The 57,671-nt window shown below is 71.6% G+C and carries 42 protein-coding genes and 1 pseudogene (2 of these 43 cut by a window edge); 18 read left to right on the top strand and 25 right to left on the bottom strand.

Annotated features, from left to right (window positions below; all coding sequences use genetic code 11):
* A protein-coding gene (locus tag EHO50_RS31425; RefSeq protein ID WP_164904991.1) for a tetratricopeptide repeat protein crosses the window boundary here: on the top strand, positions 1 to 1,607 show its end. The gene continues 2,578 nt to the left of window position 1, outside the view; only the last 1,607 of its 4,185 coding nucleotides appear in the window; its start codon lies off the left edge, out of view; the stop codon is at positions 1,605 to 1,607.
* Positions 1,608 to 1,642: 35 nt separating this feature from the next.
* On the opposite strand, the gene EHO50_RS31430 is transcribed toward EHO50_RS31425, so the two are convergent.
* Positions 1,643 to 2,431 (bottom strand): protein phosphatase 2C domain-containing protein, encoded by a 789-nt coding sequence (locus EHO50_RS31430; RefSeq protein ID WP_128434616.1) that lies wholly within the window; start codon positions 2,429 to 2,431, stop codon positions 1,643 to 1,645.
* Positions 2,432 to 2,809: 378 nt separating this feature from the next.
* On the opposite strand from EHO50_RS31430, the gene EHO50_RS31435 reads away from it, so the two are divergent.
* From EHO50_RS31435 to EHO50_RS31455, 5 genes are read left to right on the top strand one after another with little or no spacing between them, the layout of a single operon-like run.
* Positions 2,810 to 5,815, top strand: coding sequence for a sensor histidine kinase (locus EHO50_RS31435; protein WP_246101603.1), 3,006 nt, complete (start codon positions 2,810 to 2,812; stop codon positions 5,813 to 5,815).
* Entirely contained in the window at positions 5,812 to 6,315 is a 504-nt protein-coding gene (locus tag EHO50_RS31440; RefSeq protein ID WP_128434618.1) for a roadblock/LC7 domain-containing protein, read from the top strand. Before EHO50_RS31435 ends, EHO50_RS31440 begins: the two co-directional genes overlap by 4 nt.
* Positions 6,312 to 6,740 carry a DUF742 domain-containing protein gene (locus tag EHO50_RS31445; RefSeq protein ID WP_128434619.1) on the top strand — a complete coding sequence of 143 codons (429 nt, stop codon included), beginning with the start codon at positions 6,312 to 6,314 and terminating at the stop codon, positions 6,738 to 6,740. The genes EHO50_RS31440 and EHO50_RS31445 overlap by 4 nt, the downstream gene beginning before the upstream one ends.
* Positions 6,721 to 7,371, top strand: a complete 651-nt coding sequence (locus EHO50_RS31450; protein ID WP_128434620.1) for a GTP-binding protein — start codon at positions 6,721 to 6,723, stop codon at positions 7,369 to 7,371. Before EHO50_RS31445 ends, EHO50_RS31450 begins: the two co-directional genes overlap by 20 nt.
* 30 nt (positions 7,372 to 7,401) lie before the next feature.
* Positions 7,402 to 8,655: a styrene monooxygenase/indole monooxygenase family protein gene (locus tag EHO50_RS31455; protein ID WP_128434621.1), complete on the top strand. Its 1,254-nt coding sequence runs from the start codon at positions 7,402 to 7,404 to the stop codon at positions 8,653 to 8,655.
* On the opposite strand, the gene EHO50_RS31460 is transcribed toward EHO50_RS31455, so the two are convergent.
* From EHO50_RS31460 to EHO50_RS31475, 4 genes are all read right to left on the bottom strand, one after another.
* Positions 8,573 to 9,742, bottom strand: a complete 1,170-nt coding sequence (locus EHO50_RS31460) for a C40 family peptidase (protein ID WP_128434622.1) — start codon at positions 9,740 to 9,742, stop codon at positions 8,573 to 8,575. The two genes, EHO50_RS31455 and EHO50_RS31460, sit on opposite strands and share 83 nt — an antisense overlap.
* 103 nt (positions 9,743 to 9,845) lie before the next feature.
* Complete coding sequence (locus EHO50_RS31465) at positions 9,846 to 10,148, bottom strand: hypothetical protein (RefSeq protein ID WP_128434623.1); 303 nt, start codon at positions 10,146 to 10,148, stop codon at positions 9,846 to 9,848.
* 10 nt (positions 10,149 to 10,158) lie between these two features.
* Positions 10,159 to 10,806 carry a TetR/AcrR family transcriptional regulator gene (locus EHO50_RS31470; RefSeq protein WP_128434624.1) on the bottom strand — a complete coding sequence of 216 codons (648 nt, stop codon included), beginning with the start codon at positions 10,804 to 10,806 and terminating at the stop codon, positions 10,159 to 10,161.
* Between the two features lie 158 nt (positions 10,807 to 10,964).
* Positions 10,965 to 11,903 carry an AurF N-oxygenase family protein gene (locus EHO50_RS31475; RefSeq protein ID WP_128434625.1) on the bottom strand — a complete coding sequence of 313 codons (939 nt, stop codon included), beginning with the start codon at positions 11,901 to 11,903 and terminating at the stop codon, positions 10,965 to 10,967.
* Positions 11,904 to 12,029: 126 nt separating this feature from the next.
* Here EHO50_RS31475 and EHO50_RS31480 point away from each other — a divergent pair, with 126 nt between their 5' ends.
* Together EHO50_RS31480 and EHO50_RS31485 are read left to right on the top strand one after the other, a co-directional pair.
* A complete protein-coding gene (locus EHO50_RS31480; protein WP_128434626.1) occupies positions 12,030 to 13,142 on the top strand; it encodes a ferritin-like domain-containing protein in 1,113 nt (370 codons plus the stop codon).
* 80 nt (positions 13,143 to 13,222) lie between these two features.
* Positions 13,223 to 13,858 (top strand): Uma2 family endonuclease, encoded by a 636-nt coding sequence (locus EHO50_RS31485; protein WP_128434627.1) that lies wholly within the window; start codon positions 13,223 to 13,225, stop codon positions 13,856 to 13,858.
* On the opposite strand, the gene EHO50_RS31490 is transcribed toward EHO50_RS31485, so the two are convergent.
* Complete coding sequence (locus EHO50_RS31490; protein WP_128434628.1) at positions 13,803 to 14,324, bottom strand: DUF3291 domain-containing protein; 522 nt, start codon at positions 14,322 to 14,324, stop codon at positions 13,803 to 13,805. The genes EHO50_RS31485 and EHO50_RS31490 overlap by 56 nt on opposite strands.
* A gap of 167 nt (positions 14,325 to 14,491) precedes the next feature.
* On the opposite strand from EHO50_RS31490, the gene EHO50_RS31495 reads away from it, so the two are divergent.
* Positions 14,492 to 16,459, top strand: coding sequence for a sensor histidine kinase (locus EHO50_RS31495; RefSeq protein ID WP_128434629.1), 1,968 nt, complete (start codon positions 14,492 to 14,494; stop codon positions 16,457 to 16,459).
* On the opposite strand, the gene EHO50_RS31500 is transcribed toward EHO50_RS31495, so the two are convergent.
* From EHO50_RS31500 to EHO50_RS31525, 6 genes are all read right to left on the bottom strand, one after another.
* Positions 16,436 to 17,911 carry a penicillin-binding transpeptidase domain-containing protein gene (locus EHO50_RS31500; protein ID WP_128434630.1) on the bottom strand — a complete coding sequence of 492 codons (1,476 nt, stop codon included), beginning with the start codon at positions 17,909 to 17,911 and terminating at the stop codon, positions 16,436 to 16,438. The two genes, EHO50_RS31495 and EHO50_RS31500, sit on opposite strands and share 24 nt — an antisense overlap.
* A 31-nt stretch (positions 17,912 to 17,942) precedes the next feature.
* The gene (locus EHO50_RS31505; protein ID WP_128434631.1) at positions 17,943 to 19,334 is read right to left on the bottom strand and encodes an FtsW/RodA/SpoVE family cell cycle protein; all 1,392 of its coding nucleotides are present in this window, start codon (positions 19,332 to 19,334) and stop codon (positions 17,943 to 17,945) included.
* A gap of 43 nt (positions 19,335 to 19,377) precedes the next feature.
* The gene (locus tag EHO50_RS31510; RefSeq protein WP_128434632.1) at positions 19,378 to 19,929 is read right to left on the bottom strand and encodes an SH3 domain-containing protein; all 552 of its coding nucleotides are present in this window, start codon (positions 19,927 to 19,929) and stop codon (positions 19,378 to 19,380) included.
* Positions 19,930 to 20,144: 215 nt separating this feature from the next.
* Positions 20,145 to 21,380: a sensor histidine kinase gene (locus EHO50_RS31515; RefSeq protein WP_128434633.1), complete on the bottom strand. Its 1,236-nt coding sequence runs from the start codon at positions 21,378 to 21,380 to the stop codon at positions 20,145 to 20,147.
* The gene (locus EHO50_RS31520) at positions 21,377 to 22,156 is read right to left on the bottom strand and encodes a hypothetical protein (RefSeq protein ID WP_128434634.1); all 780 of its coding nucleotides are present in this window, start codon (positions 22,154 to 22,156) and stop codon (positions 21,377 to 21,379) included. Before EHO50_RS31520 ends, EHO50_RS31515 begins: the two co-directional genes overlap by 4 nt.
* 93 nt (positions 22,157 to 22,249) lie before the next feature.
* A complete protein-coding gene (locus EHO50_RS31525; protein ID WP_128434635.1) occupies positions 22,250 to 22,756 on the bottom strand; it encodes a protein-tyrosine phosphatase family protein in 507 nt (168 codons plus the stop codon).
* A gap of 111 nt (positions 22,757 to 22,867) precedes the next feature.
* On the opposite strand from EHO50_RS31525, the gene EHO50_RS31530 reads away from it, so the two are divergent.
* Complete coding sequence (locus EHO50_RS31530; RefSeq protein ID WP_128434636.1) at positions 22,868 to 23,677, top strand: nuclease-related domain-containing protein; 810 nt, start codon at positions 22,868 to 22,870, stop codon at positions 23,675 to 23,677.
* A 129-nt stretch (positions 23,678 to 23,806) separates the two neighbouring features.
* On the opposite strand, the gene ligD is transcribed toward EHO50_RS31530, so the two are convergent.
* Complete coding sequence (gene ligD, locus EHO50_RS31535; protein WP_128434637.1) at positions 23,807 to 24,688, bottom strand: non-homologous end-joining DNA ligase; 882 nt, start codon at positions 24,686 to 24,688, stop codon at positions 23,807 to 23,809.
* A 51-nt stretch (positions 24,689 to 24,739) separates the two neighbouring features.
* Between ligD and ku the strand changes: the two genes are divergently transcribed.
* The gene (ku, locus tag EHO50_RS31540) at positions 24,740 to 25,804 is read left to right on the top strand and encodes a non-homologous end joining protein Ku (RefSeq protein WP_164904992.1); all 1,065 of its coding nucleotides are present in this window, start codon (positions 24,740 to 24,742) and stop codon (positions 25,802 to 25,804) included.
* A gap of 17 nt (positions 25,805 to 25,821) precedes the next feature.
* Here the strand turns inward: ku and EHO50_RS31545 are convergent.
* The 10 genes and pseudogenes from EHO50_RS31545 to EHO50_RS31590 all read right to left on the bottom strand — a co-directional run.
* A pseudogene (locus EHO50_RS31545) lies at positions 25,822 to 27,084 on the bottom strand (beta-ketoacyl-[acyl-carrier-protein] synthase family protein); the annotation flags it as partial.
* A gap of 110 nt (positions 27,085 to 27,194) precedes the next feature.
* A complete protein-coding gene (locus tag EHO50_RS31550) occupies positions 27,195 to 27,908 on the bottom strand; it encodes a thioesterase II family protein (protein ID WP_246101605.1) in 714 nt (237 codons plus the stop codon).
* Positions 27,909 to 27,943: 35 nt separating this feature from the next.
* Entirely contained in the window at positions 27,944 to 30,013 is a 2,070-nt protein-coding gene (locus tag EHO50_RS31555) for a beta-ketoacyl synthase N-terminal-like domain-containing protein (RefSeq protein ID WP_128434641.1), read from the bottom strand.
* Entirely contained in the window at positions 30,010 to 33,351 is a 3,342-nt protein-coding gene (locus EHO50_RS31560; protein ID WP_164904993.1) for a non-ribosomal peptide synthetase, read from the bottom strand. The genes EHO50_RS31555 and EHO50_RS31560 overlap by 4 nt, the downstream gene beginning before the upstream one ends.
* Entirely contained in the window at positions 33,341 to 37,372 is a 4,032-nt protein-coding gene (locus tag EHO50_RS31565) for a non-ribosomal peptide synthetase (protein ID WP_128434643.1), read from the bottom strand. The genes EHO50_RS31560 and EHO50_RS31565 overlap by 11 nt, the downstream gene beginning before the upstream one ends.
* On the bottom strand, positions 37,372 to 42,084 hold the full coding sequence (locus EHO50_RS31570) for a non-ribosomal peptide synthetase (protein ID WP_128434644.1): 4,713 nt from the start codon (positions 42,082 to 42,084) through the stop codon (positions 37,372 to 37,374). The genes EHO50_RS31565 and EHO50_RS31570 overlap by 1 nt, the downstream gene beginning before the upstream one ends.
* Before the next feature lie 34 nt (positions 42,085 to 42,118).
* A complete protein-coding gene (locus tag EHO50_RS31575) occupies positions 42,119 to 43,192 on the bottom strand; it encodes a MupA/Atu3671 family FMN-dependent luciferase-like monooxygenase (RefSeq protein WP_128434645.1) in 1,074 nt (357 codons plus the stop codon).
* Positions 43,183 to 46,734 (bottom strand): non-ribosomal peptide synthetase, encoded by a 3,552-nt coding sequence (locus tag EHO50_RS31580; protein WP_164904994.1) that lies wholly within the window; start codon positions 46,732 to 46,734, stop codon positions 43,183 to 43,185. The genes EHO50_RS31575 and EHO50_RS31580 overlap by 10 nt, the downstream gene beginning before the upstream one ends.
* Positions 46,735 to 46,762: 28 nt before the next feature.
* Positions 46,763 to 46,969, bottom strand: a complete 207-nt coding sequence (locus EHO50_RS31585) for an MbtH family protein (protein ID WP_128434647.1) — start codon at positions 46,967 to 46,969, stop codon at positions 46,763 to 46,765.
* A 2-nt stretch (positions 46,970 to 46,971) separates the two neighbouring features.
* Positions 46,972 to 48,447, bottom strand: a complete 1,476-nt coding sequence (locus EHO50_RS31590; protein WP_128434648.1) for an MFS transporter — start codon at positions 48,445 to 48,447, stop codon at positions 46,972 to 46,974.
* 418 nt (positions 48,448 to 48,865) lie between these two features.
* Here EHO50_RS31590 and EHO50_RS31595 point away from each other — a divergent pair, with 418 nt between their 5' ends.
* The gene (locus tag EHO50_RS31595) at positions 48,866 to 49,684 is read left to right on the top strand and encodes an SAM-dependent methyltransferase (RefSeq protein WP_128434649.1); all 819 of its coding nucleotides are present in this window, start codon (positions 48,866 to 48,868) and stop codon (positions 49,682 to 49,684) included.
* 12 nt (positions 49,685 to 49,696) lie between these two features.
* On the opposite strand, the gene EHO50_RS31600 is transcribed toward EHO50_RS31595, so the two are convergent.
* Positions 49,697 to 50,617, bottom strand: coding sequence for a helix-turn-helix domain-containing protein (locus EHO50_RS31600; RefSeq protein WP_128434775.1), 921 nt, complete (start codon positions 50,615 to 50,617; stop codon positions 49,697 to 49,699).
* A gap of 204 nt (positions 50,618 to 50,821) precedes the next feature.
* Positions 50,822 to 51,052: a DUF397 domain-containing protein gene (locus EHO50_RS31605; RefSeq protein ID WP_128434650.1), complete on the bottom strand. Its 231-nt coding sequence runs from the start codon at positions 51,050 to 51,052 to the stop codon at positions 50,822 to 50,824.
* A 272-nt stretch (positions 51,053 to 51,324) separates the two neighbouring features.
* Here EHO50_RS31605 and EHO50_RS31610 point away from each other — a divergent pair, with 272 nt between their 5' ends.
* From EHO50_RS31610 to EHO50_RS31640, 6 genes are all read left to right on the top strand, one after another.
* A complete protein-coding gene (locus tag EHO50_RS31610) occupies positions 51,325 to 51,822 on the top strand; it encodes an ATP-binding protein (RefSeq protein ID WP_246101607.1) in 498 nt (165 codons plus the stop codon).
* A gap of 231 nt (positions 51,823 to 52,053) precedes the next feature.
* Positions 52,054 to 52,404 (top strand): hypothetical protein, encoded by a 351-nt coding sequence (locus tag EHO50_RS31615; protein ID WP_425472288.1) that lies wholly within the window; start codon positions 52,054 to 52,056, stop codon positions 52,402 to 52,404.
* Positions 52,405 to 53,406: 1,002 nt separating this feature from the next.
* Positions 53,407 to 54,057, top strand: a complete 651-nt coding sequence (locus EHO50_RS31625; protein ID WP_128434653.1) for a (2Fe-2S)-binding protein — start codon at positions 53,407 to 53,409, stop codon at positions 54,055 to 54,057.
* Positions 54,058 to 54,069: 12 nt separating this feature from the next.
* The gene (locus tag EHO50_RS31630) at positions 54,070 to 55,050 is read left to right on the top strand and encodes an FAD binding domain-containing protein (protein WP_128434654.1); all 981 of its coding nucleotides are present in this window, start codon (positions 54,070 to 54,072) and stop codon (positions 55,048 to 55,050) included.
* Positions 55,047 to 57,242, top strand: coding sequence for a xanthine dehydrogenase family protein molybdopterin-binding subunit (locus tag EHO50_RS31635; RefSeq protein WP_128434655.1), 2,196 nt, complete (start codon positions 55,047 to 55,049; stop codon positions 57,240 to 57,242). Before EHO50_RS31630 ends, EHO50_RS31635 begins: the two co-directional genes overlap by 4 nt.
* 171 nt (positions 57,243 to 57,413) lie before the next feature.
* Positions 57,414 to 57,671, top strand: partial view of an XdhC family protein gene (locus EHO50_RS31640; RefSeq protein WP_128434656.1) — the 5' portion only. 870 nt of this gene lie beyond the right edge of the window; the window shows 258 of its 1,128 coding nt (coding positions 1–258); the start codon lies at positions 57,414 to 57,416; its stop codon lies off the right edge, out of view.

Genomic DNA, 57,671 nt, shown 5'->3' on the forward strand with positions numbered 1-57,671 from the left:
CGCTGGCGGTGGACGACGTGCTGCTCGACACGCTGCTGGGGCAGTTGGACGGTGTGCCGGGAGCGCGGCTGCTGCTGGACGGGCTTGCGGTGTATCGCGCGCCGGTCGACCGGACGGGGGCTGCCTGGCAACTGTCGGACCTGACCTCGGTACCGGAGGTTGAACCGGCGTTGCGGGACCGGCTCCAGACAGTGCGGGAACGGATCCGGCGAGCCCAGGCTGAGGGAGCCGTGGCGGCGGAAGGCTGGGGTCTTCCTCTGGAGGTGATCGCCCAGTACCGACACGATCTCGGGGAGCTGTCCCGGCCTCCCGTCGAACTCGACGACGATGCCGAGGCTGCCCTGTGTCTACTTCTGGAACTGGGTCTGGTCTCCCCCGCCCCGGCGTCGGAGGACGAGCCGGGCACTCGGCCCAGCGGCTTGCTGGTACACCGCTGGACCGCTGACGCCCTGCGAAACCGGAGCGCCCCTGATGCCCTCACAGCAGCACATCGCCGGGCTGCTGCCTTCTGGCGGTGGCGCGTCGACGTATTGCCGCAGGACGAGGCCGCCGACGTCATCGACCTCATTGAAGCCCGTCATCATCATTACCGAGCCGGTGATCTCGATCAGGCGAATGTTGTCACCGGCCATGTGTGCCTGCAATTGCAGACCTGGGGCGCGTGGGACTGGGAAGAGCGTCTGCTCAAGGAGAGCCTCTCCTGGTTTCCCGCCGACTCCCAGGCCGCTGCCGGTTGCCTCCACCAGCTGGGCACGATCGCGGATGCACGGGGGGATTACGGTGAAGCCGAAGAATACTACCGAAAATCGCTCGCCATCAGCGAGGCACACGACGATCGAGTCGGCGTTTCCATCACCTATCACCAACTCGGCATCATCGCGGTGAGGCGGGGGGACTATGACGAAGCTGAAGAGCTCTGTCAAAAATCGCTCGCCATCAAGGAAGGGCGTGACGACCGGTCTGGGATTGGTGCCAGCTACCACCAACTCGGCGCGATCGCAGAAATGCGGGGAGATTATGACGTAGCCGAGGATTACTACCGCAAGTCACTGGCCATCAGTGAGGAACTCGGCGATCCCGTCGGCATTGCCACCAGCTATCATCAACTCGGTAGCGTTGCGGAGGATCGGGGTGATTATGACCTCGCCGAAGAGTGCCACCGCAATTCGCTCGCCATCAGCAAGGACCGCAACGACCGGGCTGGGATCGCTGCCAGCTACCACCACCTCGGCACGGTTTCAGAAATGCGGGAGAATTATGACGTGGCCGAGGAGTACTATCTCCAGTCGCTGGCCATCAGTGAGGAAATCGGTGACCGAGCCGGAATCGCCGCCACCATCAGTCAACTTGGCATATTGCGAACAAAGCTGAATCAGCCGGCTGAAGGCATCCCCCTCAATCTTCAGGCGCTCGCTCTACGTCTGGAGATGGGAGTCTCGGCCGCGACGGACATTTACTGGCTCAACAGGCAGAGAGCCCTCGTCGGTGACGATGCCTTCGAGGACAAGCTCCGCGCTTACCTGCCCGAGAACGGCGTACAAGTGGTCATGTCGATAACGCTTCCGTCGGCAGAGCAGGCCGAGGCCGACGAGTCGCCCCCGGAGTAGCTGTGCCTCCCGCACAGGCGGAGCGATCAAGTAGCTCACAACTCCGCATACACCACGGTCGCGTCGTCATGCGTCTTGCTCCGCCCCAGATACATACGTTCCTCCGCGTCGGCCCGCTCCAGCCCCCGCACCCGATCCACCAGCTCCCGCGCCCCCTCCTTCCGCAGGAGCCGGAAGCAGTCCCCCCAGTCCCCCTCCCGGAACTTCTCCACCCACCGCGTCGCCCCGTCCGTCAGCGCCGCCAGCGCCCGTACCTCCCCGCGCGGCAGCACCCCCGTCACCGCCCGCCCCGCCACCGTCGGATCGGCGGCGGCCGTGAAGAAGCCGCCCTCCTTGTTGCGGATGTGGGCGTCGATCAAGGCGTCCGTGGCCAGGGAGGCGCGGGGCAGACGGGACAGGCGGTCGTCCAGGTAGGGCGTGATCGCACCGTCCGGCGACTCCACCAGCAGGGCCGAGTCGGAAAGGATCAGGTACTCCAGCGACTCTGACGACCACCGCGCCAGAACCACCGTTGCCTGTGGGGTGCGTGGGTGAGAAAGGTCACAGGTTTCGGCGTGGGCCTCGGCGGTACGTGCGATGGCGCGGGCCAAGGCGTCGACGAGGGGAACATCCGGGAGTGAAACGGTCAGTTCGGTCAGGGCTCCGCCCAGCCGTGCGGTGAACCAGGGGACGGAATGCAGACAGCCCGTCTCGCCTCTCGGCGGGGTCACTCCGTCCAGAACCACCAGCGCGCCGCCCTGTCCCGAGGCGGGAAGGCCGACGCTCGCGAAGTCCTCGTTGGGGCGGGCGGGGTCGCCGGGCTCCGAAACAAGCTCTGTTCGCATCCGGCCAGTCTGCACGAGGCCTTCACAAGGTTCGCGAAGGGGTCGCATCGGTTGCCGAATGGGCGCGGCATCGCAGGTCACGCGCCTGATTTGGGGTGGAATCCATCGCTCCGGGAAGGCGTGGCGGCGAATACTGCCATCGCCCGCCGCAGACGTCCAACCGGCCCGCCGTGCAAGGCGTGTGCGCACGCCAGAGGAACTTGCCCGCCAACTCTCCTCCGGGGTTCACTCCTTCGGGTGGCGGGTCAGGTGATGCGCGGCCGCTGCCCACCGGCACTGGGAGGGTCGGGAACCGCATCGAGTGTACGTACAGTCGGCAGTAGTTGACGGAGCGTCACTCGGACCCATGGGTATCACGAGTCAGGAATGCGAGCACCGGTGCAGAAGATGCGGCCTCGTCGCTCAGGCAAGCAGACGTCCTCCGCAGGGGGCGCGCAGTCCACGCCCGGCACCAAGAACGGCACAGCGAACGGCGCGACAGCCGACGTCACACCCGCCGGCAAGGGGCGCCCGACTCACGTACGGAACCGCCTGATCGTCGCCGTGGCCGTGGTGGCCGCCGCCATCGCCGGGGCCGGCGTTCCCTCGGTCGTCGCCGCCTCCGGGCAACTGCACGACTCCCAGCAGCTGGTGACCCTCGCCGAGCAGACCGAGGACGCGCTCACCCTCGCCCACTCCCTCGCCGACGAGCGCGACGAGGTCACCTCGTACATCGCCGCCGGACGGCCCAAGTCCAAGGCGCCCAGCGAGCAGCGCAGCGTCCGCGTCGACCGGCAGGTCGAGGAGTTGCGCGCCGACACCGACACGCCCGCCGCGCTGCGCGGCGACCTCGACGCCATCGCGCCCCTGCGCAGGGCCGCGCTCACCGGCAAGAGCACCGCGCTGGAAGCCCACGAGGCCTACTCGGTCACCATCACCGAACTCCACCGGCTCGCCGAGCAGCTGGCCGAGCAGATGCCGCCCCGCGCGGGCGCCGGTGCCCACGCCCTCGCCGAGCTGGACTCCGCCGTCCAGCAGGCCGCCGCCGCCCGCGGGCTGCTGCTCGCCGCGCTCAGCGTGCCGACCACCACCGAGACCGTCATCGACCCGATCACCGGCCTCGCGAGCACCCAGAAGACTTCCTCGGACGCCGACGCCAAGCAGCGAGCCGCCCTGAGCGCCGCCGCCCAGCAGGCCCGGCTGCGTTCCGACGCCGCCCTCACCGACTTCCGCGACACCGCTCCCAAGAGCGCGCGCACCTCGTACGACTCCACGGTCACCGGCCCCGAGGTCACCACCGCCGAGCGCTATCTCGCCGCCCTCACCGACCAGGCCACGCTCTCCGACCGGGACCTGGCCACCAACACCCGGCGTGCCGAGTCCGCCCTCTCCGCCCGCGTCGACGCGATGCGCGGCGTGGAGTCCGCCCTCTACGACCGCCGCACCAAGACCCTGGAGCAGCTCCGCGACGACGACGTCACCGCGCTGGAGATCCGTATCGCGATCCTCGGCGCGCTGATGCTGCTCGCCGTGGGCGTCGCCACGGGCATGGCCCGCAGCCTCACCCGGCCCCTCGCCGTCCTGCGGCTCGGCTCCGCCCGGCTCGCCCAGGCCGAGGATCCGGCGGCCGAAGAGCCGGTGAAGTTCACCGGCCGCAAGGACGAGTTCGCCTCGGTCGTCAACTCCGTCAACGCCCTGCACGCGCACGCCGTCGCCCTCCACGAACGCATCACCACCCTGGAGTCCGACCGCAAGCACCTCGTCGGGCAGCGCCAGAAGATGGCCGACGCCCGTGAGGAGCTGCGTACCGAACTCGCCGACTCCGCCGCCCAGTTGGAGCGGCTGCGGGACACCATCGGCTCCACCTTCGTCAACCTCGCCCTGCGCACCCTCGGCCTCGTAGAGCGCCAACTCACCGTCATCGAGAGCCTGGAGGAGCGCGAGCAGGACCCCGAGCGGCTCGCCACGCTCTTCAAGCTGGACCACTTCGCCACGGTCATGCGCCGGCACAGCGAGAACCTCCTCGTCCTGGCCGGCACCGAGCAGGTCCAGCAGCACGCCGGGCCGGTCCCGCTCGTCGACGTCGTCCGCGCGGCCGTCAGCGAGATCGAACGGTACGAGCGCGTCCGCATCGCCGCGCTCCCGCCGCACGCGCATGTGGCGGGCTTCGCGGCCGACGACCTCTCCCACCTCCTGGCCGAGCTGATGGAGAACGCGTCGTCGTTCTCCCCGCCCGACCTGCCCGTCGAGGTCTCCGGCTGGCTGCTGGAGAACGGCGAGGTCATGCTCTCCGTCCACGACGAGGGCATCGGGATGACGAGCGATCGTCTGACCCGCCTCAACTCCCGCCTCGCCGACTTCGACCCCGAGGCCACCTACGACCAGGAGGGCGATGACGGTCTGGGCCTCGGCCTCTACGTCGTCGCCCGCCTCGCCCACCGCCACGGCGTCCGCGTCCAGCTCCGCGAGCAGAAGCAGGGCGGGGTCGCGGCGGTCGCGGTCCTGCCCAGGGGCCTGCTGGCGGCGGCCCCCTCGGCCGCGGTCCCCGCGGAGTCCCCGCACCACACCGGCACCCACACCTTCTCCCTGCCGGGCGCCGACGCGGAGGCCAACTCCAACGTCCTGCGCGGCCGCGCGAAGAACGGCGACCCGCTGGTCGCGCTGGCGGAGAAGGCAGTACAGGAGACGGCACAGAGGCCCCCGGCTACCCCGAGTGCCCCGGAGGCCGAGCAGGAGCGCGAGCACCCTGCCGAAACCACGATGGAACTCCTGATCCCGGCCCAGCCAACGGGCGAACCGCCCTTCGCCGCCCAGCCGCTCCCGGATCCCACGCCCGAGGAGCCCGCGACCGGCGATCCTGCGTCCGCGTCCGATCCCGCGACCGGCGATCCTGCGTCCGTCTCCGATCCTGCGACCGGCGCCCCGGCGTTCGCGACCGATCCCGTGGCCGATCTCATGTCCGCGGCCGATCTCGCGTCCGCCACCGGCGAACCCGCCCCCGCCACACACGACCCCGCGCCCGCCGACGGCGAGGACGCCCCACAGGGGCCACCCGCACCCGACGACGATGCCCGCACGGGTGGTGCGGGTGGGAACGAACCCGCCGAAGGCGAAGCCGAGGCGGAACACGAACGCGTCCCGGACGAGCCCGAGGACCTGCTCACAGACAAGGGCCTCCCCAAACGCACCCCGAAGATCACCGCCCCCGCCCAGGCCCCGCGCCAGCGGACCACCGGCGTCGACGCCGAAGCCCTCCGCAGAAGGCTGGGTGGCTTCCGCAGAGGAGCGGAGGCCGGCTACCGCGACGTAAACGCAGAGATCGCCGAACAGACCGGCCAGCACAAAACACCCAGCAGTGAATCCGAAGCAGCCACGGGGGGCACAGTCGAGGAGGCAAGCAGTTGACCGCGCCCAGTACCTTCGGACTGAGCAGTGAAGCCCGCAACCTGCACTGGTTGTTGACGAATCTGGTCGAGGAGGTGCCGGGCATCCAGTCAGTCGCGGTGGTCTCCTCCGACGGGCTGCTCCTGCTCTCCTCGGACCACTCCCGCAACACCCAGGCCCGGGAAGCCAGGAGCGACAAACCCACCGGCCCCCGCGGATCCTCCGCCGACCTCGCCACCATCGTCTCCGGCATCGGCAGCCTCACCATCGGCGCCGCCAAGCTGATGCAGTTCGGCGGCGTGAAGCACACGATGGTGGCGATGGACGAGGGCAGCCTGTTCGTGATGTCCATCAGCGACGGCTCGCTGCTCGGCGTGCACGGCTCCGCGGACTGCGACATGAGCGTGGTGGCCTACCACATGGCGCTCTTCGTCGGCCGCGCCGGCCACGTCCTCACCCCCGAACTCCGCAGTGAGCTACGGAAGTCACTGGAGGCCGCGTCGGCAGGGAGTACCCGATGAGCAACGCCCCGCACAACAGGCCCCAGCTCCCCGTCCGCGGCGGCGACCGCAAACCCGCCCGCGTGCGCCCCTACTCGCTCACCGGCGGCCGTACCCGCTTCGGCCACGTGCTCCTCGTCGAGACGTTCGTCAGCAGCACCGCCGCGCTGGACGCCGCCGAGGAGCGCAAGGAACTGACGAATGGTTCCCTCACCACCCGGGTCATGCCGGAGATGCGGGCCATCGTCGAACTGTGCCGCCGTATGCGCACGGTGGCCGAGATCGCCGCGCTGCTGAAGATGCCGCTCGGCGTGGTCCGCGTGCTCCTCAGCGACCTCGCGGACCAGGGAAAGATCCGTGTGTACGGCACCGGAACCGGTCATGGCACCGGCCGTCCGGACCGGGCGCTGCTGGAAAGGGTGCTGAGTGGACTCCGTCGTCTCTGACGCCGCTCGCGGTGTCTCCCCCCGCCCCGACTCGTTCCTCGCCGAAGACGGGCCCGAACAACCCTGGCAGACGGACCGCACCCGAGCCCCGATCGCCACGAAGATAGTGGTGGCCGGCGGCTTCGGCGTCGGCAAGACCACGCTGGTCACCGCCGTCTCGGAGATCACGCCCCTGCAGACCGAGGCGTTGATGACCGAGGCGAGCGAGGAGACCGACGACCTCACCTCGACGCCCGGCAAGCTGACCACCACCGTGGCCATGGACTTCGGCCGCATCACGCTCGACGACGACCTGGTGCTCTATCTGTTCGGCACGCCGGGCCAGCAGCGGTTCTGGTTCATGTGGGACGACCTGGTGCGCGGCGCGATCGGCGCGGTCGTTCTGGCCGACACCCGGCGGCTGAGGGACTGCTTTCCCGCACTGGACTACTTCGAGAGCTGCGGGCTGCCGTACGTCGTCGCGGTCAACCACTTCGACGGCAGTGAGCGCTTCGAGCCGGAGGACGTGCGGGAAGCGTTGACGATCCCCGCGCACATACCTGTAATGATCATGGATGCGCGGCGGCGGATCTCGGTGATCGAGACTCTGCTGTCCCTCGTCGGCCACGCCCTGGACGTCACCCCCGAGTAGTCCCCGATCCCTGTAGGAGACACCACCCGCATGCGGAAGATACTCGTCGTCGGAGCCGGCCAGTCCGGACTCCAGATCGCCCTCGGACTCCAGTCGCACGGGTACGAGGTCACCCTGATGTCCAACCGGACCGCGGACGAGATCCGCTCCGGCCGGGTCATGTCCACCCAGTGCATGTTCCACACGGCACTGCAGCACGAGCGCGATCTCCAGCTGAACTTCTGGGAGTCCCAGGCCCCGAAGATCGAAGGACTCGGCGTCTCGGTGGCGGCCCCCGGCTCGTGGGGCGAGGGTCCGGCGGCGCGGGCGATCGACTGGCTGGGCCACCTCGACGGGTTCGCGCAGTCGGTCGACCAGCGGGTGAAGATGGCCGGCTGGATGGAGACGTTCGCACAGCGCGGCGGCCAGCTGGTCATCCATGGCGCGGCCGTCGGCGACCTCGACTACTTCTCCCGTACGTACGACCTGGTCCTGGTGTCGGCCGGCAAGGGCGAGCTCGTCCAGATGTTCGGGCGGGACCCGGAGCGGTCCCCGTACAGCGAGCCGCAGCGGGCGCTGGCCGTGTCGTACGTCCACGGACTCGGCCCCCGTCCGGAGCACCCGGACACGGAAGCCGTCCGCTGCAACCTCGTCCCCGGCGTGGGCGAGCTGTTCGTCATGCCCACCCTGACGACCTCCGGGCGCGCCGACATCCTGTTCTGGGAAGGCATACCCGGCGGGCCGCTCGACGCCTTCCACGGCGTGCAGGACCCGGCGGAGCACCTCTCCCTGACCCTGGAACTCATGGAGAAGTACACCCCGTGGGAGTACGCGCGGGCGACCAAGGCCGAACTCACGGACGCCGGCGGTGTGCTGAGCGGGCGGTACGCGCCGACCGTGCGCAATCCGATCGGACGGCTGCCCGGTGGCGGGCTCGTGCTGGGTGTGGCGGACGTCGTCGTGGCGAACGACCCGATCACCGGGCAGGGCTCCAACTCCGCGTCCAAGTGCGCGGCCGCCTACCTCGCCTCGATCGTCGAGCACGGCGACAAGGAGTTCGACGAGGCGTGGATGCGCAGCACCTTCGACCGGTACTGGGCCACCGCCCAGCACGTGACCAAGTGGACGAACGCCATGCTGGCGCCGCCGCCGGAGCACATCCTCAACCTCATCGGGGCGGCGGGTCAGTTGCCGCCGGTGGCGGATCGATTCGCCAATGGGTTCAACGACCCGGCCGACTTCGAGAACTACTTCTATGAGCCGGAGAAGACCGGGGCTTACCTCGCGGAGGTTTCCGGGGCTTGACCTCCGGGTCCTTCGAGATCTGCGGGCGTACGGCTCCCAGGACCGGGTTGGACGCGATCGGCGAGATCTTGACCTTCTCGCCGGTGCGCGGGGCCTGGACCACCTTGCCTTTGCCCAGGTACAGGGCCACGTGCGTGGCGTCCGGGAAGTAGACGACCAGGTCGCCCGGGCGCAGTTCGGTCAGCGGGATGCGCTCGAGCTGCGCCCACTGCTCCTGGCTGGTGCGGGGGATCGGGGTGCCGGCGTGGGCCCACGCCTCTGAGGTCAGGCCCGAGCAGTCGTACGACTTCGGGCCCTCCGCGCCCCACTTGTACGGCTTTCCCAGCTGCTTCTTGGCGTAGCGGATGGCCCGTTTGGCCTCGGGAGACGGTTTGTGGTCCTCCTTGGCGAGGGCCCCGGACGCCATGAAGGCCCGCTGGGCCTTGGCGGTGTCCTGCTTCTCGAACTCGGCCAGGGCGGTCAGCTGCGCGGCGGTGAGGGAGGCGAGGAGCTCCTCCACCTTCTTCAGGCGCTTTCGTACGGCGTCCCGGTCCTTCTTCTGGCGTTCGGCCAGGGAGAGCTGGGCGTCCAGGGCCTTGCGGGCCTGGTGGGCCAGCTCGTCGGCCTTCTTCTCCGTGCCGGTCAGGCGGCCGACCGTCTCGGCGCGCTCGCGTGCCAGCCGGCCGATGACATGGCCCTGGTCCAGGGCGTGCTGGGGGTCGCGGGCCAGGAGCAGGCGGACGTACGGGGAGATGTCGGTGGTGTTCTGGTACTGCTGGCGGGCCAGCCGGCCGGCCGCTCCTCGGCTGTCGTGCAAGGAGAGGCGGGCACGGGCCAGGGCGGCTTCCAGGCGGGTCACCTCGGTGCGCTGCTTCTTCAGCTTCTCCTCGGTGGCGTTGTAGGTCTCCGTGGCCTGCTCGGCCTCGCGGTACAGGCGCTGAAGGTCTGTCAGGAGCCCGGCGGTGGATCGCGCTTGAGGTTCGGGCGCCGGGGCTGCCGCAGCGGGCGCCGGTGAGAGGAGTGGTGCCGGCGAAAGGAGCGTGGCGGCCGTCGTCGCTGTCGCCGTGGCCGCCGCCATGCATGCCAGACGCAGAAGTCTTCCTGACACGTCATCACCTCCGGTTGCGGAGAGGCTCTCTGCTCCACACCGTGAGGATTAGACGGGGACGACGGGTTTGCCCGGCGGGTGTGCGCGGTTCGGCGCAGTGGCGTCACTCGTCCGTGGCGTCCGGCTTGCGCTGCGGCGTGGCGTCCGGCTTGGACCACGGCCAGTTCAGGCGGCGGGTCTGCTTTCCCTCGGGGTCGTACTCGTACTTCCAGCGTCGGGAAAGACCGGTGCGGGCGCCCGGGGTGCGGGGCACGCGGTGGTAGACGAGGACGGTCGGCGGGCCGCCCTGCGGGTCGGGGACGGGAATGCGGTACGTCTTGGGCGGGTGGCCCGTGATGCCCAGGAGCACGGGCAGTACGCGGCCGTCCATGGGGCCGCCCTCGAAAGGGGTTTCTTCGCTCTTCACGGCACCAGTCTCAGCTATCCGCCGTCAGCTTCTGCGTCAGTGCCGCGGTCTGCGGGTCTCGGTCCGCCGTGACGGAGAGTACGGCGACGAACTGGTCGACCAGCCAGTCCCGAAGCTCCTCGACGGGGGGCTGCTTGTCCTCGTCGAGCCAGATGAGGGAGGCCGCCTCCACCGCGGTGATCCACATCCGTACGGTCATGCGCAGGCGGAGGCCGGGGTCGGTGACCTCCAGGTGGCTGAGGATGTGCTCGGCCGCGGCGCGGCGCACTCCGTCGACTATGGCCGTCGTACGGGATGTCTCCACGACGCTGCCGCCCTGGAGCAGCGCGCTGAACCCGGCGTCGTGCTCGTCCACGAAGGCGAGGTAGCGGTCGAGGGCGCGGGCGAGGCGGGGGAGGAGCGGGCCGTTCGGGGGTTCGTCGAAGCAGCGCTGGAGCTCTTCGGCGGCGGAGCGCAGGGCGGCCTCGTAGAGCTGTTGCTTGCCGCCGGGGAAGTAGCGGTACACCAGGGGCCGCGACACGCCGGCCGCCTCTGCCACGTCGTCCAGGGACACGTCCTCGGGGGCTCGGTGTGCGAAGAGGGTGAGCGCCGCGTCGAGGAGCTGGCTGCGGCGTTCCTCGACGCTCAGGCGGCGGTAGGCGGGGGCGGCGGGGGGCATGGGTGCAGGGTAGTCGCCGTAGGGGCGGGCGCGGTCGCCTGGCCGCGGTCCGTCGTGGCTGGTCGCGCCCACGCGGCGGAGCCGCAGATAGGCAGAGCCCCGCGCCCGTCAGGCACGTCCACTCACGCCGGCTGTCCGACCAACCCGGCCGCCCCGGCCTACGCCAGCAGCCCCGACGACTTCCACAGGTGTCGGCCCACTCCGCGCAGTACGCCTATGTCGTCGAGGAAGTCGGTGAGCTTCTTGGCGCCTGTCTGCATGATCTCCCTGCGGTGGGCGCTGGCTTTCACCTGGGCCATGGCCTCGCGTTTGTCCAGGCCTATGTTCGTGTAGACCTCGGGGTTGACGAAGGCCACGGAGAAGATGCGGGCGAACTCGCCGGACGTGATGCGGGTGAACTCCCGGGACCACTTCGGGGCCGTCACCATCTGGCGGCGGAGTTCCTCGCGGGCGTAGCGGACGTGGCGGGCCTCCTCGACCACATGGATGCGGGTGACGCCGCGTATCAGGGGCTGCACCCGCTCGTCCGGGAAGGTCAGCCGCTGCATCCAGTCGAGGACCTCCTCGCCGAGGAGGGTCGCCGTGAAGGAGCCGGGGGTGGTGGAGATCGTCTTGAAGAGGCGGCCCAGGTGCTGGTGGGTGCGGCTGACCGGGTACCAGGGGGTGTCGCCGTGGGAGATCAGGCGGGCGAACATCTTGGAGTGGCGGCACTCGTCCTCGATCTCGGTGAGGGCATAGCGGACGTGTGCGCTGGTCGCGGACTTGTCGTAGACGTGGCGGACCAGGAGTTGCATGAGGATGAGCTCGAACCAGATCCCGAGGGAGGCGAGCGCGGCAGCCTCGTGGCGGGAGAGCAGTAGGCGCTGCTCTTCGCTCATCCGCTGCCACATCGGGGTGTCGTAGAGCGAGAGCAGCTCGGGCGGCCAGAACCACTTGCCGTCCTCGAACGGCGCGTCCCAGTCCAGTTCCTTGTCGGGGTCGAAGGAGTGCTTGGCGGAAGAGGCGAGGAGGCGTTCGGCCACCTGTTCGCGGTCCTTGAGCCGGCCGAGTGCGTCGCGCAGTCCGTCGAGCGCGTCGGCTTCCGTCACGGTCGTCATCGGTTCCTCACCTCGTTACCGGGGGGTACGGCGTGCGACTCTTATGAGACTGCTTGTCAGCAAGGTCGTCAATCCCTTGCGCAAGACTTGTTGACCCCGCGTCTACTACGTGTGAGCCTGCCGGACATGCCGACATTCGACGTGTATGCCAACGACCCGGGGGAACCGATCTGGCAGGTGCCGGCGAGCGGCGCGGCCCGTTTCAGCTGGGAGTACGACGACGGCCGCGAACGGCTGCTGGCCCTGTACCAGAAGGGCAAGGACAAGCAGTGGGACGGGCAGCTGAGGATCGACTGGGACCTGGAGGTCGATCCGTACGACGCGCTCGGTACGCCGGAAGAGGCGATGGCGCTGTACGGGACGCCGTACTGGGCGAAGATGAACGAGCGGGAGCGGGGCGAGCTGCGCAAGCACTACGCCTCCTGGCAGTTCAGCCAGTTTCTGCACGGTGAGCAGGGCGCGATGATCTGTGCGGCGCGGATCGTGGAGTCGGTGCCCGACATGGACGCGAAGTTCTACTCGGCGACCCAGACGATGGACGAGGCGCGGCATGCCGAGATCTACGGGCGCTTTCTGCACGAGAAGATCGGGATGGTCTATCCGATCAACGACAACCTTCAGTCGTTGCTGGGTGACACGCTGCGTGACAGTCGTTGGGACATGCCGTACCTCGGTATGCAGGTGCTGATCGAGGGGCTCGCCCTTGCTGCCTTCGGCATGATCCGGGACACCACCAACAAGCCGCTGCCCAAGCAGATCCTGGCGTATGTGATGCAGGACGAGGCTCGGCACGTGGCCTTCGGGCGTATGGCGCTGAGGGACTACTACAAGCAGCTCACCGATGCCGAGCTCCGGGAACGCGAGGAGTTCGTCATCGAGGGCTGCTATCTGATGCGCGACCGGCTGCGGGGCGTGGAGGTCCTGGAGAACTTCGGCATTCCGAAGGCCGAGGCGGAACAGCTCAGCGAGCGGTCCGAGTTTCTGCAGCTGTTCCGCCGACTGCTCTTCTCCCGCATCGTCCCCTGTGTGAAGGACATCGGGCTGTGGGGCGAGCGCCTGCAGCAGGCCTATGTGGACATGGGGGTGTTCGAGCTGGGGGACTCGAATCTGGACCTGCTGATGGCCCAGGACGAGGAGATCGCCGAGAAGCTCGACGCCGAGCGCTTCGCGGCGGAGGAGCGGGAGCGGGTGGCGGAGGTGGGGGAGGCGATCGAGGCGGGGCAACGCCTCACTGGTTGATCACTCGATGGGGCGGCGAATCGCTGTTCGTCCTGGGTACGCTGACTGTGCCAGGCAGACTCCGCCCCATGGGAGTAATCATGAGCGCCGCACGCGAGTACGGGCTGGATGACTACGAGTGGCCCCGTCCGCCCGAGGGCGGCTGGACGGCGGATGACCTGGACCGGCTCCCGAATCTTCCTCCGCACACGGAGCTGATCGACGGGAGTCTCGTTTTCGTGAGTCCGCAGACCCGCTTTCACCTGCGCACGATCCGGCTTCTGGAGTACGCCCTGCTCAGTCAGGCGCCGGATGCGTACGACGTCGACCGGGAGTTCAGCGTCAAGCTGGATCGACGCAACCGACCCGAGCCTGACGTCCTGGTGTACCGGGCGGACGCCGATACCGGACCGCATCAGACCTGGCACCATTCCGATGCCGTCGTCCTCGCCATCGAAGTCGTCTCCGAGGACTCCGTGGAACGCGATCGGGAGGTCAAGCCCCGCAAATACGCGGCAGCGGGCATTCCGTACTTCTGGCGCGTGGAGGAGAGCAAGGGCCTGCCCGTGGTCTACACCTACGAGCTCGATCGATCCACGAACACGTACACCATCACCGGCATCCACCACGACCGGCTGAAGCTGACCGTCCCGTTCCCCCTCACCATCGAGCTCACCGCCATCAACCGCCGACCGCCGGTCGCACCTCCCTCGGAGTACCCGGACCCACAGGCCTGATCCTCGGCGGGAACGACGTCCGCAGCGTGAAGGCGTACGGCGTGGGTCCCTGCGCCCGCAGGTGCAGCAACCGCGCCTCCGCCTCCGCGACCGTCGGGCGGTGGCCCGCGGGGACCCACCACAGGGTCGTCATGGCCTCCTGCACCCGCTCGAACCACTCGCGGCGGCGGGCCAGCATCTCGCGGTGGCGGCCCTGGTACATGTACGCCGTCAGGGCGTCCGTGTCGCGCCACATGGTCAGGTTGATGATCAGCCACTCGTCCCCGAAGACGCTCACATCCGTCGCGTCGCCGGAGTCGCCCTTCAGCCGCCACACGAAGCCGTCAGCGGCCTCCGCGTCGGCGTTCACGGGGTCGAGGTTGTCGACGAAGTCCTTCAACTGCGGGGAGTCCAGCGGGGCCTTGAGGCGCGCGATGTTGACCTGGGCGAGTTCGTAGGCGGCTTCCGGGGCGGTTGATGTCGTCATGGACCGAACGATAGGTCGGGCCCGTCGGCAGGCCCAGAGGGCGTCTCAGTACGTGGGCACATGTCCCTCTTTCACAGGCGGGAGGGCGCGTGCGTGAGTACCTGTGTACCGGCGTCTTACGGACGGGAAACCGTGCCCTGACCGGCCCGCCCGTAGCGTCATGGGGCATGACGGGGAATGTACTGACCACCCTCCGCTCCATCGTCCGCCGCCCGGCCGCCCTTCCCGGCTGGAGCTCGATTCGTGGCCGGATGGCCATCGTGCTGGCCGTTCCGACCTGTCTGCTGCTCGCTCTCATCGGGCTCGGCGTCGCCGACCGGGCCGCCGACTGGTCCGCCGCCCAGGAGACCGAGGCGCATGTCGGGGTGCTGTTGCGGGCCCAAGAGCTCGTCAGGGAAGTGCAGCGCGAACGCGGGCTGACCAACGGGCTGTTGGGGGGTGAGGAGGAGTACCGCGACGACGTCGCCGCGCAGCGCGGCCGCACCGACGAGGCACGGGACGCCCTGCGCGGCGCGGTCGACGAGGAGAGCGGTGCGCTGCCCGGCGCCGCCGTCTCCGCGCTGCGGGCCGCCGACGTTCCCCTCGCCGCCCTCACCGCGACTCGCGAGGACGTCGACGCCGGTACCGCCGACCGTGCCGCCACCCTGCGGACGTACACCAAGGCCGTCACGGCCCTCATCGACGCCGAGTCGGCCGGCGCCCCGGACGGTGACCGGCGTATCGCGCAGGGCGTGCAGGCGCTCCAGGCGCTCGCGCGGGCCACCGAGGCCGTCGCTCTCGAACGAGGCTCCCTCAACGGGGTGTTCGCGGCCGGGCGGTTCCGTTCCGGTGAATACCTCGGCTTCACCGAGGTCCGGGCCACCCGGGTGGCCGCGCTGGGGCAGTTCCGGCAACTCGCGGGGGGAGATGAGGAGTCCGCGCTCGACCATGCCTTCGGTACGGCTGCCGCGCGCCGGGTCGTCGGGTACGAGGCTCGGGCCGAGCGGGGGGCCGACGGCTCCGCGCTCTCCGTCGCCCCCGGCCGCTGGTGGGCCGACATGACGACCCTCGTCGACGATCTGCACGGAGTGCAGCGGGCCGTCGGGGACGACGTGCGGGAGCGGGCCGCCGAGGCCGGTTCCGCCGCCACGCGTCAGCTCGGTGGGTTCCTCGCCCTCGGGGCGCTGATCCTCGGCGTGGCCGTCGCGCTCGCCGTCTTCTCGGCCCGCTCCATCACCCGGCCGCTGGGCGCCCTCGCCGACGAGGCGGACGCCGTTGCCGGGAGCCGGCTGCCCGAGGCCGTCCGGCGGATCCAGGAGGCCGACCCCGACGCCCCGCCCGCGCCGGAGTTCGCGCGGCCCGAAACACCGGGAGGCGCACGGGAGATCAGCCGGCTGGCCGCCGCCCTGCGCAACGTCGAGGACACCGCCGTCGGACTCGCCGCCCAGCAGGCCGTCCTGCGCCGCACCAGCACCGAGTCCCTGGCCAGCCTCGGCCGCCGCAACCAGAGCCTGCTCAACCGGCAGCTCGGTCTGATCACCACCCTGGAGAGCCAGGAACTCGACCCGGACGCCCTCGCCGAGCTCTTCGAACTCGACCACCTGGCCACGCGCATGCGCCGCAACGCCGAGTCCCTGCTGGTGCTCGCCGGTGAGGAATCGCCGGCCCGGTCCTGGAAGGGCACCGTCGCCGTCGCCGACGTGGTGCGGTCGGCCGTGTCGGAGGTCGAGCAGTACCGCAGGGTGGCGGCGGTGGACATCCAGCAGTGCGGTGTCCGCGGCCACTGCGTCGCCGAACTGTCCCATCTCCTCGCCGAGTTGGTGGAGAACGCGCTGATGTTCAGCCCGCCCAAGCAGCCCGTCGAGGTCTACGGCTGGCGGGACGGTACCGAGTACTGCCTGGCCGTCGTGGACCGCGGGATCGGGATGACCCCGCAGCGCATGGCCGAGTCCAACGCCGTACTGTCCGGCAAGGGCGACTCCCTGCACACCGCCCCGACCAGGTTCCTCGGCCACCACGTCGTCGGCGCCCTCGCCGCCCGCCTCGGCGCCCATGTCGAGCTCCGCCCCACCCAGGGCACGGGCGTCACCGCGTACGTCGCCCTGCCCGCCGTCCTGATCCAGGAGCCGACGTCAACCGCCGTCATGCGAGGTTGACTTCAGTACCGCCTCCATCACCGCCCGCGCGATCGGCGCCGCGTCACCGCCCCCGCTGATCTCACCCCGGTCCGCGTCGGCGTCCTCCACGACCACCGCGACCGCGACCTTGGGCTCCAGGTCGCGGTCGCCCTGCGCCCAGGAGACGAACCAGGCGTACGGCGTCCCGGAGTTGCCGAGGCCGTGCTGGGCCGTGCCGGTCTTGCCGCCGACCGTCGCGCCGGGGATCCAGGCGTTGGTGCCGGTGCCCTCGCGCACCGCGTCCGCCATCAGCTCCTTCAGCAGGCGGGCGGTCGACGGGCGCATGGCCTCCCGCGTCGGCCGCGACCCGGCCGTCGCGACCGTGGAACCGCTCGCCCGGGTCGTGCGCTCCACCAGATAGGGCGAGCGCACCTGCCCGCCGTTCGCCACGGCCGCCGCGACCATCGCCATCTGCAGCGGAGTGGCCCGCGTGTTGTACTGGCCGATCGACGACAGGGCGAGCTGCGCCCGGTCCACCTTCGGGTCGAAGGTGGACTCCGCCACCGAGAACGGGATCCTCACGTCCGCGTCGTTGAAGCCGAACGCCCCGGCCGTCGCCGCCATCCGCCGCGCCCCCACCCGCACCCCCAGCTTGGCGAACACCGTGTTGCACGACCACTCGAACGCTTTCCGCAGCGGAACGTCCTCGCAGCCCTCGGACTCGTTCGTCAGCCTGGTCCTGGTGCCCGGGAGGCGGTAGGGATCCGGGGAGTCGGTCGGCTCGTCCAGGTCCTCGACCACGCCCGCGTCCAACGCCGCCGCCGCCGTCACCACCTTGAAGGTCGAGCCCGGCGGATACGTCTTGCGCACCGCCCGGTTCAGCATCGGCTTGTCCGCGTCGCCGTTCAGCGACTTCCAGGACCGGGCCACGGACGAGCCGTTCCCCGACAGCACGGACGGGTCGTACGACGGGGCGGACACGAGGGCCAGGATCCGCCCGGTCGCCGGTTCGATCGCCGCCACCGCGCCCTTGCGGCCGGCCAGCCCCTCGTACGCCGCCTCCTGCGCGCCCCGGTGCAGGGTGGTGACCACGTCGCCGCCGGGGTTCCGGTCGCGGGCCAGGTCGTTCCACAGCGGGAACGGCGACAGCAGCGGGTCCGTGCCGGACAGGACGCCGTCCTCGGTGTGCTCCAGAAGCGTCGTGCCGTAGACCTGGGAGGCGTAGCCGGTGACGGGGGCGTACATCGGGCCGTTGGTGTACGTCCGCTCGTAGCGGAGGTGCTCGCCGGTGTCGTGGGATCCGGTGACCGGTTCGCGGCCGACCAGGATGTCGCCGCGCGGCTGTCCGTAACGGGCGATGGTGGTGCGGCGGTTGGCGATGTTGTCGCCGTAGGAGGGGGCCTCGAAGACCTGTAGGTGGGTGGCGTTCACCAGCAGCGCGATCAGCAGCAGGGCGCAGAAGAACGCGGCATGGCGGATGTACCGGGTCATCGGGCGGCCTCCGCACGCTCGTCGGGTCCCGTCATACGGCGGCCTCCTCGCCCTTGGGGACGCCGAGCCGGCTGCGTGACCTGTCGCTCACCCGGATCAGCAGCGCCACCATCGCCCAGTTGGTGACCACCGACGAGCCGCCCTGCGCCAGGAACGGCATCGCCATGCCCGTCAGCGGGATCAGGCCCGTCACCCCGCCCGCGATCACGAACACCTGGAGCGCCACGATCGAGGCGAGCCCCACCGCGAGCAGCCGGCCGAAGGGGTCCCGCAGGGCGAGGCCCGCCCGGTAGCCGCGCTCCACCAGCAGGCCGTAGAGGAGGAAGATCGCCGACAGTCCCGCCAGGCCCAGCTCCTCCCCGGCCGTCGCCAGGATGAAGTCCGACTTGGCCGCGAAGCCGATCAGGATCGAGTGGCCGAGGCCCAGTCCCGTGCCGAGCACACCGCCCGCCGCGAAGGCGAACAGCGACTGGGACAACTGGTTGGGGCCCTGGCCCGCGTCGATCGACGCGAACGGATGCTGCCAGTCCTCGACCCTGCTGTGCACATGCGGCTCCAGCTGGCCGACGGCCACCGCGCCGAGCGCCGCGAGCAGCAGGCCGAGCGCGATCCAGCCGGTGCGGCCGGTGGCGACGTACAGCAGGACCACGAACAGGCCGAAGAACAGCAGTGACGTGCCCAGGTCGCGTTCGAGGACGAGTACACCCACGCTCAGCAGCCAGATGGCGACGATCGGGCCGAGGACGCGCCCGGTGGGCAGTTGCAGCCGGTCCATCCCGAGGACACGACGGCCCGTGTACGCCAGCGCACTGCGGTTGGCGGCCAGATACGCCGCGAAGAACACCGCGAGCAGCACCTTCGCGAACTCGCCGGGCTGGATGGAGAACCCGGCGATCCGGATCCAGATACGGGCGCCGTTCACGGACGGGAAGAAGATCGGCAGGGTCAGCAGCACGAGCGCGGCGACGACACAGACGTACGAGTAGCGCTGGAGCACCCGATGGTCGCGCAGCACGAGCACGACCACGATGAACAGCGCCACCCCCAGCGTGGACCACACGAGTTGGGTGGGTGCCGCGTGGTCGCCCGGTGTCTCCAGGTCGAGCCGGTAGATCAGGACCAGGCCGAGGCCGTTGAGCAGCACGCCGATCGGCAGCAGCAGCGGGTCGGCGCAGGGGGCGCGCAGGCGCACCGCCAGATGGGCGACCAACGCGAGCACGCCGAGCCCGGCGCCGTAACCGGCGGCACCGGGCGGGACGGTGCCGTTCTTGGCGAGGCCGACCGCGCAGTAGCCGTACACGGAGAGCAGGACGGCCACGACGATCAGGGCCAGTTCGATGCCACGGCGCCGGGGGAGCGGTACGGCGGGAGCGGGCGCGTCCGCTGCCACCAGGGTGGTTCCGGTGGTTCCGGCCTTGGTCATGCCCGGAACTTACCCAAATAGTCCGTCTTGTGTGCCTTACGGCTCAGCACCAGCGCGGCGCGGGCCCGACGTTGTCGATGAACCGGGCCGCTCCCCAGGCCCAGGTGCCGTCCGCGAGCAGGTACCACAGGGGGTTGCCCTGGACCCGCTGGCCCGGCGTCTTGCAGAAGATCCTGACGATGTCGCCCCGGTGGACGACCCGGATCACCTGGCTGCGTCGGTTGGGTGCACTGCGCAACAGCAGGGTGTTCGCGGTGACGCGCCCCAGGGCGAACCGACGCCCGTCGTTGCCCCAGTCGCCACGGCCCCCGCCCCCGTCGCCGCCCTGGCCTCCGCCGCCGTCGCCGCCCTGGATGCCGCCCCCGTCACCGCCCTGACCTCCGCCCCCGTCACCGCCCTGTACTCCGCCCCCGTCGCCCCCGGATCCGCCCCAGTCCCCCTCGGAGTCGCCCTGGGGCCCACTCCAGTCCTCCTGGGACTCGCTGGAGTTCCCCTCGGTCCCCCAGTCGTCGTCGGCGACGGCAGGCGTGGCGGCAGCCGCGATGGCGAGAGCGCCGGCGGCTATGGATATGGCGAGGCGGGACCGCAGGGCCATGGGGTACCTCCAGGAGAGGGGTGACGAACCTGACTAACCGCCACATTAGGAGCGCATCAGTAAGGCCGCGCGCCACGCTGGGCCATAGGAGCGCAGCGCCCCGAAGGGGCGCGGGGCAGCGTCGATATGCGGCTCCGCCGCGTGGGCGCGACAAGCCCCCACAACCCGCAGCCGGCAAACACCCGGTGGACCCGAGCTCTCAGTCGCCGGACTCCCTAGCGGAGCGTCAGCTGGGCCACGGCCCCGCCGTCCACCGCGTTGGCGAATGTCAGCCGCGCGCCCAGCACCTCCGCCTGCCCCAACGCGATGGTCAGCCCCAGCCCGTGCCCCTTGGATCCGCCCTCCGTGCGGAACCGCTGCGGCCCATGCGCGAGGAGATACTCCGGGTAGCCCTCACCGTGATCCCGCACGGTGACCACCGGCCCGTCCACGGTCAGGGACACCGGCCCCCGCCCGTGCTTGTGCGCGTTCGCCACCAGATTCCCCAGCACCCGCTCCAGCCGCCGCCGATCGGTCTCCACCACGGCGTCCCGTACGACGACGACCTCCGTGTCGGTCCCGGACCCGCGCACCACCCGCTCCGCCAGCGCCGCGAGCGGCTCGGTGTCCGACTCCAGCCGCTCACGCCCGGTGTCCAGCCGCGAAATCTCCAGCAGATCCTCGGTCAGCGTGCGCAACGCGGCCACCCGGTCCTGCACCAGCTCCGTCGGCCGCCCCGGCGGCAGCAGCTCGGCCGCCGCGTGTAGCCCGGTCAACGGCGTGCGCAGCTCGTGCGCCACGTCCGCCGTGAACCGCTGCTCGGACAGCAGCTTGCTCTGCAGCGACGACGCCATGGAGTCGAGGGCGGCGGCGACGGCGGCCACCTCGTCCTGCGGCCTGGTCGCGTCCTTCGTACGGGGATCGTCGACCCGTGCGTCCAGGTCGCCGCCGCTGATCCGCCGGGCCACCCGGGCCGTGGCGTGCAGCCGCCGGGTCACCCGGGTCACCGCGAACGCGCCCACCAGCAGCGTCGCCCCGATCGCCAGCCCCGACGACCACAGGATCGCCCGGTCCAGCCCTTCGATGGTGCGCGCCTGCTGCGAGTAGTCGACCTCGACCGCGAGGGCGCGCTCGCCGTCGACCGGCCCCGCCGCCCACATCGTGGGGCGCCCGTAGTGGTCGGCGACCATCGTGCCGCGCTCCCCGGCCACCGCCAGCTCCCGCAGGGACTCCGGCAGCTCCGGCGGATCCAGACGGATGCCGTGCCCGAGCGGGTCCCCGGCCTCGAACGCCGTCGTCGCGTCCTCCAGCCGGGACAGTGCGAGGTCGCGGGCCTGGCCGACGGTCTGGTTCGTCACCGAGACGTGCACGAGGATGCCGAGCAGTGCCGCGAGCGCGCAGCACATCACCGTGATGAAGACGGCGGCCTTCACGGCGAGCGTGCCGGCCCACTGGGGGAGCGCGAGCCTCATGGGGTGCTCGCCGAGGAGGAGGCGGACCGGGAAGGCGAGGCGGAATGTGAGGGCGAGGGCGAGGCGGAGCGTGAGGGCGACGGGTGGGGCGTCTTCTTGCGCGGACCGGTGCGCAGCATCTCGTCGTGCGTGAGCAGCATCGCCTTCTGGTCCGCGTCCCAGGTCCACTGCAGCCGGTACTCGTACCCGGCGACCTCGGACGGCGAGCGCAGGATCACCGACCGTCCGGCCAGCTCGACGCCGCTGATGGCGTCGTCCCACGTCATCACCTGCACGAGCCTGTGCTTCTCGACGGTGTAGACGCGCACCGCGGTGGTCTTGCCGGGCATCAGCCGAAAGCCCAGCGTCAGCTCGGGGTGCCCGTCGCCGGTCAGATCCCGGTAGTACGGCTGGAGCACCGGGCACCTGCCGTGCCCGGCGCCCTTGGCGCACTCGGTCATCAGACGGCCGGTCTGCCCGTACGACGCGTCCTTGCCGTCGAAGTCGCCCGGACTCTCGGCGATCTCCTTGCGTACGACCGCCACCGGGTCCACGTCGCGGATGTCGCCGCCCGGGACGGTGACGCCCTTCACGACCTCCCTGTTCACCTCGCCGATCTCGTAGGCGGGGCTGGACGCCGGCGTCAGCTGCGGCCAGAGCTTGTCCGGGCTGACCGCGGTCTCGGTCGGGCCCGCGCCCTGGAGCCCCCCGGCGTCACCGCAGGCCGTCGCCGCCGCCAGCAGCAGTGCGACAAGGGCACTGAGCGCGACGGTGCGCGTGGGGCGGATGCGAGGCACGGTTCTCCTGGGGCTGGGGAAGGTCGTAGGCCCGTACACCCTATTCGTACGGAAGTCCTTTTTGCGCACCCGGTGGGCGGACGGGCGAAACGGTTACTCGGCGAGTTCCTCGAGGAGCCGGGCGGTCGGCAGGCCGGCCCGGAGGTAGTCGACGAACAGGTCGTTGTGCAGGGCCCACGGAGAGCGGCGGGAGCGTATCAGCCGGATCGCCTGCTCGGCGGAGTGGCTCCGGCGGGCCAGGGCGTGCGCGATGACGAGCCCCGAGCGGTTGTACCCGTGGTAACAGCGAACGAGGACCCTGCGGCCTTCGTCCAGCGCCTCGCACGCCGCCTCCGCCAGCCGTATCACCCCGGCGAGCTGGGTTCCGTCCAGCGGCCCGTCGGGGATCGGCCACACATGGTGCTCGACACCGGGGTCGGGCCCGTGCCCGGGCAGGCGCAGAAGAGTCTGTACGAGATCGAACTCGTCCTGTACGACGGCGAACTCCAGTTGTCCCGACGAGCCCCGGAACTCGTGCCCGCCCATCCACAGGCCGGGCACGATCTCGCTCCACGGGCTGTCCGGAGCCGGTACGTCGGGTTGCTTCCTGCGGGTACGCAACGGCGCCTCCCCAACCACCCCTAGGGCGGTCTGCCCAACTCCGCTCAAAGGTAACCGGGTTCTTGCCCCCGCAGCACCCCGCCTGTTCCCATGGTCGTGGGGTGATGGTGCATGAATGGACTGCGCGTCATACCGACCTGGCGGCACGGCCAGGAACGGCTCTACGTCTGCCGCACGGACGGGCAAAACCTCGCCTGGTACGACCGTGAGGCTGCCAGGATCAACCTGCTCAGCGAGGATCGCAGGGAGGATGTGCTGGAGGCGCTCGGCCCCTTCGTCACCGGACCGGTGACGGTGGGCCCGCCGCCGGTCCCCACGCCTGCCGAGCTGGCCCGGCTGACCCTGCACCCGGACGACGACCTGGCGCCCAACCGCCCCGGCGAGGCGCTCCTGGTCTCCCTCGACCGGGATCCGGCGCCCTCCCGCCGGCTGCGCCGCCCCGACCCGCGGCGTCTTGCGCTGACGGCGGAGCAGACGGTCGGCCAGGCGCTGGACCGGATGGACCGTGCGGGCTGGCACGCGCTGCACTCCGTCCCGCTTCCCGGCGGTGACCGCATCCACCACCTCGTGATCGGCCCCGGTGGGCTGTTCGTGCTGCACAGCCTGTACGCCCGTAAGCAGAAGGTGACCGTCGCCGACCCGATGGTCTCCCTCGGGCGCCGCGAACCGTACCCCCTGCTGCGCCGCGTCCGCGCCGACGCCGACCGGGCCTCTTACGCCCTGACCGCCGAGGTCCGCCCGGTCCTCGTGCTGGTCGGCCCGGCCGACGTGGCGATTCCCGGGCCGTTGCGGGGGGTCCGGGTCCTCAGGGACACGGAGGTGGAGGGGCTGGCCCGGCTGGGCGGGCTGCTGAAGCCGGCGGATGTGGAGGCGCTGCATGCGATGGCTCGGGACCGGCGGGTGTGGGGTGCCCCCGGCTGAACGGTTCGGGTTGGCCCGGTTGCCGGCCCTGGGGGCTGCCGCCCCCAGACCCCCGCTTCGGCCCTTAAGGGGCCTCGTCCTCAAACGCCGGACGGGCTGGAATCCTGGACCGGCGTCAAAAGGTGACTGTCAGGGCAGCGCGCCCGCCCGGTCCGTATCGAGCAGCGGAGCCAGCAGGTCGCCGTAGTCCTGGAGGCGTGGGGCGATGTCCGGGGCGAGGAAGGTCAGGGCGCGCGGGGAGCGGCAGTCCTGTACCTCCTGCCAGGTCACCGGCGCGGACACCGTCGGCTCGCGGCGGGCGCGCAGGGTGTAGGGCGTGGCCGTGGTCTTGCGGGCGGCGTTCTGGCTCCAGTCGACGAAGACCTTGCCGGGCCGCAGGCTCTTCGTCATCCGGTGCAGCACGAGCCGGGGCATGGCCTTCTCGGCCTCCACGGCGAGTTCCTTGGCGTACTCGGTGGCCTGCTCGGAGGGGGCCGGCCGGATGGCGGCGGCGAGGTGGAGCCCCTTCGAGCCGGAGGTCTTGGCGTACGCCTCGATGCCGTCGGCGGCCAGACGCTCGCGCAGCCAGAGGGCGACCTCGCAGCACTCGACCACGGTGGCGGGCGAGCCGGGGTCGAGGTCGAAGACCAGTCGGTCGGCCTCGCCGGGCGCGTCGATCAGCCACTGGGGCGTGTGGAACTCCGTGACCAGGTTGGCCGCCCACATCAGCGAGGGCAGATCCTGCACCAGCACCATCCGCGCGGGCCCCTCCGCACGGGGCACCTCGGCGGTGGTGACCCACTCGGGCGTACCCGGCGGCACGTTCTTGGTGAAGAACACCTGTCCGTCCGGCCCGTCCGGGTAGCGCAGGAAGGACACCGGCCGGTCGCGCAGATGCGGCAGCAGTACGTCGGCGATGGTCGCGTAGTAGTGCAACACCTCGCCCTTGGCGAACCCGGCCGCCGGATACAGCACCTTCTCCAGGTTGCTGAGCGCGAGCCGCCGCCCCTCCACCTCTGTGATCGGCGTCATAGGATGAGAATCACATGAAATCGGCCGTAACCGCCTTGAAAGGTGCTGAACGTGCGATCCATCTGGAACGGCGCCATCTCGTTCGGCCTGGTCAGCATTCCGATCAAGGTGGTGAACGCGACCGAGAGCCACTCGATCTCCTTCCGCCAGATCCACACCGAGGACGGCGGCCGGATCCGCTACCGCAAGTTCTGCGAACTGGAGGACCGCGAGGTCAGCCAGGGCGAGATCGGCAAGGGGTACGAGGACGCGGACGGCTCGATCATCCCCATCAGTGACGAGGACCTGGCCGAGCTGCCGATCCCGACCGCGAAGACGATCGAGATCGTGGCCTTCGTCCCGGGCGACCGGATCGACCCGCTCCAGATGGACGCGGCGTACTACCTCGCCGCGAGCGGCGCCCCGGCCGCCAAGCCGTACACCCTGCTGCGCGAGGCGCTCAAGCGCAGCAACAAGGTCGCCATCGCCAAGTTCGCGCTGCGCGGCCGGGAACGGCTCGGCATGCTCCGGGTCGTCGGCGACGCCATCGCCATGCACGGCCTGCTCTGGCCCGACGAGGTCCGCGCGCCCGAGGGCGTCGCCCCCGACACCGGCGTCACGGTCCGCGACAAGGAACTCGACCTCGCGGACGCCCTGATGGACACCCTCGGCGAGGTCGACCTCGACGATCTGCACGACGAGTACCGCGAGGCCGTCGAGGAGGTCATCGCCGCGAAGGCGGCCGGCGAGGCCCCGCCCACCGCCCCCGAACCCGCCGCCGGCGGCAAGGTCCTCGACCTCATGGCGGCCCTGGAGAGCAGCGTGCGCGCGGCGAAGGAGTCCCGTGGCGAGGAGCCGGAGGAGCACGCCGAGGTCAGACGCCTGCCCCAGCGCAAGTCGGCCAGGGCGGCCCCCAAGCAGCCGGCGGGCAAGAAGTCGACGGCGACCAAGAAGGCAGCGGCGAAGAAGACGGCGGCCTCGGCCAAGAAGTCGACCTCGAAGACGGCCCAGCAGGCGAAGAAGACGGCGGCCAAGAGCACGGCCAAGTCCACGGCGAAGAGCACGGCCAAGAGCACGGCGAAGAAGACCCCGGCCAAGTCGGCCAAGAAGACGGCGAGCCGCAAGCGGACGGCGTGAGCGGCCCCCTGAGTGCCTCACCCCACTCGGCGCAGCGCCAGCACCGCGTTGTGCCCCCCGAACCCGAACGAGTTGCTGAGCGCCAGGTCCCCGTCCTGAGGCAACGCGCGCGGCGCCCCCCTCACCACATCCAGGTCGATCGCGTCGTCGACCGCCCCGCCCCCCACTGTCGGCGGCACCACCCCGTGGTGCAGCGTCAGCACGGCGGCGACGGCTTCTACCCCGCCCGCTGCCCCCTGCAGATGCCCGAGGTGTCCCTTGAGGGCGGTGACCGGTACGGACCGTCGACCGAGCACCGCCCGCAGCGCACCCGCCTCCGCGAGGTCGCCCTCGACCGTCGCCGTGGCATGGGCGTTCACATGGACGACGTCCCCGACCCCGCCCCCGGCGTCCCGCAGGGCCCGCCGCAGGGCGAGCGCGATGCCGCTGCCGGACGGGTCGGGCGCGGCCATGTGGTGGGCGTCGGCGGAGAGGCCCCAGCCCGCGGCCTCGCAGTAGATCCGCGCTCCCCGGGCCCGTGCGTGCTCCTCGGCCTCCAGGACGAGGATCCCCGCCCCCTCGCCGTTGACGAACCCGCCCCGGTCCTTGGCGAAGGGCCGGGAGGGCGAACCGTCGGCCGGGTCCCCGTCGGCCAGGGCCCGCATCGCCGCGAAGGACGCCATGATCGCCGGCGTGACGACGGCCTCGGCGCCGCCCGCGAGAGCGACGTCGATCCGCCCGTACCGTATGCGGTCGATCGCCTGCCCTATGGCCTCCGTCCCCGACGCGCACGCGCTGGTCACGGTCCGGGCCTCGCCGGTGATGTGCAGATCGAGCGAGACCTGGGAGGCGGCCTGCGAGGGCACGGTCATGGGAGTGGTGAGCGGTGAGACGGCCCGCGGCCCGTTCTCCCGCAGCTTCCGGTCCCCACCCACCAGCACGGACGCGTCACCGAGGATGGCCCCCAGACTCACTCCCACCCGCTCCGGGTCGATCCCGCTCTCCCGGGTGCCGCCCGCCACGAACCCGGCGTCGCCCCACGCCTCCCGAGCGGCCAACACCCCGAACCGTGCTGCCCGGTTCATCCGCCGGGCAACGGGCCGAGGCAGCAGCCGACCGGGATCCACGGGTACGACCCCGGCGACCCGCACGGGCAACCCGTCGAACTCGGGATCCGCCAACTCGCGTATGCCGTGCCGTCCGTCCAGCAGTCCCTGCCACAACTCACCGACCCCGACGCCCAGCGGCGTGACCGCCCCGAGCCCGGTCACGACGACTCTGCGGGGTGCGGACGCGGCGGCCTCGCTCATCAGGGCATGCCCCCTCTGGTGATTGAAAGGGAAACATGCCCAGATTTCTCAGGTCCTGCACGTCCGTTCGAAGTGCGGACCGGGTCGGCGCCGTCCCCGTCTCATGCCAACTGTGCGTCGATGAACGCGAGCAACTCCTCTTTCCGCCGGTGGAGATAGAAGTGGCCCCCCTCGAAGACCCGGAGGTCCAGCCCCTTCGTCGTGACGTCCGACCAGGACTTCAGGTCCTCGATCGTGCACGCGGGGTCGCGGTCGCCGCCGCACGCCGTGACCGGAACTCCCAGCCGGTGCAGGTGCGTCGGGCGGTACTCGGCGAGGATCCCGAAGTCCGCGCGCAGTGCCGGCATGATCACGGGCCGCAGCTCGGGGTGTTCGTAGAGATCGGCACCCTCGGGGTCCAGCAGGCGGACGTAGTCCAGGATCTCGGTGTCGGTCGGGGCCGGGCGGGGTGCCTGCTCCTTGGGGCCGCGGGGCCTGTGCCGGCCCGAGACGATCAGGCGGGTGAGGGTCCGTCCGGGGTCGTCCTCCAGACGGCGGGCCACCTCGTACGCCACCGACGAACCCATGCTGTGGCCGAAGAGGGCCAACGGCACGTCGTCGGTCAGTTCCTGCCGCAGGGCTGTCGTGATCGTGTCCGCCAGCTCCTCCATCGTGCGCGCGCCCGGTTCGTACAGGCGGTCCTGGCGGGCGGGGTACTGCACCGCCACGACCTCGACCCCCGGTGGGGCGAGCGCGGCCCAGTCGTGGAAGGCGACCGCCGCTCCGCCCGCGTGCGGGAAGCACAGCAGGCGGATCCGCGCGTCGGGCACGCTCACGCCCCGAAACCACAGGGTCCGGATGTCCGGGACACTCACGACTCCGCCTCGAACTCGGAGAGGAGGGCGTCGAGGGCGCCGTCCGCGGCACCGCTCCGCTTCATCTCGCAGATGCTCATCGTCATGTCTTTCAGTGTGACCGGTTCGAGGAACAGCTGGATCGGTACGTCGATGCCCAGCTCGTCACGGAGCCTGCCGGCGAGGTGAACGGCCGTCAGCGAGTCGCCGCCCGCCTCGAAGTACGTCCGTGCGAGATCGGCGGCGCCGTTCAGATCCAGTGCCTCGATCACCAGGGCGGTCACCGCGGCTTCGAGTTCGTTGTCCGGGGTGGGTGCCGTGGCGTCGGGCGCCGCTTCCTGCGACTCCTGCAGATCCTGTAGCTCCTGCGGCTCCTGTGCCACGGGCCGCCGCAGCGTCAGCGCGCCGTAGCTCTCGCCCGCGAACGGGTACGTCGGGAGCTGCACCCGCCGTACGTCACCGCCAAGGGCGGGCCAGGTCACCTCCTCGCCTCTCAGCCATGCCTCGCCGTCAGGGGCGGTCGCCGTGTCCCGGCGGCCCCCGGCCGACGCCGTGAGCTTGTCGGCCGCCTCCGCTGCCGTACCGGCCACGACATAGGCGCGTACGGGCATCCCGACCCGGCCCGTGCGCAGGGTGTGCGCGACGTCGGCCAGGGACGGGGCGTCCGGCTCGCGCAGTCTTGTCGCCAACCGGTCGGCGAGTGCGGCGAGTTGAGACTCGGTGCGGGCCGACAGTGGCAGGACCACCGGGTGTGCGGCCGTGCTCACGGGTGTCCGCCGCTCGGGCGCCTCCTGCACCACCACATGCACATTGGTGCCGCCGATGCCCACCGACGTCACGCCCGCCAGCCGGGGCAGGTCCGCACGGCGCGGCCACTCCTCCGCCTCGGTCACCAGCCGCAGCGGCGACTCGTGCAGGGCGGCGACCGGGCTGGTGACGTCCACCGTCGGTACCAGCGTGGCGTGCTCCAGCATCAGGATCGTCTTGATCAGCGCCGCCGCCCCGGCCGCCGCGTCCGCATGCCCGATGTTCGACTTCACCGAGCCGAAGCCGATGGCCGCACCGCCCGCGAAGGCCGCGCTCGCCGCCTCCAGCTCGATCCGGTCGCCGAGCTCCGTCCCCGTCCCGTGCGCCTCCACGTACTGCGCCGCCGCCGGCTCGAGGCCCGCCGCCGCCCACGCCTCCGTGATCGCGGCCGACTGCTGGTCCACCCCCGGAGCGGTGAAACCGACCTTGCCGGCCCCGTCGTTGGTGACCGCCGAGCCCCGGATCACCGCGCGCACCGGGTCACCGTCGGCCAGCGCGTCCTCCAGCCGGCGCAGCACCAGCACGCCCACGCCACTGCCGGGCACCGTACCGGCCGCCTTCTCGTCGAAGGGGCGACAGCGGCCGTCGGGGGAGAAGATGCCGCCCTGGTAGTGGACGTAGCCCTGCTTGCGCACGCTGCCGATGGCCACGCCGCCCGCGAGGGCGGTGTCGCACTCGCCGAGGAGGAGAGCCTGGACGGCCAGGTGGACCGCCGTCAGCGAGGTCGAGCAGGCCGTCTGGACCGTCATGCTCGGGCCGTCCAGGCCCAGGCGGTAGGAGATCCAGGGCGCCAGGAACTCGCGGTCGGTGAGGATACGGACCTGAAGGGCACCGATCGACGCCGCGAGCGCCGGGTCCGTGCCGGCCGCCAGGGCGTGTTCCGTCGGGCTGCCGCCCACGTACACGCCGGTGCGGGACGGGGCGGCCAGCGGGGCGTATCCCGCGTCCTCCAGGGCGGACCAGGCGGTCTCCAGCAGCACGCGGTGCTGCGGGTCCAGCGCTGCCGCCTCCGTGCGGTTGAAGCCGAAGAGGTCCGCCTCGAAGCGGTCCGCCTCCGGAAGGCGGCCCTGAGCGGAGACGTACGCGGGATTGCTCAGCTCCGCCGCGTCCGCTCCGTCGGCCAGCAGCTCCTTCTCGGTGAAGCCGGTCAGGGAGCAGACGCCGTCGCGCAGGTTGGCCCAGTACGTGTCGAGGTCGGGGGCGCCGGGGAAGCGTCCGCTCATTCCTACGACGGCCACCGCGGACTCAAGGTCGTGCGGTGCGGCTTCCTCGGTCGTCATCGTGTCGTGCCTTTCCTGGAACGGAGTTTGTGCAGGGCTGCCTGGCGTTGACGGCGATCGCTTCCTCGCCGGGCCGCCTCCTCGTGGGGTGCGGGGTCCTCGGCCGTACTGTCGAGGTGGGCCGCCACGGCGGCGACCGTCGGGTGCCGGAACAGGTCGATCAGGGTGAGGTCCCGGTACTGCGGGTGTTCCTGGAGCGCCGAGAGAACCGCCAGCAGCCGTACCGAATTGCCGCCCAGATCGAAGAAGTTGTCGTGGACGCCGACCCGGTCCAGGGTCAGCACCCGCTGCCACACCTCGGCCACGCGCTGCTCGCCGGCGGTGCGCGGCGCGGCGTACGACTCCGTCAACCGGGGCCGCCGTACCGAGGGCTCGGGCAGCCGCGCCCGGTCGATCTTGCCGGAGCGGTTCAGCGGCAGCTCCGGGAGGCGGACGAAGATCTCCGGGACCATGTAGCCGGGCAGCCGTAGAGCGAGAAGGGCGCGCAGGGCCTCGTCCGAGGGGACCGTGTCCGGGTCCGTGCCCGTGCCCGTGTTCGTGCCGGTGTCCGTGCCCTTCCCGACCACATACGCCACGAGCCGCTGCTCGGCGCCTTCCCCGCGTACCGCCGCCGCGGCGACCGTGATGTCGGGATGGCCCGCCAACAGCGCCTCGATCTCGCCCAGTTCGATGCGGTAGCCGCGCAGCTTCACCTGGGAGTCGCCGCGACCGAGGTAGTGCAGCACGCCCTGCGCGTCGATGCGGCACAGGTCCCCGGTGCGGTACATCCGGCTGCCGGGCGGCCCGTACGGGTCGGCGACGAAGCGCTCGGCGGTCATGCCGGGCCGGCCGAAGTAGCCGCGGGCCAGGGAGGCGCCGGCGACGTAGAGCTCGCCCGTCACACCGACCGGGACCGGGCGCAGCCGTCGGTCCAGGACGTAGGCGCGGGTGCCCGGGACCGCGTGGCCGATCACCACGGGCTCGCCCGGGCGCAGATCGGCGGTGGTGGAGTACACCGTCGCCTCGCTGGGGCCGTACGCGTTGACGATCCGGCGGCCCTCCTCGGCGAGCCGCTCGACCAGTTCGGCCGGGCAGGCCTCGCCGCCGACCGCGAGCGTGCGCAGCTCGGGCAGGGCGCCCGGGGCGCGGGGCAGGGTCATCGCGGCGGACGGCGGCAGGAAGACGTAGGTGATGCGGGAGTCCCTGAGCCGCGTCTGGAGCGCCTCGCCCAGCCGCTCGTCCTCCTGCGCGATGTGCAACTCTGCGCCTGCGACCCAGGGGAAGAACAGGTCGGAGACGGCCACGTCGAAGCCGAACGACACGAACTGGAGGACTCGGTCCTCTGCGGTCACCGGGAAGACCGGACGGACGTTCACCGCGAGGTTGCGCAGGGCGCGGTGTTCGACCGCCACGCCCTTGGGGACGCCGGTGGAGCCGGAGGTGTAGAGGACGTAGGCGAGGTCGCCGGGCGCGCACGGCACGGGGTCGAGTGCCGTGCGGGTCTCCGTGTCCTCGTCCACCCGCAGTTCCGGTACGTCCGTCCCCGCCAGGCCTGTCGTCTCCGCCGCCGTGAGGAGCAGGGACGTGCCCGAGTTGGTGACCATGTAGGCGAGGCGGGCGGCGGGATGCGCCGGGTCCAGCGGCACGTACGCGCCGCCCGCGCGCAGTACGGCGAGGGCGGCGATGCCCATGTCGGCGCCGCGGGGGAGCAGGAGGCTGACCCGGTCTCCGCGGCGTACGCCGCGCGCCTGGAGGCGGGCTGCGAGGGCGTCGGCGCGCTTCAGCAGTTCGCGGTATGAGAGGCGCAGGTCGCCGCAGACGAGCGCGGTGGCCTCCGGCCGTTCGGCGGCTTGGGCTGCCACGAGATCGGGGACCAGGTGCGCCTTCGGGGGTGCTGCGTTTTGTTGCCTGGCGGCTGCGGGTTCGTTGTGGCTGGTCGCGCAGTTCCCCGCGCCCCTTTGGGGCGCGTTGCCGCCCAGGGCGAGTAGCCGTTCTGTCTCGTCCGCGGGCAGCATGTCGACGGTTGACAGTGGCGCCTCCGGGTGGTCCAGCAGACCCTCCAGCAGCGTCTCGAAGCAGCGCACCCACCGTCGTACCGTCGCCGGGTCGAACAGGGCGTCGCGGTAGATCAGATACGCGGCGAGATCCTCGCCCCACTGCTCCACCTGGAGGTGGAAGTCGAACTTGGCGGTGTCCAGCACTACATGGACCCGCTCGACCTCGGCGCCTGCCAGGCCCAGCGTCAGCTCGGTGTCGTCGTCGTAGCCGAACATCACCTGCACGACCGGGTCGTGGCTGATCTCGCGCGCCGGGGCGACCGCGTTCACGACCGCTTCGAAGGGGGCGTCCTGGTAGGGCTGGGAGTCCAGCAGCGCGGTGCGCAGGCGGGCGATCAGGTCGTGGTACGAGGGGTCGCCGGACAGGTCGACGCGCAGAGCGAGGGTGTTGGTCAGCATGCCGACCATGTCCTGGAGTTCGGGGCGGTCCCGGCCGGAGACGGGGAAGCCGATCACCAGGTCCTCGGAGCCGGACAACCGGCTCACGAACGCGGCGTACGCGGCGAACACCGCCATGAACGGCGTACCGCCGCGCCCCCGAGCCGTCTCGGCGACCCGTTCACGGACCCGGGCCGACAGCGTGAACCGCTCGGTACCGCCCGCCGCCGAACGCACCGCGCCGCGCGGCCGGTCCAGCGGCAGCGCGACCGTCTCCGGAGCCCCGCGCAGCCGCTCGGTCCAGTGCGCGACCGAGTCGGCGTACTCGCCCGCCGCCTGCCGCTCCCGCTGCCAGGCCGCGAAGTCCGGGAACTGGAGGGGGAGTTCGGGAAGAGCGTGGCGCAAGCCCTTGGTCTCGTTCTCGTACCCGGCCGACAGCTCGCGCAGCAGCACGCCCAGCGACCAGCCGTCGCAGACCAGGTGGTGGGCGACGAGCAGGATGCGGTGGGTTCCGTCGGCCACGGCGTACAGCGTGCAGCGCAGCAGCGGCCCGGCCGCCACGTCGAAGGGGCGGGCGGCCTCGGTGCGCATCCGCGCCTCCACCTCGGCCACCGGCACGTCGCGCTCCACGCGCGGCTGGACACGCCCGACGGCGGAGACGATCTGCAGCGGCACCCCGTCGGGGCCGGTGCGGAACACCGTGCGCAGCGACTCGTGCCGGGCGACGAGCGCGTCCAGGGCACGGCCGAAGGCGGCCGGATCGAACGGCCCGCGCACGGCGAAGGCGGCCGGCACATGGTAGGTCGCGCTGCCCGGGTCCATGTGGTCCAGGACGAGCAGCCGGGCCTGCGCGTCCGAAGTCGGGAACTCGTACTCCTCGTACTCCTCGTCGTCCCCGGCGGTGCCGATGTCGTCAGCGTCCATCTGCCTGTGCTCCGTCCCCCGTGCGGTCCCTTGCCAGTACGTCCTCCACGGCCGCGGCGATCGCGCCCACCGGCCCCGGTGTGAGCACATCGCTGTGCTCGCAGTCCAGTTCGTGTACGTCCACCCCGGCCGAGCAGCCCTGCCACGCGGCGCGCTTCTCCTCGGTCGTCGCCTCCGAGGTGCGGGTGGCCGAGAAGAGGGTCACCCTGCCGTCGTAGGGCGACGGCTGCCAGGCGCGGGCCATCTCGATGTACCGCTCCATGGCGGCGACCAGGGTGTCGAGGCGCTGCTCGTCGAGGTCGGCGAGGAGCGCGCTGTGCGCGTGGACGCGTGCGACGACCTCGGCCCGCTCCAGCGGGCCCGGCCCGGCCGCAACCCCGGGCAGCGCGTTGCGCAGCAGGTTGCCGAGCGCCACCTGCTCCACGACCGCCGGGTCCAGCGGCACGCGCGCCACGTCCGCAGGCTTCGGCATCGAGTCCAGGACGGCGACGAGCGCGACCTCCTCACCGGCCGCGCGCAGCCGCACCGCCAGCTCATGGGCGAACGGTCCGCCGAAGGAGCGGCCCAGCAGCAGATACGGCCCGTGCGGTCGCACCGCCCGGATACGCGGGAGACAGCGCTCGGCCAACTCGCCCAGTGACTGGGGAAGTTGCTCGCCGTGCAGCACCGGCGTCTGCAACGCGTACACCGGCCGCCCGGGGGCGAGGTGCGGCAGCAGCGCCGCGTACCCCCAGCCGAGCCCCAGCCCCGGGTGAAGGCAGAACAGCGGGGGCAGGTCGCCCTCGCGACGCAGGGTGAGCAGCGGGGCGTAGGCGTCCTCGTCGCCCCGGCCCTTGTCCGAGCCATTTCCATGGCCCGTGCCATTGCTCGTGGTCTTGTCCTCGTCCGCGTCCGCCCGTCCCGTGGCGAGGCGCGCGGCGAGCGCGGCCGGTGTCGGGGCCTCGAACAGCGTGGCCGGCGACACCCGTGCCCCGAGCTCGGCGTGGATCCGGGCGGTCAGACGCAGGGCGAGCAACGAGTGGCCGCCGTGCGCGAAGAAGTCGGCGTCGGGGCCCAGCGCGTCCACCCCGAGCGCTTGCGCGAACAGCGCGCACAGCCGCTGCTCCCGCCCCGGCCGGGCCATCCGCCCGTGGCCCGGCAGGACTCGCTGCGGCTCGGGTTCGGGCAGCGCGGCCCGGTCGACCTTGCCGTGCGCGGTCAGCGGTACTGCGTCGAGGGCGGCCCACGCCGACGGCATCAGATGCGCCGGCAGCGTGCGCGCCGCATGCTCCCGTACGAGGTCCAGGTCGCCGCCCACGACATACGCGACGAGCCTCTTGCCGCCGTCCGGCCCGGGGCGTGCGGCCACCACGGCCCGCTCCACGCCCGGGCAGGCGGCCAGGGCGGCCTCGACCTCGCCGGGCTCGATCCGGAAGCCCCGCACCTTGACCTGGTCGTCGCCGCGGCCCATGAACTCCAGCTCGCCACCCGGCTGTCGGCGCACCAGATCGCCCGTGCGGTACATCCGGGCGCCGGGCGGCCCGTACGGGTCGGCGACGAAGCGTTCGGCGGTCAGGTCGGGTCGGTTCAGGTAGCCGTGGGCGAGCCCGGTGCCGGCGACGTACAACTCACCCACCGCTCCTGCCGGAACGGGACGCAGAAGGTGGTCGAGGACGTAGGCGCGGGTGTTGTCCAGGGGCCGCCCGATGGGCACGGACGCGCCGACGTCATCGGTCACCCGGTGGGCCGTGGCGAACACGGTCGTCTCGGTGGGTCCGTAGCCGTTGACGATCCGCGTGCTCGGGCAGTGCTCGCGCACCCGCCGCACCGCCTCGGGCGCGAGGACGTCGCCGCCCGCCCACACCTCCCGCACGGTGCCGAGCACCTCGGGCGCCATCTCCGCGACGGTGCGCAGGAGTTCGGCGGTGAGCCACACAGCGGTGACGCGCGTTTCGGGCAGCAGCCGCTTCAGCAGGTCGGGGGTGACGGGGCCGGGCGGGGCGACCACGACCGTGCCGCCGTTCAGCAGGGGCACCCAGGTCTCGTAGGTCGCGGCGTCGAAGGTGTGCGGGCTGTGGAGGAGGACGCGCTCGTGGGCGCCGCCCGCGAAACGGGTGTCGGCGGCGAGCTCGACGACGGCCCGGTGCGGGGTGAGGATGCCCTTGGGTTCGCCCGTCGAGCCGGAGGTGTACATCACGTAGGCGGGGGATTCGGGGTGCGCGGCCGCAGTCGGCGGTACGACGGCGTCGGTTCCGTCGAGGTCCGACGTGCCCAACGTGCCCGACATGTCCAACACGGTCGATGCGTCCAACGCCCGTACGTCGTCCGCCAGTTGCGCGCTCTCAGCCGTAACTGCCACCCGCGCACCAGCCTGCGCCACCAGCGCCGCCAGCCGTCCCGCCGGGGCCGCCGGATCCAGTGGCAGACAGCACGCGCCCGCCTTCAGCACCGCCAGCTGTGCGACGACCAGGCTCACGGACCGGGCCAGCGGCAATGCCACCGTGTCGCCGGGCCGCACCCCCGCCGCCCGCAGCCGCGCCGCCAGCCGGTCGGACGCCGCGTCGAGACCGCCGTACGTCAACACCTCACCGTCCGCCTCGACGGCGGGCGCGTCCGGCGTACGGGCCACCTGCTCGGCGAAGCGCCCGGGAATGCTCAGTGCCTCGGGCGCCAGGGGCAGCGGACGCACCGGCCCCTCGGCCAGGGCGAGCAGCTGTCGCCGCTCCTCCTGCGGGAGGACGTCGAGCCGGGCGGCCGGCGTGCCGTGCGCGGACGTCAGCGCCTCGAAGGCGCGCGCCAGGCGGGCGCCGACCGTGGCCGCTGAGATGCCCCGGCGGCAGCTGATCCGCAGCAGCATGCGTTCCCCGGCGACGACGGCGACCGTCACCGGGTAGTGCGTCGCGTCCCGCGTCTCGACCAGCTCGACGGCTGGAGTGGGCCCCTCGGCGCGCGGGAAGTTCTCGAACGCCAGGACCGTGTCGAAGAGCTCGCCCACTCCGGCCGCCCGCTGCACCTCCGCCAGCCGTACATGGTGATACGGCGCCAGCCGCAGCTGCTCGCTCTGGACGCGGGCCAGCAACTCGTCGACGCCCTCACCCGAGCGCAGCCGGATCCGCACCGGCAGCGTGTTGATGAACAGCCCCACCATCCGCTCGACACCGGGCAGATCGTGCGGCCGCCCGGAGACGACCGCGCCGAACACCAGGTCCTCGGCACCGGTCAGCCGGGCCAGCACCAGGGCCCAGGCGGTCTGCGCCACGGTGTTGACGGTGACGCCCGCGTCCGCGGCCCGGCGGGTGACCGCCGCCGTCAGCTCGGGCGTCAGCTCTACGTCGACGGTGTCCTCGGCCCCGCCCGGTCCGCCCGGTCCGTCCGGTCCGCCCGGCCCATCCAAGCCATCCGGGCCGTCCTGCTCACCCGGGGCAAGCAGCGCGGGCCGCGTCAGCCCGTCCAGCGCCTCACGCCAGGCTGCCTCCGCCCCGGCCTGGTCCTGGCCGTTCAGCCAGACCAGGTACTGCTTGAAGGGCACAGTGGGCGGCAGCTCGGCCATGCCCGTCGTCAGCGCCTCCAGATCCTGCGCGAGCAACGGCAGCGACCAGCCGTCCAACAGGATGTGATGGAGCGTCAACAGAAGCTCGGCGCCCGTGTCGTGTCGTACCAGCGTGGCCCGCACCAGCGGGGGCCGGGCCAGGTCGAAGCGGCGCGCCCGGTCCTCGGTCATGAGACGCGCGAACGCCGCCTCCGTCCCGTCCCGCCCGCGACCCGTGCAGTCGGCCTCCGTCCACGGCACCTTCACCGCGCGCGGGATCACCTGCACCGGCCGGTCGACTTGCTCGTGCCGAAAACACGCCCGCAGATTCGGGTGCCGCTCCAGCAGCGCGGTCACCGCGGCCCGCACCGCCTCGGCCGTGACGCCGGGGGCGATCCGGAAGCGGGCCTGCACCAGATACGGATCGGGGCGGTCCGGATCGCGCAGGGCGTGGAAGAGCAGGCCTTCCTGGGCGGGGGAGAGCGGCAGTACGTCCGCGATGCGTCCGCCCATCAGTCCTCCTCCTCATCGTCCAGGTCGAAGTCCAAGTCGCCTTCCAGGAGAGCGAGCTGGTCCGACGACAGGTCGACCAGCGGGAAGTCGGAGCTGGTATGCCCACCCGTGCCGTCCCGGCGGGCGTGCTCGACCAGTACCTCGATCGCCTCGCACCACAGCCGGGCCAGCTCCAGCACCTCGTCCTCGCCGAGCACCCCGCGCGCGTACGAGAAACCGGCGCTCAGACACAGCCGTCCGCCGTCCCGCTCCAGGACCAGCGCGTCCACCTCCACCGCATGGCCGAGCGGCAGCGCCTCGGCGGCCATGCCGAGCAGTTCGCCGTCGGCCGTGTCACCGCCGGAGAACCGGCCCAGGTAGTTGAAGCGCAGGTCCGGGACGGGCAGCGCGGCCAGCTTCGGGGCCGTGTCCGGGTTGAGGTGGCGCAGCAGACCCCAGCCGAGACCACCCGACGGGACCGCCCTCAGCTGCTCCTTGACCTGCTTGAGCGCCTCACCGGCGGCGTCCCGCGCGGGCTGCCAGAAGTCCGGGCCGAGCGTGCCGCCCGCGTCCAGCCGGACCGGGTACTGGGTGGTGAACCAGCCGACGGTGCGGGAGATGTCGGCGGGCTCGGAGAGCGCCTCGCGGCCGTGGCCCTCCAGGTGGACCAGCAGGCCGGAGCCGGACTGAGGGGCCGCGCCCCGCCGCCGTACCGCCGCCGCGGCCAGTGCCGTCAGCAGCACGGCGTCCGGGCCGCAGTGGAAGGCGGCGGTCACCTCGGACAGGGCCGCCTCGGTGACCTCGGGGGTCAGCTCGACGGTGAGCACGGCACGGCTCGCCCCGACGCCCCGCCCGCCCGCGATCCGAGCGTCCGGGCCGCTCAGCATCCGCTCCCACCAGGCGGCCTCCGTGTCGGCCAACTCGGGCCTGACCGCCTCCTGCGCCAGCAGCCGCGCCCAGCGCGCGAAGGACGTGCCCGGGCTCCGCGGCAGCCGCTCCCCGGCCGGCCCGGCCGGCCCGGCCGCCAGCCCGTTCGCCAGCTCAGGTCCCAGCAGCCGCCAGGACACCCCGTCCACCGCCAGATGGTGCACCGTCAGCAACAGCAGCCCCGGCTGACCGGAGGCCGGGTCGAGCCAGGTGGCCCGCAGCATCTCCCCCTTCTCCGGGTCGAGCCGCACCGACGCCGCCAACTCCTCGGCCGACGCCCGCGGATCGGCACCGACGGCCACCTCGACGCGCTCGACAGCCACGCCGGGAACGTCCTCGGGAACCTCCAGCTCCCCGTCCACCAGGCGCATCCGCAGCACGCCGTGCCGCTCGGCCAGCCCGCGCACCGCCGTCTCGACGCGCTCCAGGTCGACGTCCCGCGGTACCGGGAACACCATCGACTGCGTGAACGCGGCCGCGTCCGCGCCCTGTTCACGCCACCACCGCATGACGGGCGTGAGCGGGAAGCGCCCTGTTCCGCTGTCCTCGCCCAAACCGAGGTCCGCGGTCTCTCGTGCCGTCAGCGCGAGCGCGGCGGGCGTACGGGCCGTGAAGACATCACGCGGCGCGATGCCGAGCCCCGCCCCCGAGGCCCGCCCCGCGAGCTGGATCGCCATGATGCTGTCGCCGCCCAGCCGGAAGAAGTCGTCGTCGGCGCCGACCCGTTCGACGCCGAGCACCTCCTCGAACAGGGCGCACAGGGCGACTTCCCGGACGCCCTGCGGAGCCCGCCCGGCGCCCCTCGGCCGGCTTCCCGGCACGGGCAGCGCCGCCCGGTCCAGCTTGCCGCCCGGCCCCAACGGCAACTCGTCCAGCACCACCACGTCGGCCGGCACCATGGCGGCCGGCAACCGCCCGGCGGCATAAGCCAACAGCGCGTCCGGGACCGGGGCGCCCTCGCCGCCGCCCACGACGTACGCGACGAGCCGCTGCCTGCCCGGCCGGTCCTCCCGTACGACGACCACCGCCTGCCGCACCGAGGGATGCCCGGTGAGGACGGCCGCGATCTCGCCCGGCTCGATGCGCAGGCCGCGGATCTTCACCTGGTCGTCGGAGCGTCCCAGATACTCCAGCTGACCGTCGTCCCGGCGGCGGGCCAGGTCACCCGTGCGGTACATGCGCTCGCCGGGCGGCCCGTACGGGTCGGCGACGAACCGCTCGGCGGTCGCCCCCGCCCGCCCCAGATAGCCGTACGCCACGCCCGGCCCCGCCAGATAGAGCTCGCCGCACACCCCGGGCGGCACGGGCCGCAGCCGCTCGTCGAGGACGTACGCGCGCGTGCCCGGGAACGGGGCGCCGATGGGCGGTGCCGTGCCGTCGCCGGTCAGCGGGCCGGAGACGGTGGCGCCGACGGTGAACTCGGTGGGCCCGTAGGCGTTGTGGAACCGGCGTCCGCCGACGGCCCAGCGGGCCACCAGATCCGGCGGGCAGGCCTCCGCGCCCACGGTCAGCGAGCGCAGCTGCGGGTACTCCCCGGCCGGCACGGTCGCCAGCACCGAGGGCGGCAGCAGCGCACAGCTGATCCGCCGGCCCGTCAGCACATCCGCGAGGTCCTGCCCGACCAGCGGCCCCTGAGGCGGTACGACCAGGGTGCCGCCGGACCCGAACGCCATGCACATCTCACCCACGGAGATGTCGAAGGCGGGCGAACCCAGTTGCAGCACCCTGCTGTCCGCGTCCAGTGCGAGCGCGTCCACGAGACCGCGCGTGAGGGCCGTCAGACCCGTGTGCGGGACGACCACGCCCTTGGGGCGGCCGGTGGAGCCCGAGGTGTGGATGACGTACGCGGGCGCCGAGTGGTCCAACTTCCGTGCTTCCAGCGGCTGTTCGTCGTAGGCGCGGTCGTCGAGGACGAGCGTGGGGACGTCCGTCTCCGGCAACGCCCCGAGCTCGCCGGCCACCAGCAGGACCGGCGCCGCGTCCTGAAGCGCCAGCCGGATGCGCTCCGGCGGGTAGTCGGGGTCGATCGGGAGGTACGCGGCGCCCGTGCGCTGCACCGCCAGCAGCGCCGGGACCATGGCGGCCGTGCGGCCCAGGGCGAGGGCCACGATCCGGCCGGGGCCCGCCCCGTGCCGGGCGAGGTGAGACGCCAGCCGGTTCACGCGGTCCGTCAGCTCGGCGTACGTCAGCCGCAGGTCCCCGGCCTCCAGCGCGAGCGCGTCGGGGGTGCGGGACGCCTGCCGGGCCACCAGGTCGGGAAGGGCCAGCGGCTCGGGGGCGGGCCCGCCGGAGCTGAGCTCCGCCAACCGGCGCCGGTCGGCCTCGGGCACCAGTCCGACCTCGGTGAGCGGCACCTCGGGGTCGGCGGTGAAGCGACGCAACAGCTCCAGGTAGGCGTCCGTCCAGTGCCGTACGGTGTCGGCGCCGAAAAGGGCCGTGCGGATCTCGAAGCTGCCCTCCATCGTGCCGTCGTCGGAGTCACGGACGATGCCCACCAGGTCGTGCTCGCCACCGGTGTGGATGCGCTCGGGCTCGCTGAACTCCCGCAGCGCGGCCACACTGCGCTGCTGGGTGAGGTGCATGAACACCCACTGGAACAGCGGGGAGCGCCCGGCGCTGCGGTCCGGCGCGACCGCCGAGACGATCCGGCCCACCGGCACGTCGGCGTTGGCCATCAACTCGGGGAAGTCCGCGGCGAACCTGGCCAGTACGTCGGCGAAGGAATCCCCCGGCCGGATCCGCCAGCGGGTCGGGATGGCGTTCATGACGTACCCGATGACCCGCTCCAGGCCCTTGGCCGCCCGGTTGGCCGTCGGCGTGCCGAGCACCATGTCGTCGGCGCCGGTGAGACGGTGCGCCAGGACCGCGAACGCCGCCATCAGGACGACGTACACGGAGGCGCCGCGCTCCCGGGCCAGCGCCCGCACCGCCTGGGCGGTCGGGGCGTCGACACGGAACGGGACCTGCGCGATGTCATCGCCCGTGCCGCCCGTGCCGCCCGTGCCGCTCGTGTCCCCGCGGCTGCCCGGCACGGTGAGCGCTCCCGGCGGATCCGCCAGATAGCGGCGCCAGAAGTCCAGCCGTGCCGCGAGGACTCCAGCCTCCTCCAACTCGCCCTGCCAGGAGGCGAAGTCGGCGTACTGGATGAGGTGCCGTGACGTGGTCGTGCCACTGCCGTCGCCGCTGCCGATGGCGTGGTGGGCCTCGGCGAACTCGGCCTGGAGCACGTCGAAGGACCACCAGTCGGCGATCACGTGGTGCAGGCTCAGCATCAGCGTGGTCCGCCGCTCGTCGACGGTGACGAGGCGGGCCCGCATCAGCGGCCCGCCGGCCAGGTCGAAGGAGCGGCGTCGGAAGGTCTCGAAGGCCTGAGCGATGGTGGTGCCGGTGCCGCGCAGGTCCTCCCGCTCCAGGACGAAGCGGTCCTCGTGCGGGAACGTGACGTACAGGGCGCCCGGCTCGCCGCCGATGCGCGCCCGCAGGATGTCGTGATGGGACCGGACCAGGGTGAGCGCCCTCTCCAGCCGGCCCGGGTCCACGGGCTGGTCGAAGTGGTAGGCGCTGCACAGGTTGAGCGCGGGAGTGCCGGGATACAGCGACTCGTACACCCACAGGTCCTCCTGCGCGGGGCTGAGCCGCACCGGACCGTCCCCGTCCCGCGGCGGTACGACCGCCGGGATCAGGCTCAGCTGCCCGGACTCCACGAGCCGCCGCATCAGCCGGACGCGCTGCTCCGCGCTGAGCGCGCTGAACCGGTCCGCCATCGAGGCACCGGTCGCCCTGGCCGCCCCCGTTGTCTCCGTCACGCCACGTCCTCCCGGACCATCGCGAAATCCCGCCTCACGCCACGTCCTCCCGAAGCTCGGCCAGCCGGTGCAGCCCGGCCAGTACCTCGTCGCGGCCGAGTCCGAAGTCCACGAAGCAGGCGACCTCGTCGCAGCCCAGCTCGCGCAGATCGGCGAGCATCTTCCGGCAGGTCTCGGCGGAGCCGAGCAGGCTGCCCCAGGTCAGATAGCGGTGGAAGGCGAACTCGGCGAGCAGCGCGGTCTGTTCCTCGGTGAGCTCCGCCGTCGCCTTGTCGGCCGTGCGGTTGGCGGTGGTCTGCCGTACGTACGAGCGCAGATACCTCGTCAGCGGTACGGCGGCCAGGCGCCGCGCCTCCTCGTCGTCCGCGCCGACGAAGGTGTGCGCCATCAGCGTCACCCGGCCGTGCGCGTCGGTGCCGCCCTGGTCGGGCGCGGCGGCGCAGGCGGCCCGATAGCGGGCGATCTTCTCGGCCAGCTCCTCGCGGCTCTGCCCGACGGTCGCCCCGAGGACCCCGGTGCGCAGGCTTCCGGCCGCCTCCCAGGTCGCGGGGTTGCCGGAGCTGGTGAGCCACAGGGGGAGGGTGTCCTGCACGGGCCGGGGCTGCGGCAGGACGGCGACCGGGGCGCCGGTGCCGTCGGTGAACTCGGCCGCCTCGCCCGCCCACAGCCGCCGCAGCAGCGGGATGTCCCGCAGGGTCTGCTCGCGTCGGCCCTCGTAGTGGTCCGGGGCCAGCACGAAGTCGGTGGAGTGCCAGCCCGTCGCCGCGGACAGTCCGATCCGGCCGTGCGAGAGGTTGTCGACGACGGCCCAGTCCTCCGCGATCCGCAGCGGATGGTGCAGCGGCAGGATCACGCTGCCCGCCCGGATGTTGATCCGCTCGGTGGCCACCGCGAGCGCCGCGCTGAGCACCGGCGGACTCGGGAAGACCTGCCCCACCTGCTGGAAGTGCCGCTCGGGCGTCCAGATCGCGTGGAAGCCGAGCCGGTCCGCGGTACGGGCGACGGTGAGGATGTCGTCGTAGGCCTCGCTGTGCCGCGGCGCGTCGCCCCCGGCCGTGGTGTCGGTGGCGGGCGTGTCGGCGCCGAAGAACATCACACTCAGGTCCATGGCACCTCCTTCTGACTGGTGTCGGTAGGGCCGTTCCGGCCGGTGTCGGTACGGCCGTCGCGGCCGGGCTGCCGGGGAATGCGCGGTCGGCGCGGGATGGGTGTCCGTGCCGCGGGAGCGTCGGCCGTTGCCCGCTCCAGTTCGGCGGCGAGGGCGGCGACCGTGGGGGAGGTGAACAGCTGAGCGGCCGTCACCGTGCGGCCGGCGCCGGTGAGCCGGGCCGCGACCCGTACCGCGCGCAGGGAGTTGCCGCCGAGCCGGAAGAAGTCGTCGTGCGGGCCGATGTGCTCGACGCCGAGGACATCGGACCAGACGGCGGCGATCTCCCGGTGCAGCGCGGTGTCCGCCGGGGCGTCGGTGGTGCGGGCGGGTGCGAGGACGGCGTCCCGGACCGCGTCCGCCCGCCGGGGCGGCTCGGGCAGCTGGAGCCTGGACAGCGGTACGTCCGGCTCGGCGGCCGCCGCGCTCAGCGCCTCGACGACCGCGTCCGCCAGCCACTGGACGAACTCCGGCTCCAGACACGAGGTCCGGTACTCGAAGACCAGCGTCATGCCGTCCGGCGCGCCCGCCGGCCCGTGGTCGTCCGTGACGTCGACCAGCAGCTCGAACCGCGCCGTACCGGTACGCAACGGCTCCACACCGGCCTCGGCGCCGGGCAGCTCCACCTCGGCCCGGGCGTTGTTCTGCAACGCCAGCACCACCTCGGTGAACGGCTGCCGCCCTGGCGGCCGGGCCGGGTTGAGCGCGCCCACCACCTCCTCGAACGGCACGTCCTGGTGGGCGAAGGCGTTCAGCGCCGTCTCCCGGGTACGCGCGAGCAGCTGCCGGGCGGTGGGGTCACCGGAGGCGTCCGTCCGCAACACCAGCATGTTGACGAAGAACCCGACGACGTCATCGACCGTGCCGTCGTGCCCCCGCCCGGCGATCGGCGACCCGACCGCGAGATCCTCGCCCGCCCCCGCCCGCACCAGCGCGGCGGCGAGGGCGGCGTGCAGCGCCATGAACAACGTGGCGCCCTGCGCCCGCGCCGCCTCGACGATCCGCGCGTGCGCGCCCGGGTCCAGCCGCCGTACGACCGTGGCGGCGTCGCGCCCCGGCACGGCGGGCCGTCCGGGACGGCGGGGGAGCAGCGGGCCGGCGGCCGGGAGGTCGGCCAAGCCCTCGCGCCAGAAGGTGAGCTGGCTCGCGGCGAGGGACCCGGGATCGTCCGCCGAGCCCAGCCGCTCCTGCTGACGGCGGGCGAAGTCGGCGTACGGCACGGGCAGCGGGCCGAGCTCCGCTCCGGAACCGGCGCTGCGGGCCGCGTAGGCACGCGACAGATCCCGGAAGAGCGGCGGCAGGGACCAGCCGTCACCCGCGATGTGGTGCAGGACGAGCAGAAGGGCGTGCTCTCCCGGCTGGTCCTGGACATTGAACAGCACGGCATGCAGCGGGAGTTCGGCCGCGAGGTCGAACCGATGCCGGGCGGCTTTGCTGACGGCCTGCTCCAACTCACCCGAGCCGACGGTGACCTGCCGCAACCGAGGCAGTGCCTCGGCGCCGCTCAGTACCCGCTGCCTCGGTTCACCGTCGCGCTCCTCGAAGACGGTCCGCAGCGCCGTCTGCCGGCCGGCAACATCGCCGAGCGCAGCACGCAGGGCCTCCGGGTCGATCTCGCCGCGCAGCCGCACCAGCACGGGCAGGGTGTAGGCGTTACCCGCGTCGACCCGGTCCAGGAACCACAGGCGGCGCTGGGCGTAGGACAGGGGCAGGGCGTCGCCGTCCCGCACAGGCGCGGGAAGCTCGGCCCGGTCGTTCGTCTCGCCCTTCTCCACGTACGGCACCAGCGCCGCCGGAGTCCGGCACTCGAACAGCGTCCGTACGCCGACCTGCGCGCCCAGCGTCAGCTGGATCCGCCCCAGCAGCCGCGCCACCATCAGCGAGTTGCCGCCGAGCGCGAAGAAATCGTCCTCGGGGCCGACCGACGCCACCCCCAGGACCTCGGAGAACAGCCCGCACAGCGCCTCCTCCACCGGGCCCGACGGCTGTCGTGCTGCCGCCGAGGCGAGCGAGCCGGTGACCGGGCCGGGCTCCGGCAGGGCGGCGCGGTCCAGCTTGCCGTTCGGGGTGAGGGGCAAGGCATCCAGCAGCACGAAGGCCGCCGGGACCAGGTAGTCGGCCAGCACGCGGGCGGCGTGGTCACGCAACTCCCGTTCCGAGAGCGCGGGTTGGTGTCCGTCGCGCGGGACGACGTACGCGATCAGCCGCTTCTCCCCGGTGGCGTCGGGACGGGCGACGACAGCGGCCCGGAGGACGCCGGGGTGGTCGGCCAGGACGGTCTCCACCTCACCCGGCTCCACCCGGAACCCGCGGATCTTCACCTGGGCGTCGGCCCGCCCCAGATACTCCAGCACCCCGTCCGCCCGGCGCCGCACCAGGTCCCCGGTCCGGTACATCAGCTCACCGGCGGACCCGTACGGGTCGGCCACAAAGCGCTCGGCGGTCAGCCCGGGCCGGCCGCGGTAGCCGAGGGCGACGCCCGCCCCGGCGGCGTACAGCTCACCCGTCTCGCCGTCCGCGACGGGCCGCAGCCGCTCGTCGAGGACGTGGAGCCGTTTGCCGGCCAGCGGGCGGCCGATCGGCACCGGCCGTCCGTCCCGTACCTCCTCGGCGGTGACCGGATGGACGGTCAGGAAGACCATGCCCTCGACCGGTCCGTAGCCGTTGCTCAGCCTCAGCTCGGGGTAGCGCGCCAGGGCGCGGGCGGCGTGCGCGGGCGACAACGGCTCGCCCCCGACGATCAGTTCGCGCACTCCGGCGAGGGCGCGCGGGTACTCGTCGACGATCACGTGGAACAGGGAGGCGGAGAGGTAGACGGAGGTGATGGCATGCTTGTCGACCAGGCCGGCCGTCACCACCGGGTCGGGGCGCTGCCCCGGGTGCAGTACGCACAGACCACCGGCGAGCAGCGGCCCCCACAGCTCCATCGCGAACGCGTCCCAGGACACGGGGGAGCACTGCAGCCACACCGCGCCGGTCCCGAAGGACGCGAAGTCCTGCCCGGTCAGCGTCCCGGTGATCGCGGCGTGCGAGGCGACGATGCCCTTCGGGCGGCCGGTGGAGCCGGAGGTGAACATCACGCAGGCCGGGTCCCGCGGCCGTACGCCGACAGCGCCACGCTCCAGAGGCGGCGCGTCTTCGGCGTCCTCCACCGCGACCGACTCGGCCGGGATGCCCGTCGGTCGGGCCCCGCACCGCGACACGACCACGGCGACGCCCGCGTCGTCCGCCATCCCGCGCAGTCGTTCCGCCGGAAAGTCCGGGTCGAGCATCACATAACCGGCGCCGGCCTTGAGCGTGCCGAGCAGCGCCACCACCATCTCGGTGGACCGCTCCAGGTATACGCCCACCAGGTCCCCCGGCCGCACGCCGTGCCGCCGCAGCAGCCCGGCCAACCGGTCGGCGCGCGCGTCGAGTTCGCCGTAGCTCAGCCGCTGCTCGCCGTACACCAGCGCGGTCGCCGCCGGTGTCCGCCGAGCCTGTACCTCGAAGAGTTCATGCACCCCGTGCAAAGCCCCCGTTGCCCCCATCTCAGCCGTCGGCCGCCGTGCGGGCGGGACATATGTCGGTCCAGCGGTTCTCGACGTAGGCGAGGCAGTCCGCGCGCGTGCTCGCGGTCAGCGCCACGTCCCACCCGCCCGGCACGGTGATGCCGTCGGGCCAGAGCGAGAACTGGCCCTCGGCGTTGGTGAGTACGAGGTAGGTGCCGTTCTCGTCCTCGAACGGATTGGTGGTCATGGTCAGCCCTCCACGAGTGCTTTGTTCTCGGGGTTCTCGGGGTTCTCGGGGTTGCCGAGGTTGCCGAGGTTGCCGGGGGTGTCGGGGGTATCGGGGTCGCCGGGGGAGCCGGGGTTCTCCGGGGCCTCGGGATCGCCGGGACGCCCGGAGTCGTCGTGGGCTACGGACTCTTCCGCGCCCTCGGCATCGATGTCGGGCAGCAGCGAGTCGATCTCCCGCACCGTGCGCCGGGTCATGCTCAGCACCCCGACGGCGATGCCGCACAGGCCGGCGATGAGCAGCATGGCCGCCATGCCGCTGCCCGGCCCCTCGCCCACCAGCGGCCCGAGCACCACGAAGATCCCGGTGCCGTCCGCGGCCTGCGGTTCGAAGACATGGTCGGCGAGCGGCCCGGAGACCGCGGTGGCCAGCGGGACGGAGATCTGCGACAGGAACATGACGGCGCCGAAGACCCGGCCGTGCCAGTCCTGGGGAACCTTGGTCTGCACGATCGCCTGCATCGTGCCGTTGATCATCGGCATGAGCGCCGCGCCCACGAGAATGGCCGCGCACCAGCCGACCACGCCGCCCGCGAGCGCCATGGCCACCTGGGCGGACAGACACATGCCGATGATCCCCAGCAGCATGCCCCGCGCCCGGTTCTTCGGACCGCTCCAGGCCGCCATCAGCAGCCCGCCCGCGACCCCACCGACACCGATCGCCGTGTTGACGCTCGCCAGCGCCGTGGTCTCCCCGCCGGACCGGGCCAGCACCATGGGCTGTACGGCGGCGAAGCCGAAGACCATGACCAGGTTGACCACGCAGAAGGCCAGCATCAGATCGCGCAGGCTCGGATACCGGAAGAGGAACCGCATCCCCTCGACGGCCTCCGCGACGAGCTTCTTGCGCGGCCCGCCCGCCGGCTTCCTCGCGGGGCCGTCGTCCCCCCGCATCCGTACGATCCGGATGGCGGCCAGCGCGAGAGCGAAGCTCACCAGGTCGGCGACGAGGATGAAACCGAGCCCGGAGAACGCCACCAGGAGCCCGCCCAGCGCCGGACCGCCGACGTCCGCCGTGCTCTTGGCGCTCGCCAGCAGACTGTTGGCCCGCTGAAGCTGTCCCTTCTCCACCAGCAACGGCACGGAGGCGCCCAGCGCCGGGAACTGGAAGGCGGCGGCGCTGCCGAGCAGCATGACGGCCGCGTACACCTCCCAGGTGTGCAGCCCGCCGGTGAAGTGCAGGAGGCTGAGCAGCGCCACGATCAGCAGGCCGCCACCGTCCGCGAGCTGCAGCGCGGTACGCCGGCTGACCCGGTCGACGAAGGCTCCGGCGAGGGGGCTGAGCAGCACCTGGGGGAGCAGCGCGCAGAGCGACAGCGTGGTCAGCGCCGTGGCCCGGCCGGTGGCCGACCAGGTCTCGAAGACGAAGGCGAACCGCAGTACGGAATTGCCGACCAGGGAGATCGCCTGCCCGCTCCAGACGAGCATGAACGGACCCATGCCGGCGAACCGGCCGGTCCTTCCCCCGTTACGTCCCCCGTCACGCGCGGTGTCGTCAAGCGAGCGCGCCGAATCGGCCACGTGTGTACCCCCGTCGAATGTGGCTTCCGACGGAGAACCCTAGTTCGAAGTAGTGCGCCGCACAGCCCGATCATGAAACGCGGCCGAGAAGTCCTCACGGATGCAGCCCCTCGAATGAGAGGGCCGCGCCCTGACGGGCGCCGGATGCGGCTACCTCGTAGACACCTACGAATGTTTGACGACACAACGACACCTGCCAGGCGCATCGGGTCTCCCCGTCGCGGGTGTCGTTCCTCCGGTGGTTGACAGACGGACTGGCCTGACCAACTGCCGTCTCCCTAGGATGTGTTGTCGGGCGAGGTGATCTCCTCGACCGGCCCTGCCACTGGGGGAAACGATGGAGCCTGGAAAGCCGCTGTCCAAGTCGATCGATGCCACGATTCCGACAGCCGCGCGGATGTACGACTACTACCTCGGCGGCAAGGACAACTACGCGTCCGACCGAGCCGCCTGCGAACAGCTGGACAAGGTCGTCCCCAGTACCCGCGCCCTCGCGCTGAACAACCGGCGCTTCCTGCAGCGGGTGGTCGGGACGCTGGCCCAGGACTACGGCATCCGGCAGTTCCTCGACCACGGCTCCGGCCTGCCCACCCAGAACAACGTCCACCAGGTCGCGCAGGCCATCGACCCGTCCTCGCGCGTGGTGTACGTCGACAACGACCCGATGGTCCTGGTCCACGGCCGCGCCCTGCTGGAGCAGAACGAGAACACCGCCGTCATCCACGCCGACATGCGCGACACCGACGGCATCTTCTCCCACGCGGACACCGAGCGCCTGATCGACTTCTCGCAGCCGGTGGCCGTGCTGTTCAACTCGGTGTTCCACTGCATCCCCGACAGCGACACCGACGGCCCGCTCGCCGTGGCCCGCCGCGTGGCCGAGCGACTCGTGCCCGGCAGCTACCTGGTGATGTGCCAGCTGGTCAGCGAGGACCCCGAGGTCCGCAAGTTCGTCACCGACTTCATGGACCAGGCGACCCAGGGTCACTGGGGCCGGGTGCGCCAGGAGAAGGACGTGGCGGCACTGTTCGAGGGCCTGGACATCCTGGACCCGGGTCTGGTGGAGGTCTCCACCTGGCGCCCCGACACCGAGGTGGCACCGCGCCAGCTCACCCAGGAGTGGATCGAGTTCGGCGGCGTGGGCCGACTGCCGTAGCGCAGCGTCGACCTACGGAGCAGGGGCGTACCGGGCCTTCGTCTCACGCAGTCGCTCCAGCGACTCGCGGGGGTTGAGGGCCTCGTCGCCCAACCGGTCCAGGGCGATCCGGTACTCCTCCGTCTCGTCCTGGTCCTCCAGGAACGCGGCGCTCTTGATGTGCTCCAGATAGACGATGTCCGGCAGATCGGCGCCGCCGAAGCGCAGATAGGTGACGGGCATGGCGGGCGCGGAGGCGTTGGTCACGTCCAAAGGCACGATCTGCAGGGTCACATGGGGGCGCCGGGCCATCTCCTCCAGATACTCGAGCTGCTCGCGCATCACCTCGCGGCTGCCCAGCATCCGCAGCAGTACCGACTCGTCGACGATCGCCCACAGCTGAGGCGCGTCCGCGCGGTGCAGCAGCTCCCGTCGCCGCATCCGCAGCTCCACCCGCCGCAGCACCTCACGGTCGGGCGCCGACGGCAGCCCGCGCTCCACCACGGCCCGTGTGTAGGCCTCGGTCTGCAACAGGCCCGGCACGTACTGGAGCTCGAAGGTACGGATGGCGGTCGCGGCCTCCTGCAACCCGACCAGCCGGTCGAACCACTCCGGCATCAGCCGCTTGTCATAGCGCTGCCACCACCCGGGCTCACCGGCCCGCCGCAGCAACTGCAGCAGCACCGAGGACTCGTACTCCTCGGCCCGGTACAACTCCAGCAGCGCACGGACATCGGGCTCCGTCGGCGGCCGACGGCCCTTGCCCGCCTCGATGCGCGACAGCTTCGCCGGACTGAACCCGACGGCACGTGCCGCCTGGTCCTGAGAGAGCCCGAAGTCCTCGCGGATACCCGCCAGCTGGACGCCGACCAGCATCTTCAGCAGGGTCGGCGCGGGCTCGGACCGGTTCAGATACGGTTCGAGGCGGGAGATGCGAGGCGACTCGGCGGACATCCTGACTCCCGACATCCTGACTCCCCGTGGACCGGCATACGACAGACCGCATTATCGCATCCCGCCGCCTCATGCCGCTTGAACCGGCGTAAGTGAGGACCACAACTTCCGCTTCCCAGCGGCTTTCTGGCCCTCTGGCCCTCTGGCCGTCTGGCCGTCTGTGGACGACGACGCTCAGTCGAGGTCCGGGCCCAGGGTGCCGTGTCAGACCAGGTGGTCGAACTCTCCTTCCTTCGCGCCGGCCAGGAAGGCGGCGATCTCGGCCGGTGTGTAGACGAGGGCCGGCCCATCGGGGTCGCGGGAGTTGCGCATCGCGACGCTGCCGTCGCCCAGGGTGGCCACCTCGACGCAGTTGCCCTCGGCATTGCTGTGCCGGCTCTTGGTCCAGCGGACGCCCAACGAGCTTGCCCGCACGCCGTTCGGTGCTGTTGGCACTGCACTCTCCTTGCTCACGTTCGGCCACGTGTACACCCGGCGCCCCGCCGCCCAGGCGGGTCCCGAGGGCATCACGTGCTCTGCGTCGACACCCACTCGCGCAATTTCCCGTGAAATTGCACGGAGGCGCCGTCGGCGTGGATAATAGTCCGTGGCGTCAACTGCAGTGCGTACGCCTCGCCTTGACCGTGTATCAGGGAGACGTTGTGTCCTTACCTGCGTACGAAGGGCTTCGACTGCCCGGTAGCGCTGCGCCGCCCGCGGAGTGGACCGTGTCGCCGGCAGCGCACCCCGGCACCCCGGGCAAGAGCCACCTCACCAGGCCCGAACCCCCGCGCACGTCTCCCCGCTCGGCCGCCCTGCGCCTCGTCGGCGCCGAACAGGGCTGCGGCCAGGCCCGCGACTTCGTCCGTCGCACCCTCGGCGACTGGTCCCTCGACCACTGCAGCGCCGACGCCCTCATGGTGGTCACCGAACTGGCCGCCAACGCCGTACTGCACGCGGCCCCACACTGCACGGCCCGCACCGCTCCCGCCGTTGAGCCCGAGATCTGGCTGAGGCTCAGCCTCCGCCGCCCTGCCCACCTGGTCTGCGCCGTCACCGACCCGAGCGACGACCCGCCCGTGTACCCGCACACCAGCGACCCCTGGGACGAGCACGGCAGAGGGCTGCGCATCATCGACGCCCTGGCCGAACACTGGGGTTGGACCCGAAGGCAGCCCATCGGCAAGACGGTCTGGGCGATGCTCCCCACCGGTGGCCAGGCCTGATCGACCAGTAGTGCCCGTATAAACGGCACGGTCGCACATGCTGTACAGGTCGTATAGATCGCACAGGTCGCACAAATCATATAGGCCGCCATATTTGGGATGTCCCGGGCGGTGGTGTAACGCGGTCGCGTTTGCATGGCGCAGAACTAGGCAGAAGCAGTCACCCGCACGGCCGAATTCGGCTCCGCTGGGTGAACCGTCAGCCCAGCAATGCGTCAGATCGGATTTCTCGTGAACACCGACCCGGTTTCCGGATACCAGACGTACGACCAGTCCGCAGGCCCCGACCGCACCGCGCGCAACCAAGCCGCCGCACGCAGAACAGCCCTGACGATCTGCACGATCGCCGATGTCGCGGCCGGTGTGCTCGGCCTGTGGATCGTGCTGTTCCTGCTCGACGCGAACCAAGGGAACGCGTTCGTGGAGTTCGTGCACGGAGCGGCGGACTGGCTCGGCGGATGGGCACAGGACATTTTCACGATGGACACAGAGGGCCTACGTGTCATCCTCAATTACGGTCTCCCGGCCGCCCTTTACCTACTCCTCGGCCACGGAATTGCCGTCCGACTCAACAGGGCCTGACGGCATTACCCAGCGGAAGGACCGAAATCGTGACACGCATTCCCTCCGGAAACGATCACCCGCCAATCTATGAAGAATTGGTGCGCGAACGCGGAGACGCCGTGACGGAAGCCCAAAGAGCAGCCGCCCACACACAGCACCAGGCAGCGGAACTGCTGAGCGGCGGGGAAGCGAACAACTGGGACCAGCCGACGGGTCACGACCGCCAATCCCACTTCGGATGATCCACAGGCGCCAGGGCGAGCCGCTCGACGACTACCCAGAGGCCGCCTTCACGCAGCGGATCGCAGGACTCCACCAAGGAGTGCTCCCCCGGCCGCGTTCGACGTATGCCCCGGTCGCCGCCTCGCCCGTGCCGAGCACGACCTCGGTGAGGCGGCGACCGGCGCCGTGGTGTCTGGCCTCCCCACCCAGGGACACCCGCCTGGCACCTACACGGCAACGACCGGAGCCCCCGATGCGGAGAAACTGACCCTCGTCCCTCGGCGAGTGCCCTCAGGCACCGGATCTCTGCCTCCCGGCGGGTCCACGACCTGTTGGGCGACTCGGCGAGGCCCGCTGTGCGCGCGGTCGCAGCGCCGGGCCTCGTCAGCGGTGGCCGCGCGGAACGTGAAGACCTCAAGCGACGTCATGGCAGCCGACCGAGGCACCGACGCCGTGCGAGGTCAGCACGCGCCCTCCCGCCCGGAATAGGCCCTCTCGCACATCGGCAATGGCCCCCTGGTCCAGTGACGCGGGCGTCATCGGCGGGAAACGCTGTCCTGCTTGCCCCAACTCACCCACGCCGCAGGCGACTTCACCACGGCTTGGCCTTGGGGGGAGAGAACGATCGGGGGAGAAAAGTCTCCCTCCCACGGGCGTCACCGGCGATGCCAGACTGCCGGGCATGACCGGCCGCGGCTGTGATCCGCACGGTCGTCCAGGTCCTGCGGCGACGACGGTCCCGCCTCCTGCCGTGCCGCTGTGCGCGGCGTGATCCGTCCGCGATGCGAAGGCTTACGCATGTCCACTGAAGTCCCCGAGTCTGCCGTTCCACCCCCCGCCGAAGCCGGCGAGTCCTCGCCGGCCCCCAGCCGGCGCACCTTCATCGCCACCACCACCGCGGTCGGTGGTGCAGTCGTTGCGGGCGGTGTGATCGGGGGGACATATCTGCTCGATCCGGAGGAGGCGTCCGCCGCCGATGCGTCGCCCTCCAGCCGTTTGTCCCTGACGGTGAACGGCACCCGGCGCACGGTCACGGTCGACAACCGCACCTCGCTGCTGGATCTGCTGCGCGAGCACTTCGAGCTGACCGGCGCCAAGAAGGGCTGTAACGCCGGGGCCTGCGGGGCGTGCACGGTCCTGGTCGACGGGCAGCGGGTGAACTCCTGCCTGACGCTCGCGGTACGCCTGGAGGGCGCCGAGGTCACCACGATCGAGGGCCTGGCCAACGGCGCGCAGCTCCACCCGCTGCAGCAGGCGTTCGTCGAGCAGGACGCCTTCCAGTGCGGCTACTGCACCCCCGGCCAGATCATGTCCGGCGTGGGCTGCATCAAGGAGGGGCACACCGGTTCGCCGGAGGAGATCCGGGAGTGGATGAGCGGCAACATCTGCCGCTGCGGCTGCTACGTGAAGATCGTGCGCGCGGTCGAGCAGACCGCCGGCCGGAAGTAAGGAGCCGCTGACATGCATCCCTTCTCCTTCACGAAGGCCGAGACCACCCGTGAGGCCCTCAACGCCGGCCGCCGCGGCGGTCGTTACATCGCCGGCGGCACCACCCTCGTCGACCTGATGCGGGAGACCGTCGAGCGCCCCGAGGCTCTCGTCGACATCAGCGGTCTGCCGCTGGACGAGGTCAGCGTCACCGAGCGGGGCGGGCTGCGTATCGGCGCCCTGGTGACCATGTCCGAGGCCGCTGCCCATCCCAAGGTGCGGACGCTGTACCCGGTCGTCTCCGAGGCGCTGGAGCTGAGTGCGTCGGCGCAGTTGCGGAACATGGCCACCATCGGCGGCAACATCATGCAGCGCACCCGCTGCACCTACTTCCGCGACGTCACCGCCGACTGCAACAAGCGCGAGCCCGGCTCGGGTTGCGCCGCGCTGGAGGGCTTCAACCGTACGCACGCCATCCTCGGAACCTCCGATGCCTGCGTGGCCACCCACCCCTCCGACGCGGCCGTGGCGTTCGCCGCGCTGGAGGCACGGGTGCATCTGCTGGGCCCGGACGGGGAACGCCAGGTCCCCTTCGCCGACTTCCTGCTGCGCCCGGGCAACACCCCGAATCGTGAACAGGCCCTGCGGCGGGGCGAGTTGATCACCGGAGTGGAGGTTCCCGCGCTTCCGCGCCCGCTGAGGTCCGGCTATCTGAAGGTGCGTGACCGGCAGTCCTACGAGTTCGCCCTGACGTCGGCGGCCGTGGCGCTGCACGTGCGGGGCGGGGTGATCCGGGAGGCGAAGGTCGCCGCCGGTGGAGTGGGCACCGTGCCGTGGAAGCTGCCCGCCGTGGAACGGCACCTCGTCGGTGAGCGCCTCTCGGAGTCGCTGTGGGCGGCCGCCGCCGAGCGGGCCGCGGACGGCTCCCGTCCCCTTCGGCACAACCGCTTCAAGGTCGAGTTGCTGAAGCGGACCGTCGAACGTCAGCTGCGCGTCGTAGGAGGTAGCAAGTGAGTCCCCAGCCGCAGGCAGCCGTGGGCGCGCCGCTGTCGAGGGTGGACGGCAGGCTCAAAGTCACGGGCAAGGCGCTGTACGCCGCCGAGTTCGATGTCGACGGGGCGGTGCACGCGGTCATCGTCGATGCGAGTATCGGCCGCGGCCGCATCACCTCCATCGACACCCGTGACGCCGAAAAGCACGCGGGCGTGCTGCGGGTGATCAGCCACCGCAACGCGCCGAAGCTGCCGTACCGCGACAATGCCGGCTCGAACAACCCGCCCGGGCGCAGGCTGCGGGTGTTCCAGGACGACCGGGTGCTCTTCCACGGCCAGCCGGTCGCCGTCGTCGTCGCCACCACGCTGGAGGCCGCCCAACACGGCGCGAGCCTGGTCGAGGTCGAGTATGACGCCGCACAGCCCTCAACCGACCTGCACGAGGCCGAACCGGGCGAACCAACGACTTACGCGCGCGGCGACGCGGATGCCGGGCTGCGCGACGCTGCCGTACGGCTGGATCTGACGTACCAGTTGGCGCGCAACCACCACAACCCGATGGAGCCGCACGCCACGATCGCCCGCTGGGACGGAAACAAGGTCACCGTGTGGGACAAGACCCAGTGGGTGATGGGCACCCGCGACGAGATCGCCGCCGTGTTCGACCTGCCCGCGGATGCGGTGCGGGTCATCTCCCCGTTCGTCGGGGGCGGCTTCGGCAGCGGGCTGCGCTGCTGGCCGCACACGATCGTCGCCGCTCTGGCCGCGCGGGAGACGAAGCGCCCGGTCAAGCTCGTGCTCAGCCGTCGGCAGATGTACTTCGGCACCGGTTTCCGGCCCTCCTACGAGTACCGGCTGCGACTGGGCAGCGACCGGCGCGGCCGGTTGTCCGCCGCGATCCACGGCATCGACGCGGAGACCTCGTCGTACGAGACGTTCACCGAGGGGGTCATGGCGCCCGGGCAGATGCTCTACAGCATGCCCCACGTCAGCCAGACGTACCGGCAGGTGCCGCTGGATGTGAACACGCCGATCTGGATGCGCGGCCCCGGCTTCGCGTCGGCCTCGTTCGTGATCGAGTCGGCGATGGACGAGCTCGCCCACAGGCTCGGCGTCGACCCGATCGAGCTGCGCCGGCGCAACGAGCCGTCCGAGGACGAGGCGAAGAACCTGCCGTTCTCGACCCGTCGGCTGCGGGAGTGCTACACGGTCGGTGCCCGGGAGTTCGGCTGGGATCGCCGTAACCCCAGGACCCGTTCGACGCGGGAGGGGGACTGGCTGGTCGGCATGGGGATGGCTGCCGGCGTCTACGATCCCGGACGTTTCCCCGCGCAGGCCCGGGCCCGCCTCGACGCCGACGGAACCGCTGTGGTCGAGGCGGCCACCACTGACATGGGGCCGGGCACCTACACGTCCCAGACCCAGGTGGCCGCCGACGCACTCGGGCTGACCATGCGCACGGTGACCTTCCGGCTCGGCGACTCCCTGTATCCGCAGACCGGCCCGCACGGCGGCTCGTCGACCATGGCCAGCGTCGGCTCCGCCGTCGTCGACGCCTGCAACCAGGTGCGGCAACAGGCGATCAAACTGGCCGTCGAGGACGAACGGTCGCCGCTGCGCGGAGTGCCGGCCGACGAGGTCGTCGTACGCAACGGACGGCTGCACGTGAAGGGCAACCCGGCGCGCGGTGAGACCTACCGGAGTCTGCTGGCCCGCCACAACCGCTCCCACCTGGAAGCCCGCGGCAGCTACACCGGGCCGCCGACTCCCGAACGGGACTCCTACTACGCCTACAACGCGACCTTCGCCGAGGTCGCGGTGGACGCGACGCTGGGGCTGGTGCGAGTGCGGCGGATGCTCGGCGTGTACGACGCGGGCCGCATCATCAGCCCGAAACTCGCCGAGAGCCAGGCGATCGGCGGCATCGTGGGCGGCATCGGCACGGCTCTGCTGGAGCACACGGTCACCGACCGCCATGACGGGCGGATCGTCAACGCCAACCTCGCCGACTACCTGGTGCCCGTCAACGCCGATGTCCCCGAGGTCCGGGCGATCTATCTGGACGGCGAGGACAACGCGGGCAACGCGCTGGGGGTGAAGGGGCTCGGCGAGGTCGTCCAGGTGGGGGTGGCGGCCGCGATCGGCAACGCGGTCTTCAACGCCACCGGCCGCCGGGTCCGTGAACTGCCCATCACCGCCGAGGCGTTGCTCTGAGCCGAGTGCCCGGACTGCTGCGGAGCGGCCGGCGGCCCGGGCACTCCTTTCTCGTCCGGCAGTTTGGTCCCCCGTCCGGCTGCCGGGCCTTCCAGGGCCGCCGCCGCGTGATGACGCTCCCCCACGGCGGCGCGGTGGCGGCCCCTCATCCCTCGCACGAAGGACCCGTTCATGCTGAACATCGCGGACACACTGCACCGTTGGTGCCGCGAGGCACGCCCCTTCGCCCTGGCCACCGTCGTCGACGTCACCGGCAGCGCACCGCTGCCGGTCGGTACGTCGGTCGCGGTGGACGCCGACGGCAACGCGGTCGGCAGCATCTCCGGCGGATGCGTCGAGGGCGCGGTCTACGACCTGTGCCGACAGGTGCTCAGCGATCGGGGCGCCCCACAGCGGGCCTTGTTCGGGTACTCCGACGACGACGCCTTC

Origin of the sequence: Streptomyces cyaneus (assembly GCF_004028635.1) — a bacterium.
GTDB lineage: Bacteria > Actinomycetota > Actinomycetes > Streptomycetales > Streptomycetaceae > Streptomyces > Streptomyces cyaneus.

Bases quoted from the DNA above. Each gene is read 5' to 3' on its own strand.
- EHO50_RS31630 (WP_128434654.1), top strand. From the start codon at position 54,070: ATGCATCCCTTCTCCTTCACGAAGGCCGAGACCACCCGTGAGGCCCTC.
- EHO50_RS31595 (WP_128434649.1), top strand. From the start codon at position 48,866: ATGGAGCCTGGAAAGCCGCTGTCCAAGTCGATCGATGCCACGATTCCG.
- EHO50_RS31515 (WP_128434633.1), bottom strand. From the start codon at position 21,380: ATGAGGCTCGCGCTCCCCCAGTGGGCCGGCACGCTCGCCGTGAAGGCC.
- ligD (WP_128434637.1), bottom strand. From the start codon at position 24,688: ATGACGCCGATCACAGAGGTGGAGGGGCGGCGGCTCGCGCTCAGCAAC.
- EHO50_RS31430 (WP_128434616.1), bottom strand. From the start codon at position 2,431: ATGCGAACAGAGCTTGTTTCGGAGCCCGGCGACCCCGCCCGCCCCAAC.
- EHO50_RS31555 (WP_128434641.1), bottom strand. From the start codon at position 30,013: ATGACGACCGAGGAAGCCGCACCGCACGACCTTGAGTCCGCGGTGGCC.
- EHO50_RS31495 (WP_128434629.1), top strand. From the start codon at position 14,492: ATGACGGGGAATGTACTGACCACCCTCCGCTCCATCGTCCGCCGCCCG.
- EHO50_RS31505 (WP_128434631.1), bottom strand. From the start codon at position 19,334: ATGACCAAGGCCGGAACCACCGGAACCACCCTGGTGGCAGCGGACGCG.
- EHO50_RS31485 (WP_128434627.1), top strand. From the start codon at position 13,223: ATGAGCGCCGCACGCGAGTACGGGCTGGATGACTACGAGTGGCCCCGT.
- EHO50_RS31590 (WP_128434648.1), bottom strand. From the start codon at position 48,447: ATGGGTCCGTTCATGCTCGTCTGGAGCGGGCAGGCGATCTCCCTGGTC.
- EHO50_RS31470 (WP_128434624.1), bottom strand. From the start codon at position 10,806: ATGCCCCCCGCCGCCCCCGCCTACCGCCGCCTGAGCGTCGAGGAACGC.
- EHO50_RS31585 (WP_128434647.1), bottom strand. From the start codon at position 46,969: ATGACCACCAATCCGTTCGAGGACGAGAACGGCACCTACCTCGTACTC.
- EHO50_RS31445 (WP_128434619.1), top strand. From the start codon at position 6,312: ATGAGCAACGCCCCGCACAACAGGCCCCAGCTCCCCGTCCGCGGCGGC.
- EHO50_RS31575 (WP_128434645.1), bottom strand. From the start codon at position 43,192: ATGGACCTGAGTGTGATGTTCTTCGGCGCCGACACGCCCGCCACCGAC.
- EHO50_RS31530 (WP_128434636.1), top strand. From the start codon at position 22,868: ATGAATGGACTGCGCGTCATACCGACCTGGCGGCACGGCCAGGAACGG.
- EHO50_RS31500 (WP_128434630.1), bottom strand. From the start codon at position 17,911: ATGACCCGGTACATCCGCCATGCCGCGTTCTTCTGCGCCCTGCTGCTG.
- EHO50_RS31625 (WP_128434653.1), top strand. From the start codon at position 53,407: ATGTCCACTGAAGTCCCCGAGTCTGCCGTTCCACCCCCCGCCGAAGCC.
- EHO50_RS31565 (WP_128434643.1), bottom strand. From the start codon at position 37,372: ATGGGCGGACGCATCGCGGACGTACTGCCGCTCTCCCCCGCCCAGGAA.
- EHO50_RS31455 (WP_128434621.1), top strand. From the start codon at position 7,402: ATGCGGAAGATACTCGTCGTCGGAGCCGGCCAGTCCGGACTCCAGATC.
- EHO50_RS31510 (WP_128434632.1), bottom strand. From the start codon at position 19,929: ATGGCCCTGCGGTCCCGCCTCGCCATATCCATAGCCGCCGGCGCTCTC.
- EHO50_RS31475 (WP_128434625.1), bottom strand. From the start codon at position 11,903: ATGACGACCGTGACGGAAGCCGACGCGCTCGACGGACTGCGCGACGCA.
- EHO50_RS31490 (WP_128434628.1), bottom strand. From the start codon at position 14,324: ATGACGACATCAACCGCCCCGGAAGCCGCCTACGAACTCGCCCAGGTC.
- EHO50_RS31480 (WP_128434626.1), top strand. From the start codon at position 12,030: ATGCCGACATTCGACGTGTATGCCAACGACCCGGGGGAACCGATCTGG.
- EHO50_RS31560 (WP_164904993.1), bottom strand. From the start codon at position 33,351: ATGGACGCTGACGACATCGGCACCGCCGGGGACGACGAGGAGTACGAG.
- EHO50_RS31600 (WP_128434775.1), bottom strand. From the start codon at position 50,617: ATGTCCGCCGAGTCGCCTCGCATCTCCCGCCTCGAACCGTATCTGAAC.